Source organism: Paraglaciecola sp. 20A4, assembly GCF_011378905.1.
In the GTDB taxonomy this organism is placed as follows: domain Bacteria; phylum Pseudomonadota; class Gammaproteobacteria; order Enterobacterales; family Alteromonadaceae; genus Paraglaciecola.
This window is the reverse complement of the sequence record NZ_WTPY01000003.1, coordinates 57,672-115,342: the sequence shown is the minus strand read 5'-3', so window position 1 is coordinate 115,342 and position 57,671 is coordinate 57,672. Positions and strand designations below refer to the sequence as shown.

At 41.6% G+C, this 57,671-nt stretch carries 53 protein-coding genes and 1 riboswitch (2 of these 54 cut by a window edge); of the genes, 17 read left to right on the top strand and 36 right to left on the bottom strand.

Going from position 1 to position 57,671, the window contains the following annotated elements:
• The 8 genes from modB to moaA all read right to left on the bottom strand — a co-directional run.
• Positions 1-522: the 5' portion of a molybdate ABC transporter permease subunit gene (gene modB / locus GQS54_RS04890; protein WP_166422904.1), read on the bottom strand. Its footprint begins 162 nt before the window's first position; only the first 522 of its 684 coding nucleotides appear in the window; the start codon lies at positions 520-522; its stop codon lies beyond the left edge, outside the window.
• The gene (gene modA / locus GQS54_RS04885) at positions 512-1,306 is read right to left on the bottom strand and encodes a molybdate ABC transporter substrate-binding protein (RefSeq protein ID WP_205967626.1); all 795 of its coding nucleotides are present in this window, start codon (positions 1,304-1,306) and stop codon (positions 512-514) included. Before modA ends, modB begins: the two co-directional genes overlap by 11 nt.
• Positions 1,306-1,764 (bottom strand): molybdopterin synthase catalytic subunit MoaE, encoded by a 459-nt coding sequence (gene moaE / locus GQS54_RS04880; protein WP_166422903.1) that lies wholly within the window; start codon positions 1,762-1,764, stop codon positions 1,306-1,308. The genes modA and moaE overlap by 1 nt, the downstream gene beginning before the upstream one ends.
• Positions 1,765-1,767: 3 nt before the next feature.
• The gene (moaD, locus tag GQS54_RS04875) at positions 1,768-2,010 is read right to left on the bottom strand and encodes a molybdopterin converting factor subunit 1 (protein WP_166422902.1); all 243 of its coding nucleotides are present in this window, start codon (positions 2,008-2,010) and stop codon (positions 1,768-1,770) included.
• A complete protein-coding gene (gene moaC, locus GQS54_RS04870) occupies positions 2,003-2,506 on the bottom strand; it encodes a cyclic pyranopterin monophosphate synthase MoaC (RefSeq protein WP_166422901.1) in 504 nt (167 codons plus the stop codon). Before moaC ends, moaD begins: the two co-directional genes overlap by 8 nt.
• A 3-nt stretch (positions 2,507-2,509) precedes the next feature.
• A complete protein-coding gene (moaB, locus tag GQS54_RS04865; RefSeq protein ID WP_166422900.1) occupies positions 2,510-3,046 on the bottom strand; it encodes a molybdenum cofactor biosynthesis protein B in 537 nt (178 codons plus the stop codon).
• Between the two features lie 104 nt (positions 3,047-3,150).
• On the bottom strand, positions 3,151-3,771 hold the full coding sequence (locus tag GQS54_RS04860) for a molybdenum cofactor guanylyltransferase (protein ID WP_166422899.1): 621 nt from the start codon (positions 3,769-3,771) through the stop codon (positions 3,151-3,153).
• 46 nt (positions 3,772-3,817) lie between these two features.
• A complete protein-coding gene (moaA, locus tag GQS54_RS04855; protein ID WP_166422898.1) occupies positions 3,818-4,786 on the bottom strand; it encodes a GTP 3',8-cyclase MoaA in 969 nt (322 codons plus the stop codon).
• Positions 4,780-4,961: riboswitch (molybdenum cofactor riboswitch) on the bottom strand. It overlaps the preceding gene by 7 nt.
• 268 nt (positions 4,962-5,229) lie before the next feature.
• Here moaA and GQS54_RS04850 point away from each other — a divergent pair.
• From GQS54_RS04850 to GQS54_RS04825, 6 genes are all read left to right on the top strand, one after another.
• Positions 5,230-6,123, top strand: a complete 894-nt coding sequence (locus tag GQS54_RS04850) for a kinase (RefSeq protein ID WP_166423078.1) — start codon at positions 5,230-5,232, stop codon at positions 6,121-6,123.
• Entirely contained in the window at positions 6,116-6,940 is an 825-nt protein-coding gene (locus GQS54_RS04845) for an HAD-IIB family hydrolase (protein WP_166422897.1), read from the top strand. The genes GQS54_RS04850 and GQS54_RS04845 overlap by 8 nt, the downstream gene beginning before the upstream one ends.
• A 49-nt stretch (positions 6,941-6,989) precedes the next feature.
• A complete protein-coding gene (locus GQS54_RS04840) occupies positions 6,990-8,219 on the top strand; it encodes a glycosyl transferase (RefSeq protein WP_166422896.1) in 1,230 nt (409 codons plus the stop codon).
• A gap of 28 nt (positions 8,220-8,247) precedes the next feature.
• Positions 8,248-10,008, top strand: coding sequence for a sugar phosphorylase (locus tag GQS54_RS04835; RefSeq protein ID WP_166422895.1), 1,761 nt, complete (start codon positions 8,248-8,250; stop codon positions 10,006-10,008).
• 468 nt (positions 10,009-10,476) lie between these two features.
• Complete coding sequence (locus tag GQS54_RS04830; protein ID WP_166422894.1) at positions 10,477-10,683, top strand: hypothetical protein; 207 nt, start codon at positions 10,477-10,479, stop codon at positions 10,681-10,683.
• A 68-nt stretch (positions 10,684-10,751) separates the two neighbouring features.
• Positions 10,752-10,970: a calcium-binding protein gene (locus GQS54_RS04825; RefSeq protein ID WP_166422893.1), complete on the top strand. Its 219-nt coding sequence runs from the start codon at positions 10,752-10,754 to the stop codon at positions 10,968-10,970.
• A 75-nt stretch (positions 10,971-11,045) separates the two neighbouring features.
• Here GQS54_RS04825 and GQS54_RS04820 read toward each other — a convergent pair whose 3' ends face one another.
• Positions 11,046-12,035, bottom strand: coding sequence for an NAD(P)H-quinone oxidoreductase (locus GQS54_RS04820; RefSeq protein ID WP_166422892.1), 990 nt, complete (start codon positions 12,033-12,035; stop codon positions 11,046-11,048).
• Between the two features lie 100 nt (positions 12,036-12,135).
• On the opposite strand from GQS54_RS04820, the gene GQS54_RS04815 reads away from it, so the two are divergent.
• A complete protein-coding gene (locus GQS54_RS04815; RefSeq protein WP_166422891.1) occupies positions 12,136-13,323 on the top strand; it encodes a class I SAM-dependent methyltransferase in 1,188 nt (395 codons plus the stop codon).
• A gap of 88 nt (positions 13,324-13,411) precedes the next feature.
• Here the strand turns inward: GQS54_RS04815 and GQS54_RS04810 are convergent, their stop codons facing one another.
• The 3 genes from GQS54_RS04810 to GQS54_RS04800 form a co-directional block, all read right to left on the bottom strand.
• Positions 13,412-13,714, bottom strand: coding sequence for a PilZ domain-containing protein (locus tag GQS54_RS04810; RefSeq protein ID WP_166422890.1), 303 nt, complete (start codon positions 13,712-13,714; stop codon positions 13,412-13,414).
• 111 nt (positions 13,715-13,825) lie between these two features.
• Positions 13,826-17,752, bottom strand: coding sequence for an ATP-dependent RNA helicase HrpA (hrpA, locus tag GQS54_RS04805; protein ID WP_166422889.1), 3,927 nt, complete (start codon positions 17,750-17,752; stop codon positions 13,826-13,828).
• A 99-nt stretch (positions 17,753-17,851) separates the two neighbouring features.
• Entirely contained in the window at positions 17,852-18,271 is a 420-nt protein-coding gene (locus tag GQS54_RS04800) for a CBS domain-containing protein (RefSeq protein WP_166422888.1), read from the bottom strand.
• 230 nt (positions 18,272-18,501) lie between these two features.
• Between GQS54_RS04800 and sbcB the strand changes: the two genes are divergently transcribed.
• Together sbcB and GQS54_RS04790 are read left to right on the top strand one after the other, a co-directional pair.
• Positions 18,502-19,932 carry an exodeoxyribonuclease I gene (gene sbcB, locus GQS54_RS04795; RefSeq protein ID WP_166422887.1) on the top strand — a complete coding sequence of 477 codons (1,431 nt, stop codon included), beginning with the start codon at positions 18,502-18,504 and terminating at the stop codon, positions 19,930-19,932.
• A 148-nt stretch (positions 19,933-20,080) separates the two neighbouring features.
• Complete coding sequence (locus GQS54_RS04790) at positions 20,081-21,739, top strand: FapA family protein (protein ID WP_166422886.1); 1,659 nt, start codon at positions 20,081-20,083, stop codon at positions 21,737-21,739.
• Between the two features lie 66 nt (positions 21,740-21,805).
• On the opposite strand, the gene GQS54_RS04785 is transcribed toward GQS54_RS04790, so the two are convergent.
• Positions 21,806-22,066 carry a hypothetical protein gene (locus GQS54_RS04785; RefSeq protein WP_166422885.1) on the bottom strand — a complete coding sequence of 87 codons (261 nt, stop codon included), beginning with the start codon at positions 22,064-22,066 and terminating at the stop codon, positions 21,806-21,808.
• Positions 22,067-22,093: 27 nt separating this feature from the next.
• Positions 22,094-22,966 (bottom strand): NAD(P)-dependent oxidoreductase, encoded by an 873-nt coding sequence (locus tag GQS54_RS04780; RefSeq protein ID WP_166422884.1) that lies wholly within the window; start codon positions 22,964-22,966, stop codon positions 22,094-22,096.
• 68 nt (positions 22,967-23,034) lie between these two features.
• Between GQS54_RS04780 and GQS54_RS04775 the strand changes: the two genes are divergently transcribed.
• On the top strand, positions 23,035-23,529 hold the full coding sequence (locus GQS54_RS04775) for a glutathione peroxidase (RefSeq protein WP_166422883.1): 495 nt from the start codon (positions 23,035-23,037) through the stop codon (positions 23,527-23,529).
• Between the two features lie 8 nt (positions 23,530-23,537).
• Here GQS54_RS04775 and GQS54_RS04770 read toward each other — a convergent pair whose 3' ends face one another.
• The 6 genes from GQS54_RS04770 to GQS54_RS04745 all read right to left on the bottom strand — a co-directional run bounded on the left by GQS54_RS04770 (position 23,538) and on the right by GQS54_RS04745 (position 33,637).
• On the bottom strand, positions 23,538-24,296 hold the full coding sequence (locus tag GQS54_RS04770) for a methyltransferase domain-containing protein (protein ID WP_166422882.1): 759 nt from the start codon (positions 24,294-24,296) through the stop codon (positions 23,538-23,540).
• A gap of 44 nt (positions 24,297-24,340) precedes the next feature.
• Positions 24,341-25,105: a Nif3-like dinuclear metal center hexameric protein gene (locus GQS54_RS04765; RefSeq protein WP_166422881.1), complete on the bottom strand. Its 765-nt coding sequence runs from the start codon at positions 25,103-25,105 to the stop codon at positions 24,341-24,343.
• Between the two features lie 142 nt (positions 25,106-25,247).
• Positions 25,248-26,696 carry an FAD-binding domain-containing protein gene (locus GQS54_RS04760; RefSeq protein WP_166422880.1) on the bottom strand — a complete coding sequence of 483 codons (1,449 nt, stop codon included), beginning with the start codon at positions 26,694-26,696 and terminating at the stop codon, positions 25,248-25,250.
• Between the two features lie 232 nt (positions 26,697-26,928).
• The gene (locus GQS54_RS04755; protein ID WP_166422879.1) at positions 26,929-29,538 is read right to left on the bottom strand and encodes a TonB-dependent receptor; all 2,610 of its coding nucleotides are present in this window, start codon (positions 29,536-29,538) and stop codon (positions 26,929-26,931) included.
• Between the two features lie 367 nt (positions 29,539-29,905).
• Positions 29,906-30,940: a protease SohB gene (gene sohB, locus GQS54_RS04750; protein WP_166422878.1), complete on the bottom strand. Its 1,035-nt coding sequence runs from the start codon at positions 30,938-30,940 to the stop codon at positions 29,906-29,908.
• A 99-nt stretch (positions 30,941-31,039) separates the two neighbouring features.
• Positions 31,040-33,637: a VolA/Pla-1 family phospholipase gene (locus GQS54_RS04745; RefSeq protein ID WP_166422877.1), complete on the bottom strand. Its 2,598-nt coding sequence runs from the start codon at positions 33,635-33,637 to the stop codon at positions 31,040-31,042.
• Between the two features lie 255 nt (positions 33,638-33,892).
• Between GQS54_RS04745 and GQS54_RS04740 the strand changes: the two genes are divergently transcribed.
• Positions 33,893-34,636: a YciK family oxidoreductase gene (locus GQS54_RS04740; RefSeq protein WP_166422876.1), complete on the top strand. Its 744-nt coding sequence runs from the start codon at positions 33,893-33,895 to the stop codon at positions 34,634-34,636.
• 103 nt (positions 34,637-34,739) lie between these two features.
• Here GQS54_RS04740 and glnS read toward each other — a convergent pair whose 3' ends face one another.
• Positions 34,740-36,416 carry a glutamine--tRNA ligase gene (glnS, locus tag GQS54_RS04735; RefSeq protein ID WP_166422875.1) on the bottom strand — a complete coding sequence of 559 codons (1,677 nt, stop codon included), beginning with the start codon at positions 36,414-36,416 and terminating at the stop codon, positions 34,740-34,742.
• A 283-nt stretch (positions 36,417-36,699) separates the two neighbouring features.
• On the opposite strand from glnS, the gene GQS54_RS04730 reads away from it, so the two are divergent.
• Positions 36,700-37,719, top strand: coding sequence for a LacI family DNA-binding transcriptional regulator (locus GQS54_RS04730; protein ID WP_166422874.1), 1,020 nt, complete (start codon positions 36,700-36,702; stop codon positions 37,717-37,719).
• Positions 37,720-37,739: 20 nt separating this feature from the next.
• Here the strand turns inward: GQS54_RS04730 and GQS54_RS04725 are convergent, their stop codons facing one another.
• The 4 genes from GQS54_RS04725 to GQS54_RS04710 all read right to left on the bottom strand — a co-directional run bounded on the left by GQS54_RS04725 (position 37,740) and on the right by GQS54_RS04710 (position 42,903).
• The gene (locus GQS54_RS04725; protein WP_166422873.1) at positions 37,740-39,470 is read right to left on the bottom strand and encodes an alpha-amylase family glycosyl hydrolase; all 1,731 of its coding nucleotides are present in this window, start codon (positions 39,468-39,470) and stop codon (positions 37,740-37,742) included.
• 21 nt (positions 39,471-39,491) lie between these two features.
• Complete coding sequence (locus GQS54_RS04720; RefSeq protein WP_166422872.1) at positions 39,492-41,000, bottom strand: MFS transporter; 1,509 nt, start codon at positions 40,998-41,000, stop codon at positions 39,492-39,494.
• A 428-nt stretch (positions 41,001-41,428) separates the two neighbouring features.
• Positions 41,429-41,878 carry a thioesterase family protein gene (locus tag GQS54_RS04715; protein WP_166422871.1) on the bottom strand — a complete coding sequence of 150 codons (450 nt, stop codon included), beginning with the start codon at positions 41,876-41,878 and terminating at the stop codon, positions 41,429-41,431.
• Between the two features lie 236 nt (positions 41,879-42,114).
• A complete protein-coding gene (locus GQS54_RS04710) occupies positions 42,115-42,903 on the bottom strand; it encodes a rhomboid family intramembrane serine protease (RefSeq protein ID WP_166422870.1) in 789 nt (262 codons plus the stop codon).
• A 225-nt stretch (positions 42,904-43,128) separates the two neighbouring features.
• Here GQS54_RS04710 and GQS54_RS04705 point away from each other — a divergent pair, with 225 nt between their 5' ends.
• The 4 genes from GQS54_RS04705 to GQS54_RS04690 are packed head-to-tail and all read left to right on the top strand — an operon-like array spanning position 43,129 to position 45,469.
• Positions 43,129-43,473, top strand: coding sequence for an ArsC family reductase (locus tag GQS54_RS04705; protein ID WP_205967624.1), 345 nt, complete (start codon positions 43,129-43,131; stop codon positions 43,471-43,473).
• Positions 43,470-44,600: a succinyl-diaminopimelate desuccinylase gene (gene dapE, locus GQS54_RS04700; protein ID WP_166422869.1), complete on the top strand. Its 1,131-nt coding sequence runs from the start codon at positions 43,470-43,472 to the stop codon at positions 44,598-44,600. Before GQS54_RS04705 ends, dapE begins: the two co-directional genes overlap by 4 nt.
• Positions 44,597-45,277, top strand: a complete 681-nt coding sequence (locus GQS54_RS04695) for a M15 family metallopeptidase (protein WP_166422868.1) — start codon at positions 44,597-44,599, stop codon at positions 45,275-45,277. The genes dapE and GQS54_RS04695 overlap by 4 nt, the downstream gene beginning before the upstream one ends.
• Positions 45,278-45,310: 33 nt before the next feature.
• On the top strand, positions 45,311-45,469 hold the full coding sequence (locus GQS54_RS04690) for a DUF2897 family protein (RefSeq protein WP_166422867.1): 159 nt from the start codon (positions 45,311-45,313) through the stop codon (positions 45,467-45,469).
• A 106-nt stretch (positions 45,470-45,575) separates the two neighbouring features.
• Here GQS54_RS04690 and GQS54_RS04685 read toward each other — a convergent pair whose 3' ends face one another.
• The 10 genes from GQS54_RS04685 to GQS54_RS04640 all read right to left on the bottom strand — a co-directional run bounded on the left by GQS54_RS04685 (position 45,576) and on the right by GQS54_RS04640 (position 56,696).
• Complete coding sequence (locus tag GQS54_RS04685; protein ID WP_158769901.1) at positions 45,576-45,902, bottom strand: heavy metal-binding domain-containing protein; 327 nt, start codon at positions 45,900-45,902, stop codon at positions 45,576-45,578.
• A 104-nt stretch (positions 45,903-46,006) separates the two neighbouring features.
• Positions 46,007-47,059, bottom strand: a complete 1,053-nt coding sequence (gene astE, locus GQS54_RS04680) for a succinylglutamate desuccinylase (RefSeq protein WP_166422866.1) — start codon at positions 47,057-47,059, stop codon at positions 46,007-46,009.
• Between the two features lie 63 nt (positions 47,060-47,122).
• A complete protein-coding gene (locus GQS54_RS04675; protein WP_166422865.1) occupies positions 47,123-48,460 on the bottom strand; it encodes a bifunctional diguanylate cyclase/phosphodiesterase in 1,338 nt (445 codons plus the stop codon).
• Positions 48,461-48,621: 161 nt separating this feature from the next.
• The gene (locus GQS54_RS04670; RefSeq protein WP_166422864.1) at positions 48,622-51,117 is read right to left on the bottom strand and encodes a glycogen/starch/alpha-glucan phosphorylase; all 2,496 of its coding nucleotides are present in this window, start codon (positions 51,115-51,117) and stop codon (positions 48,622-48,624) included.
• Positions 51,118-51,326: 209 nt separating this feature from the next.
• Positions 51,327-52,976, bottom strand: coding sequence for a phosphoglucomutase (alpha-D-glucose-1,6-bisphosphate-dependent) (pgm, locus tag GQS54_RS04665; RefSeq protein WP_166422863.1), 1,650 nt, complete (start codon positions 52,974-52,976; stop codon positions 51,327-51,329).
• A gap of 13 nt (positions 52,977-52,989) precedes the next feature.
• Positions 52,990-53,511, bottom strand: a complete 522-nt coding sequence (locus tag GQS54_RS04660; protein WP_166422862.1) for a Negative modulator of initiation of replication — start codon at positions 53,509-53,511, stop codon at positions 52,990-52,992.
• A gap of 167 nt (positions 53,512-53,678) precedes the next feature.
• Entirely contained in the window at positions 53,679-54,749 is a 1,071-nt protein-coding gene (gene rlmM / locus GQS54_RS04655; protein WP_166422861.1) for a 23S rRNA (cytidine(2498)-2'-O)-methyltransferase RlmM, read from the bottom strand.
• Positions 54,750-54,752: 3 nt separating this feature from the next.
• The gene (locus GQS54_RS04650) at positions 54,753-55,124 is read right to left on the bottom strand and encodes a DUF423 domain-containing protein (protein WP_166422860.1); all 372 of its coding nucleotides are present in this window, start codon (positions 55,122-55,124) and stop codon (positions 54,753-54,755) included.
• 56 nt (positions 55,125-55,180) lie between these two features.
• The gene (locus GQS54_RS04645) at positions 55,181-55,801 is read right to left on the bottom strand and encodes an alpha/beta family hydrolase (protein WP_166422859.1); all 621 of its coding nucleotides are present in this window, start codon (positions 55,799-55,801) and stop codon (positions 55,181-55,183) included.
• Entirely contained in the window at positions 55,788-56,696 is a 909-nt protein-coding gene (locus GQS54_RS04640) for a transcriptional regulator GcvA (RefSeq protein WP_166422858.1), read from the bottom strand. Before GQS54_RS04640 ends, GQS54_RS04645 begins: the two co-directional genes overlap by 14 nt.
• A 219-nt stretch (positions 56,697-56,915) precedes the next feature.
• Between GQS54_RS04640 and GQS54_RS04635 the strand changes: the two genes are divergently transcribed.
• Positions 56,916-57,203 carry a hypothetical protein gene (locus tag GQS54_RS04635; RefSeq protein ID WP_166422857.1) on the top strand — a complete coding sequence of 96 codons (288 nt, stop codon included), beginning with the start codon at positions 56,916-56,918 and terminating at the stop codon, positions 57,201-57,203.
• A 103-nt stretch (positions 57,204-57,306) separates the two neighbouring features.
• On the opposite strand, the gene kdsA is transcribed toward GQS54_RS04635, so the two are convergent.
• Positions 57,307-57,671, bottom strand: partial view of a 3-deoxy-8-phosphooctulonate synthase gene (gene kdsA / locus GQS54_RS04630; protein WP_166422856.1) — the final stretch only. Its footprint extends 487 nt past the window's final position; the window shows 365 of its 852 coding nt (coding positions 488-852); its start codon lies off the right edge, out of view — the gene reads right to left on this strand; it ends in the stop codon at positions 57,307-57,309.

Sequence of the window (57,671 nt, the reverse complement as noted above, 5' to 3'; positions counted from 1 at the left end):
GCCAATAAGCAACACAACCCCAAACTCCCCCACTGTGTGGGCAAAGGCAAGTATGCAGCCTGTTGTAATACCATGTTTGCTTAATGGCAGAACGACATAGCGAAACGTCTGTATAAAACTCGCGCCTAGGGTATTGCTGGCATCGAGCAAATCGCGATCAATCTTCAAAAACGCGTCACGAATAGGTTGAACCATAAAAGGCAAACTATAGATAATTGAGCCAAACAGTAAGCCATAAAACGAAAATACTAAGGAAGAATCAAATACAGATAACCAAGCGTGTCCCACTGGGTTCTGGGGAGAAAACAAAACTAACAGGTAAAAACCGAGTACCGTGGGTGGAAGAATCAATGGTAATGTGATGCAAGCTTCGATGATTGGTTTGAGTCTACTTTTAGACTGACTCATCCACCAACCTAAGGGAATAGTCATGATTAACAATATTAAGGTTGTGAACGTTGCTAGTTTGAACGTGAGTAACGTTGCTAACCAAATTTCATTCGTTAGTAAACTATTGAACACTCGGGCTTACCAGTGGAATTAACGGCATCTGTGCGTTTAGGTAGCCGTTATTCATTATAATTTGTTGGCTTGGAGCGCTTAAAATAAATTGGTAAAAGTCGATTACCTGCTGGCTGGTTTTTTTATCACGGTTAGGGTGTTTAATCATCACAATTTGTTGGTCTATCGGGGAATATAAATCGCTGGGAACTAACCAGTAATCTTTATCGCTAGTGTGTTGATTTAGTACCTGGCTTAGCGCAACGAATCCGGCATTAGAAGCCCCCGTTTCGACGTATTGCGCCACTTGAGCAACACTATTTCCCATAACAATTTGACTTCTTAATTGCGCAAATAATCCCAATTTATGTAAAGTTTGTTTGGCCGCTACGCCAAAGGGGGCTAATTTGGGATTTGCCATCGCTAATTTTCCACTGAGTAAACTGAGACTTTGGGCATTAACTGCAGAGTATCCTTTCATCCATAGTACCAATTGACCAAGGGCGTACGTTTTGCGCGTCCCTTGTACTACTCTACCGTTATTTTCTAATGTTTTGGGCCGTACACTATCAGCGGATAAAAATATATCAAATGGAGCCCCTCGCGCTATTTGAGCATACAAGATACCTGTCGACGCTGCGGATACCTGAATATCAGTATTCGTCTGCTGCTTATTATATGCGTCAATAATCAACATCAAGGTGGGTTTAAAGTTAGCGGCAACTGCTACCTTCACTTGAGCATGGGCTGAAAAAGCTATGAATAGCCCATTTAAAAGCATAGCGATAGTAATGACTTTAACCATTAACGCTCCCACTTTGTAAGAGCTTTACTGTCATCAGAATTTGCTTCGACCCATCTGGGACCTTGCTCCGTTGTTTCTCGTTTCCAAAAAGGCGCCTCTGCCTTTAAAAAATCCATAATGAATTGCGCACCATCAAATGCATCTTTGCGATGCGCCGATGTAACCCCTACAAAGACGATTTGATCACCTTGGGTTAACCGTCCGATTCTGTGTATGACGCTAATTCTGCCTAGAGTCCATCGTTGTCGTGCTTGGGCAACAATATTGGTTAAGCTTATTTTTGTCATTGCCGGATAATGCTCTAAAAATAACTCGCCGACGTTATGGCCTTGATTGAAATCTCGCACTAATCCAGTAAATGTCACGATAGCACCGTTACTGGTGTTGTTATGCCGAAGGGCATTGTAAAGCGCACTCATATCAAAATCTTCGTTTTGCACTTCAATCGTATCGAGCATGCCCTATCCTCCTGTTACCGGAGGAAAGAAGGCAATTTCGTCACCATCGCAAAGAGTCGTCTCCTCGTTTGATATTATTTGATTAACAGCGACTAAGGTTGAATCACTGGCCAAAATATCTCGCCAAATCACACCACGCTGAGCCAATACTATTTTCAACGCTTTGACATTGGAAACAGTATCCAAGGACAACTTATCAGTGTTGAGTTGTTCTCTTAATTGACCAAAAAATAGTACATTAATCATTTGAGTGCCCCGCGCTTCGTTGCCAATGACCGGTTTTTCCGCCACGTTTTTCCGTCACCTCTATTCCTCCGATGACCATACTAGGGTCAATCGCTTTACACATATCAAAAAGCGTTAACGCCGCAACAGAAACAGCCGTCAATGCTTCCATTTCCACGCCTGTTTGACCCGTAAGTTTACACATAGCCGTAATTTCTATACCGCAGCCATCCTCAAGTGTTGCAAAATCAATTTGCACTTTCGTCAGCATTAATGGATGGCATAATGGGATCAAGTCGCTACATTTTTTAGCGCCTTGAATACCTGCTATACGTGCCACGGCAAAGACGTCGCCCTTCGCATGTTGCTTACTGTTTATCAAAGCCAACGTTTGTGCTGACATATTGACTCGGCCTTTAGCGTAGGCCACTCGTTGGGTGACGTTTTTGTCAGTCACATCAACCATGTTGGCTTCACCATGCTCATTGACATGAGATAATATTTTGTTTTCACTCATCGCTTAACCTCGACTATCACAAGGTGAAGCAGTGGTATCTTTTAGATGCACAATAAAATTACACGGCTTATGGGTCGCGTTTAGTTGTTGTTGTAAAATCCCGGTCCACGCCGTGCGACATGCCCCAGTTGAACCAGGCATACAGAAAATAGCCGTACCATTTGCCATACCGCCTAATGCACGAGATTGAACGGTAGAGGTGCCTATTTCGGTATATGAGATATGACGAAATAACTCGCCAAACCCTTCAATTTCTTTATCGAATAAAACTGATAACGCTTCAGGGGTGGTATCTCTCGCGGTAAATCCTGTCCCCCCCGTTACCAGCACAACTTGCACATATGATGACGCGATCCAACTGGATACGGTCGCCCGTAACTGATATTTATCGTCTTTTACGATCCGTTTCTCAACAAGGTTATGTCCTTCAGCCTGAAGCACATTAACCAAATATGCCCCGGACGTATCTGTATCTTCATCTCGCGTATCTGAAACTGTTAAAACAGCAATGTTCAGAGATACAATTTTAGAATTTTCCATAAATTTTCCATAAATTTTGCGTCATCGTTGACGTATTTAAATTATTGCCGATTGAGTCAATTACACCGAGAAGAACAGCACATTCCTTTAAATATACAAAGTGACTATCGATTCAACTCAGTCCATTGAGCGGGATAATTAACATTATCAAACTCCCGATGGCTAATACCATAAGGCACTGGTATCGACTTAGCCGAAAAAGTGCTTAATAAGTTGTATAAGGATAAGGAGCTCGTGTCTTCAAGCGTGCTTGTTAAGTAATCAAAAATGCTATTTTTCAGTGGTATACATAGCGGAAGATTCAGGTCTTTAAAATGTACTATCGTGTTCGAACCCGATGCAGCGTTGAGTAAAATACCCAAGGTATCTGCCCTAAGATTAGGCATATCGACAGGGATAACAATTAGACTCTTTGCTTGTGGGTGATTATTCTGTGCGAAGATAAATGCGCTATGGATCCCCGCTAATGGCCCGCTATTAGGATAAATATCTGGAATTTGATCTACTTCTGAGCCACTAACTAACACGCAACTAAGACCCGAATGCCGCAGTAATTGTTTAGCATGCTCAAGCATTGACTTACCAGTACGATTGAGACGTAACTTACTTTTATCTTGTCCCATTCTTAATGATAGCCCGCCAGCCAATACCAAACCGACCACGTGGGGATTACGAAGGCTAACTGACGTAGAATAATCAGTGTTACTAGCGCTAACTACAACCATGTTAAATCATCACCATGTACTGTGTATTGTAGGTTTAGGGTATGTCCTAGCCACCCAGCATCGCCAGATGCTTGGTGGCTCCGGTATACCCATCATGTAAAAAGTGCGTTGACTTTTTGTCGCCCAGTAAGGTAGTCAATTCGTCTTGCAAACGTTGGGTATCGTTATTCTTGATGTACTCACGTATATCAAGTCCTTGGTCGCTAAATAAGCACAAATGCAATTTACCTAACGCTGAAATACGCAGGCGATTACACGTGGCACAAAAGTCTTTGCTATAAGGCATAATCAGGCCGATTCGGCCCTTATAATCAGGGTGAGAAAACTCTTGAGCCGGCCCGGCGGCTTTATCGCGAACAATTTGCTGCCAATCGTCGTCAATAAGTTGTTTTTTGATAGGTTGACCCGAGGTATGGTTTTTATCAAAAAATAATTGATTGTCACCCGTTTGCATCAACTCGATAAAGCGTAATGTAATAGGCGTGTGCTCAATCCATTTTAGAAATGTTTTTAGTTCATTTTGGTTAAAATGCCGCATTAATACGGCGTTAACTTTAACAGTGACCCCAAGCGCGACGGCTCGGTCAATGCCACGTAGAATGACATCTAATTTATCGTGACCGGTTATAGATGCAAACATGCGAGGGTCTAAACTATCAATACTAATATTAAGCGAAGTGAGACCAGCCTCGACCCAGCTATCTATATGATCGGGTAATTTATAGCCGTTGCTTGTCATAGCGACTTGTTTAATACCTGGGGTACTGGCACAGGCGCGTATTATTTGCGGTAGATCTTTGCGCAAAGACGGCTCTCCGCCAGTAATACGAATTTTGCTGGTGCCGAGATGTGCAAAAGCACTAGCAATGTGTTTAATTTCACTGAGTGACAGAAAATCGCGGTCGGTATCGCATTGGTAACCATCGGGCAAACAATACTCACAACTGAAATTGCACACATCGGTTATCGATAACCGTAGATAATGAAATCTACGGCCAAATTTATCTTGCAACATATTCACTAACACCTTTCCAAATTGAAGTCGCGGCGCTGAGTAAGCGCAACACTTACGGGGAGGCTGTCCGATTTCTCTCGCAACCCTGGCAATGTGAATCCTAATTGGATACCTATTGCGGCCAGCACACCTTGTCTTGTGAGTTAGGTATGAAGGCTCGGAGTTAAACCACAACGTATATTTAACATACTTTGTATCTCGCAGGCTACCAGAAGCGGCAGAAACGCTGAGATTAGTTGTCAGCAAATATAAATTGACACTTTTATGCCTACAATTAAATTATCTTTACGTCAATGAATACCCAGATATTCAAGTATAATTACAAGTAATCGAATCATTTCTATTCGGTTGGCATGTATGTTGATTACATTATCGTTATCCTAGATTATTACGCTCATAAAAGAGCAACAATATTGGTGCATAACAGAGGAGATAGCGTGATTATGTTGACCGAATTTGCTGATAAGCATCAGTTAGGTAAGGAATTTTTACACGATGCTAGAAAATGGTACATACCTTTAGCAGATAATATCGCCACGCACCAAGATAGTGCGTTAAAGCCCTATTTCCTAGGCGTCAATGGTTGTCAGGGGTCAGGAAAGTCGACTCTGTCAGACTTTCTCAATGCGTATCTTACAGAACAATATGATTTAAATGTTGTCGTTATGTCACTGGATGATTTTTACTTAGATCAATCTCAACGCAGCGCAATTGCTGATGAGATTCATCCTCTTTTTAAAACCCGCGGCGTACCAGGGACCCATAATATGACGCTAGCAGCAAAGGTGTTAGCGCAACTACGTGAGCAACAAAGCCCAATATCCATTCCAAGATTTAACAAGGCCACTGATAATCCCCAACCAGTCGAACAGTGGCAGAAAATAACGACAACTGTAGACGTGGTGATTTTCGAAGGTTGGTGCTGGGGCGTGGAGCCTCAAGACGAGAATGACCTGGCTGAGCCCATTAACTCACTAGAGAAAAATTGTGATCAAACCGGCGCTTGGCGTAAATATGTAAACCTACAGCTTCAACAAAATTACGCACCGCTTTATAGTTTGATGGATTATTGGATCATGTTGAAGGCCCCCTCTTTTGACTGTGTCTACAACTGGCGTTTAGAGCAAGAGCACAAGCTTGCTAAAACGCTTAGCGCCGATCCTCTACACAGCAAAGTAAATATCATGAACGACCAACAGGTTTTATCCTTTATTCAATACTATCAGCGCCTAACAGAGCATGCGCTGGCAACACTTGAGAATAAATGCGATATGGTATTTACCTTAAACGCCCATCGAAGAATCATCGCGCAACACGCAAGGAATGTTTATGCTTAGGCAAGCGCTAGTTTTTACTGATATGGATGGTACGCTACTTGACCATCACAACTACGATTACAGCCCTGCATTAAATATGCTGGATATATTAAAGAGTAAAAATATCCCCGTTATACCCACAACGAGCAAGACCAAAGCTGAACTTGAGGTATTAATGGCGAACTTACAACTAAACGGGCCATTTATAGTTGAAAATGGCGCTGCGATATATATCCCCAAATATGAGTTTACAACTAAACCCGAAGGCTGTTTAGATGAATCGGGTTTTTGGGTGAAGAAATTCGCTAACCCTCGAGCACACTGGTTGGAATTGCTAGCACAACTACACGATGAATTTATAGGGGAGTTCGTGCAGTTTTCGACGATGAATAACCAACAGATTATCGAACATACCGGGCTTGACGAGAAAAGTGCTCAGTTGGCTAATACTCGATTATACAGTGAGCCTGTCAAATGGATTGGTACCCCTGAACGCCAATCTCAATTCGTCACAAAGTTGCAGCAACTTGGGGCCAATGTATTGCAAGGCGGTCGATTTCTCGGTGTATCAGGCCCCTGCGACAAGGGAAAAGCACTGTTGTGGCTGGTTGAAGCGTATCAGTCTGAACTTGGACATACCGGTACCTTAAGTATCGCATTAGGAGACAGTAACAACGATGTTGCCATGTTGAACGTAAGTGACCTCGCGGTACGCGTGAAATCTCCAAGCCATTCCTTTCCTTCGCTATCACGCAGTAAAGGTATATATGACAGTACATTATATGGCCCAGCAGGTTGGAGCGAATGTTTATCAAAAATTTTAATCTGTGAATGTTAATTTCATTGATTTACTCATCAATTTTATCCTATAAATAAAGGGAATCATCATGGCCGACTTTTATCAAAACGGTATTATCACCACGTTACATAATCTTTCGGAACGTCCGGTGGAAGATTTAGAGAAAGAATTGGTTAGCTTTGCTCGCCGACGCCCTATGGCACTAATCTTACCTTCATTATTTTCTGAACTTGAAGGTGAGGCTCTTCCGCATATCGTTTCTGAAATATCAAAAGTACCTTATCTTTCACAAGTGGTTGTCGGACTAGACCGCGCTGACAAAGAACAATACAAACATGCCATTACTTTTTTTGAAAATTTAGGACAAAATCATCGTATCCTTTGGAATGATGGACCTCGCCTTAAGGCGCTGGATAAAGAGTTGGCAGATCTGGGCCTCGCACCTAAAGAGCTCGGTAAAGGACGTAACGTTTGGTATTGCATGGGTTACATTCTTGCCACAGGTACCGCTGAGTCGGTCGCCCTTCACGATTGCGACATTCTTACCTACGACCGTAGTTTACTGGCGCGATTAATATACCCGGTCGCTAACCCTCAATTTAACTATGAATTTTGCAAGGGGTATTACGCTCGCGTTGCTAATGGCAAAATTAACGGTCGTGTGTCTCGGTTGCTCGTTACCCCGATGTTACGAGCACTCAAACGTGTGATCGGTAACACCGAGTATTTAGAATTTATGGACAGTTTCCGCTATCCCTTAGCGGGCGAGTTTTCGTTTAGACGCGATGTATTAAGTGATATTCGCATTCCAAGTGACTGGGGTCTTGAAATCGGTGTGCTATCTGAAATGCAGCGAAATTATTCAAATAATCGATTATGCCAAGCGGATATAGCGAAAACCTACGATCACAAGCATCAAGATTTATCTGCTGACAACGATGCAGGCGGCCTGTCAAAGATGTCTATTGATATCACTAAAGCCATGTTTAGAAAGCTAGCAACTCAAGGTGAAACGTTCAATACCGAGACCTTTCGTTCAATAAAAGCGACTTATTATCGCATAGCGTTGGACTTCGTTGAAACCTACCACAACGACGCAATCATGAATGGCTTATCACTTGATATACATAGTGAAGAAAAGGCCGTGGAATTGTTTGCGGAGAATATTATGAAGGCGGGTGAAAGCTTTTTAGATAATCCAATGGAGACCCCATTCATACCTAGTTGGAACCGAGTTATCAGTGCAATGCCAAATGTACTGGAAAGACTAAAAGACGCCGTCGAGCAGGATTATACAGAGTGTAAAAACGCCCTATAAAGTAACAAATACAATTAATGGTGAAGCAATGCAAAGTATTTATAAAGAGCTAACTGAGTTAGTCGAACATCATCTAGCCGTCATTTATAATGAGGTGGAGTTGTCACAAAGTTATCAGGAGATCGCTCGTGACCTCTTAACGACAATGGAGTTTAGTGAAGATAAAGATATTACGCGCCCTCTGCGTCACCATAACAATTGGACCCAACAAGACGCCGTTTTGATTACGTACGGCGATTCTATTGAAGAAGAAGGTGTTAAACCCTTAAAAACCTTGCATAAATTTTTAAAGCAAAGTTGCACTCAACATATTAACAGTGTGCATATTTTACCATTCTTCCCTTATAGCTCTGACGATGGGTTCGCAGTCATCGATTATTCCAGCGTGAATGAATCACTTGGAGATTGGACCGACATCCAGTTTATTGCAAAAGATTTTAGACTTATGTCAGATGTGGTTATTAATCACTGTTCGTCCAGAAGTGCTTGGTTTGATAATTTTATAAAAGGTGAAGGTGTGGGAAGCGATTTCTTTCATACTGCAAACCCAGAAGACGACCTTTCAAATGTGGTACGCCCGCGTACTTCACCTTTACTGCGTGAAACGGAAACGGCCAAAGGTATAGAACATGTTTGGTGTACATTTAGCCACGATCAGGTTGATTTTGATTTTCGTAATCCAAAGGTACTGCAAGCTTTTGTGTCAATTATCAGGCAGTACTTGGACAATGGTGTGCGCTTATTTAGACTGGATGCGGTAGCTTTTCTGTGGAAGAAAGTAGGTACCAGTTGCATTAATTTAGAACAGACCCACGAGGTCGTTAGGTTGCTACGAACCTTAATTGAGTATGCCCAACCTGATGTTATTATCATCACTGAAACCAATATTCCTAATCGAGAAAATTTGGCTTACTTGGGTAATGCCAACGAAGCTCATGCAATTTACAATTTTTCATTACCGCCTTTGCTGGTTAATACTTTAATTACGGGGGACTGCCATTACCTTAAGTCATGGTTAATGAGCATGCCCCCTGCGCAAAACGGTACCACTTATTTTAACTTTATTGCTTCCCACGATGGCATCGGACTTCGCCCAGCGGAGGGTCTGCTAGAAGACGAAGAGCTAACGGTATTGGTAAATACCATGCAAACTTTCGGTGGTAGGATTTCGTGGCGTGCTTCTGAAAATGGTCAGCAAAAGGCGTATGAAATTAACATTGCTTTATATGACGCGTTACAGGGCACCGTAAAGGGCCCAGACAAATGGGGATTTCAGCGATTCATGTGTGCTCATGCAATTATGCTAGCGCTTGAAGGGATCCCTGGGATCTATATTCATAGTTTGCTGGCGACAGGCAACGATTACGAGCGGGTAAAAAACACCAGTCATAACAGGGCAATTAACCGCCACAAATGGCAATACGATGAGTTGCAAAAACAACTCGCATCAACATTTAGTCAACATCATAAAGTGTTAAATGCTATGGGAGACTTATTAACTATACGCCGCCAACAAGTCGCATTTCACCCTAATGCTACGCAGTTCACATTACAATTGGGAACGCAAGTATTTGGCTTTTGGCGACAAAGTATCGATCGGCGTCAAAGTATATTTTGTTTAAATAATATTAGTGACGAACCTCAGGAAATTCACTTAAGCGACATTAATTTAGTGGGTACAGATGAATGGCTTGATCTGCTTACCAAACAACCTATTTACGCTGCTGACCATACTGTTGAACTAGCGCCTTACCAGTCCATGTGGATCAGCAATTTACCTAAGAATTAAAAAATAACAATATATAGCGTCATTGAAAGTGTCACTGTGAATATAGCGTAAATAATTAGTCTACATTTATCACTTTGTCACTTTGTCACTTTGTCACTTTTTCGCTACGCGTAACGAATTTGCTTCTCTTTAAAACATTGATTTATATAGTAATATTAAAACAGCTACATAAAGTGTAACTGTATACTTACCAATACCTTCTACGTTCCTCTGAATTTCACTCTTTTGACTATGCAAAAATCGTAAACCACTGATTATATTTACTTATATTTTATTGGCACGGTACATGTAGTAACTGATTTCATATTCATAACCTCAGTCGTTTCATTTATGTAGTTCCGCTAGATATGAATATTTGAGCAATATCGCTCGTAAAAAACCTTGTGTTTGCATGGAAAGTACAGATTACAAATGTAGGCACAATCTCGACAACTTAGCTAAGCTAATTAGCCACGAGGATTCGATACCATGAAAAATTTAATTGCGATTACTTTCCTGTGTTTCGCTTCAGGCTCTGTCTTTGCACAAGAAGACATAATAGACGCGTTGGACGGTGATAACGATGGCCGCATCAGCGTAGAGGAAGCATCAGCTGATGCTGCGTTATCCTCAGTATTTGCAGAGTTAGACGTTAACAAAGACGGTTATTTATCAGCCGATGAGCTTGAAAATTAAGCTATAGGTTTAAATAGTATTAACGTCTAAAAAGTCACTCTTGTTTCATTTATAAACTAGGAGAAAATATGAAAAAAATAATAATGCTAGGTTTACTCTTTATGTCATCAACCAGTGCTTTTGCTACCACTGACATTTTTACTGCCCTTGATGTAAACGAAGATAATATGCTCAGCGTGCAAGAAGTAAAAATTGATACAACGTTAACAGCCATTTTTACTGATTTGGATAACAACAAAGATGGTTTCGTATCAAAGCAGGAATTTAGCGTTCTACAACAGCATTAAACAACATATGATGATGTAGGGGGAATATTCCCCCCCTACCTAAGCTTACATTGGCTTACGACATTACCTTCGCTTTTAATGGCTTGACCAAGATACGACTAATTTGCCCATACTGTCATTTTGCTCAAGGCGCTGATGGGTAATAGCGATATCTTTAATACCATATTGAGTGTCAATTACAGGGCGTAGCGCGCCACTTTCAAATTCTGCCAGAAAATCCTTAGAAAAGGCTTCGATTAATGCCGTTTTGTATTCATCACTCCGACTGCGTAGTGTTGATCCAGTAATTGTTGCTCGCTTTGCCAACATAAGAGCCATATCAAGCTTATCGCCGAATCGACCCGCTAGCATAGCAAGATAGACAATCGTGCCGTCTGTATTCAAGATACGGAGGTTACGATTGATATAATCCCCACCGACAAAATCGATAATGACATCAACCCCACCCTGTTCGAAACATTCAGCGAAGTTCTGAGTCTTATAGTTAATTAATCGGTCCGCACCATACTTTTCACACATGGATAATTTTTTCTCAGTGGATGCCGTTACGCTAACATGACAGCCTCGAGCCTTAGCCAACTGAATTGCTGCTAGACCAACGGCACTTGCTCCCGCATGTATCAAAACCCGTTGTTCAGGTTTTAAGTCACCAACCAGAAATAGACTCTGATAAGCAGTCAAAAACACCTCTGCTATTCCTGCTGCGCTGGACATATCAACACTCTTGGGTTTAGCCATAAGATGTGACGCATTGACCGCTACATATTCAGCATAGCCACCTCCAGCAACAAGAGCGAAAACCTCATCACCTATTTTCCAAGGGCTTTGATTGTCGCTTTCATCTGGTCCAAGTTGAACAACTTCCCCTGACACTTCCAAACCTAATATAGGGCTTTCTCCTCTAGGTGCAGGGTATTTGCCTTGGCGTTGTAGTGTATCAGCTCGATTTATGCCGAAACTATGCACCTTAACTAATACTTGCCCATGATTGAGAACGGGTTTTGTTGTATCATTAATAAAAAGCGTGTCAGTTGCTGTACCTTCTTGATAGTCAATAAATTGCATGAATTCTCCGTTGAATTTCTTGTTCAGTTTGATGCTCGCGAGAAGGAATATTTACCACACGCTCGCCTATTTAATTCTGTATGTTGGAAATCACTACACTATGTCATCACGCGTTACATTACACCCTGGTCGAGAAAAATCGCTACTTCGTCGTCATCCTTGGATTTTTGCAAGTGCTATTGAAAGTACCAAAGGACGGTTAAACCTTGGCGATACCGTCGATGTTTATAGTCATGAAGACGTTTGGTTAGGAAGAGGTGCTTTCTCTCCTCATTCCCAGATACAAGTTAGAATATGGACGTTTGAGCAAAATGAAAGTATCGATAATGGATTTTTTCAACGTCGTATTGCACGAGCGCAATTATCTAGAGAAGAATTGATACAACGTCATGGGCTTACCGGTTATCGTTTAATCGCTGCTGAGTCAGATGGTTTGCCTGGTGTCACCATTGATATATATAATAATATTATCGTTTGCCAACTCCTGTCTGCGGGCGCTGATAAACACCGCGAGAAAATAGTATGGGCACTCAAGTCACAATTTCCGCAACATGTCATTTATGAACGAAGTGATGTTGCCGTGCGCAAAAAAGAGGGTCTTGAAGAGGTAGCTCAAGTATTGGCCGGTGAAATTCCTGAAGAAGTTGTGATTGAAGAAAATGGTGTGAAAATCATCGTCAATGTGAAGCTGGGTCACAAAACAGGTTTTTACTTAGACCAGCGAGACAATCGTGCTATTGCCGCGCAATATGCTAAAGATCGTGATGTGCTAAATTGCTTCTGCTATACAGGAACGTTTGGTAGTTATGCTTTAGCCGCAGGCGCGCGTAGTGTAACGAGTTTAGATGTATCTGATTTAGCGTTGAAAACCGCTAAACGTAATGTCGAAATCAACGGATTAGATACTAATAAGTGCGAGTTTAGTAATCAAGATGTGTTTCAAGCACTACGTGATTATAAGGCGCAAGAGCGTCATTTCTCACAGATAATTCTCGATCCACCCAAATTCGTAGACTCAAAAGCGTCATTAAATCGTGCTTGCCGGGGTTACAAGGATATCAATATGCTGGCTATGCAAATTATGCAACCAGGCGGGATCCTCGTCACATTTAGTTGTTCTGGCTTGATGCCGTTTGACCTATTTCAGAAAGTCGTAGCCGATGCCGCACTGGATGCCGGTCGAGAGGTACAAATTTTACAGCGGCTGTCTCAAGCTCCCGATCACCCAGTGTCTACCAACTACCCAGAAGGCTTCTACTTGAAGGGCTTAGTCTGTAAGGTTTTATAACCAACTTTACTCTCGCGGTGGAATGGATAAAGTTCTTTACACCGCGAAATATCGATACCGTAAAATAGACTAGACAGTCAACCAACCGTTAATTCATTTCTGTAATTTCAACACCAATAACACAGGTTTTGTCTTCGCTACATTCAGAACGAACTACACGAGCTTTAGCAGATAAAGAAGGTATTTGGCTGTTGGTTGATTCAATATATACATCGACCATAGTGCCAATTTCTACCGAGTGTTCGTCTACTTCGAATGACATACCAGTTGCGCTAATATCCTTGCATACAGCTGGTAATGTGCGACTCGACTCATCGTCGTTTACCACTATTTCGCATGCTGAATTTACCATCATACGAAAAAAATTACGTTTGTCGTTGTAGCCTAACATTAAAATTCCGTCCTAGTTTTTTGCCTACTCAGTGTTTATAGGGTGCGGTTAAACCAATGTCAACGGACTTTGCTCAATACAGCAGATTAAATCCATTATTTCCTTACCAAATCAACTGGCTGCTTCTAATTGATTAATAATGCGCTTGGTAGAGATAGGCATCGCCGTACCCAATTGCTGCGCGAAAAATGATACACGGAGCTCTTCAATCATCCATCGAACTTCAGTTAATTCATGTGGTAAGGGCACGCCAGCGGGAATTTTTTGGAGTCTGTTGGTGTAGGCTTGCTGAACCTTTTCAACGTTTAGTTGGTGAAGTCGATCTTTAATGGGGTCTATAGGTAATTTTTCAATACGCTTAGCGATGCCTTCAATATAGCGCTGCCAATCATTCAAACGTTGTGAACCAATATCACTGACAAAGCCACTAAAGACCAAACTGTCTAAATGTTGCTTAATGTCGCCATAGGCGTTAATCATACTTAAAGGCACATTGCCTTTCATTTTTTTCTTAATTTGGTGCGCTTTAGTTAGACCCACTTCTACTTTTTTCGCGATGGATAACACATGGTCATTTATGTCACTGCGCACGTACGTACAACATGCTTCGAAATCTTGCGCAGTACGTATTTCTTTGTGTTGCGATTGATATTGTTTAACCAGCTCGTCAATCGCCGCAGCAATAACATCGTCAATAAGCGCATCGATTCTGCCGAACGGATTAAAATATAACCCCAGCTTCGCTTTATTAGGTAACTTTGCATGCAAGTATTTAATAGGTGATGGGATAGATAATGATATTAGTTGCCGTAAACCAAGCTGATGAGAAGATTCGGCTATATGTGGCTTGTCGAATAACTTGATTGCCACCGAACTCTTTTCTGCGAATAAAGCCGGATACGCTTTAACATTGAAGCCACTTTGCTTACTGACATACTCTTTCGGTAAAGCATCGAAATCCCATTGAGTAATACCTGTTTTCTCTAATCCAGGTTTAGCAATGTTGCTTAAGCTCTGCTTCACTTTACCTTGCAATTCGTGTTGCAAGCTCAGTAGGTCTCTTCCCTGTTTAAGAACGTTATTGTTCTCGTCTAGTACCTTGAAATTAAATCGTAGGTGCAAGGGTAAGTTATCTACTTGCCAATCATCAGCGGAAACGTCTACACCTGTCATCCGTTTTAATTTTAGACTCAGCGCTGATAGAAATGCCACCGGTTGGCCGTGAGCATCCGTAGGCGTGATATCTGCTAAACAGGCTTCAGCATAATTAGGTGCGGGCACAAAGTTACGTCTAAGGCGCTTAGGAAGTAATTTAATCAAGCTAATAATGAGTTCACTACGCAAACCTGGCACTAACCAATCAAAACCACTTGTCGACAGCTGATTTAGCAATGATAAGGGAACCAATAGACTCACCCCATCATCGTTATCCGTTGGATTAAAGTGATAATCAAGGCGTAATGTTAAGTTACCTTGTTGCCACATTTTAGGGAAATCATATTCGTGAGCTTTCGCAGGCGAATTCTTTAGCAGCATTTGCTTCGAGTATGTCAGCAAATCGGGTGTCAAGGTACGGGCTTTGCCCCACCATTTTTTGAAACTCGCTTCACTACAGACATGATTTGGAATATGTTCGGCGTAAAAGTCAACTAAGGTATCTTCGTCTACTAACAGGTCACGGCGACGTATTTTGTCCTCCAAACCTTTTATTTCATCAACTTCGAGTTGGTTTTCAATTAAAAAGTCGTATTGCAGCTTCGTATCTTGGTGGACCAACGCTTCACGAATAAATATTTCGCGACTAACAACAGGGTCAATTTGACTGTACGCTACTCTGCGCTTTGTGACTAACGGTAAGCCGTACAATGTAACACTTTCAAAAGCTTGGGCGACGCCCTGCTTTTTCGACCAATGAGGTTCACTGTAATTACGCTTGATAAGATGTGGTGCTAAAGATTCTAGCCATTGAGGTTCAATCTTGGCACCCATTCGACCAAATAAGCGCGAGGTGTCAACAAGTTCCGCAACCATCAGCCACTTGGGGCTCGTTTTGGCAATGCCTGAGCCAGGGAAAAGCATAAATCGACTGTTACGCGCACCTAGATATTCTTTGTTTTTATCTTTATTCCCAATATGAGAAAGCAGTCCTGCCGCCATAGCTTGATGAATTGCCTGATAATCTGCTTCTGCTTGACTAATTCTGAAGCCAAGCTCTGCAATAGACTTTTTCAATTGACTAACGATATCTTGCCATTCACGCATACGTAAATAATTAATAAAATGTTGCTTACACCATTTGCGCAGTTGGTTATTGGTGAGTTCAGTCTGTTTCGCTTTAAATTCATGCCACAGCGTTAATAATGCTAAGAAATCCGAGTCCTTATTAGCGAAAGCCTGATGTTTCTCATCAGCTGCTTGACGCTTGTCTTGAGGTCTTTCTCTAGGATCTTGAATACTCAGCCCAGCGGTAATCACTGTGACATCACGCATACTATTTTGCTTTTCTGCCTCAACAATCATTCGGGCATATCTTGGGTCGATAGGCAAGCGTGCCATTTGACGACCGATCGCGGTTAAACTGAGACGATCGGTATTTTTTTCAACACCACCTAATTCCTCCAATAGATTAAATCCATCGTTTATACTGCGTGAGTCGGGCATTTGTACAAAAGGAAATTGATCAATTTTGCCCAGTCCCAAGGCCAACATTTGCAAAATAACAGAAGCTAAATTTGTTCTTAGTATCTCAGGATCGGTGAATTCATCTCGGTTGTTAAAATCTTCTTCGCTGTACAAGCGAATGCATATACCATTCGATACTCGCCCGCACCGGCCTGCCCTTTGATTGGCCGACGCCTGTGATATGGCCTCTATGGGTAATCGCTGAACTTTACTGCGCACGCTGTAACGAGAAATACGCGCCGTGCCAGGGTCAATAACATATTTTATACCGGGCACAGTAAGGGATGTTTCGGCAACATTTGTGGCCAATACAATCCGCCGACCTGAGTGGGTTTGAAATATTTTATTTTGTTCTGCCGCTGATAACCTAGCGTACAAAGGTACCACCTCTGTATGCCTAAATTGTTGCCGCGTAAGGGCATCAGCCATATCGCGAATATCACGCTCTCCGCTAAGAAATACAAGAATGTCACCTTGACTATGCTGGCCTAACTCATTGACTGCATCAATTATTGCTTGTGCTTGGTCCCGGTCATTTTCTTGGCTGTCGTCAAGTAACGGACGATAACGCATTTCTACGGGAAAGGTTCGTCCACTGACCTGTATAATCGGAGCATTATCAAAATGTTTAGAAAAGCGTTCTGGGTCGATAGTCGCCGACGTAATGATTAATTTTAAATCCGGGCGTTTGGGTAAAAGTTGCTTTAGGATCCCCAAAATAAAATCGATATTGAGACTGCGCTCATGAGCCTCATCGATAATAATGGTGTCATACTTTTTTAGATAACTATCTTGTTGAATCTCTGCCAGTAAAATGCCGTCAGTCATCAACTTTACATAAGTGCGTTCACTAACCTGATCGGAGAAACGTATTTTGAATCCGACTTCATTACCTAGTTCGGTGTGCAATTCCTCGGCAATACGATTGGCCACGCTCCTAGCCGCTAACCTTCTTGGTTGAGTGTGCCCAATAAGCCCTGCAACACCGCGGCCTAATTCTAAACAGATTTTGGGAATTTGTGTGGTTTTACCAGATCCTGTTTCACCGGCAATAATCACGACTTGGTTATCGCGGATCGCATCGGCAATTTTATCTTTTTGTTCCGTAACGGGTAAGTCAGGATAATCAATTTTAGGAAGATTGATTTGACGCTGCTCACGCAATAATACTGAGCGTTCAATATCCTTGCTAAGTTTGGCGAGCCCTTCGTTTTTCTTCTCGGTGTCCAGGCGCTGAATTTGTTGAAAACGACGACGAATACGAAAACGGTCGGCCAACATGCATTGATCTGACAATGCGTTTATTTGGGCAGAGGTCAAGCGGGTATTTTCTGTGTCAGGAACATGTGAAGACAATAAATTTACTCATACTAGAAGGCAACCATAATGGTTGCCGATCCTAGAAGAATGAGTATTTAAATGCTAGTGCCGAATGGGGAAATCGTTAAAAAAGTCCTAACCCGCTATTCGATAACCATCTCGGAGTTGCATATCAATGGCATTCAATAGTTGAGAGCGGTTAATGGTACCCATTAGATAACCATCATCATCAACAATCGGATACACCTTAGGTTTGGCCACAAGCATTTTTTGGGCTTGCTCGATAACCGATACATAAGATCGAATGGATATTACCTCTGTCTGCATTATGTCTTTTACTCTACAAACCTGTTCTCGATAATAACTCGACTCGATCATGCGCACTAAACAGTCCTGCTCTGATAAGAACCCCACTACTCTATTATTATCATCAACCACAGGACCACCCGTTTGGCCACTTTGTAAGAGACGCTCAACAGCTTCAGCTACAGACATTTCAATAGAAAAGGTCACTGGGCGGCAATTCATATAATCGCTAACTCGTAATGATTGCATAAATACTCCAAAGGTAAGCTACCACTTCATCAATAAATTTTTACTACACTATAAGTTAAGCACAAAGTTAGGGATTTAATAGGCTGAACGCCTAGAACTTTAGTAGGTTAGGCTAAATAAACAGCATATTTACCCAGACTCGTAAGTTAATAGCGAAATATAGGGATTAATTTGAGTTTGCTGCATAATTCTGTTGAGATCCATCAAGAATAAAAATGTTAAGGAACGCTGTGTCTTCACCCTCTATTTACTGGCACGATTACGAAACTTGGGGCGTTAATCCGCAAAAAGATCCGGCTTGTCAATTTGCTGGTATTCGTACTGATCTTGATTTAAATATCATTTCTAAACCTCTGATGATGTTCAATCAGATCCCAAATGATTACTTGCCCAATCCACAGGCGTGTTTGATCACGGGAATTACCCCGCAACATAGCTTGCGTTCGGGCATGATAGAGCCTGAATTTATCGCCAAGATACACCAAGAATTTAGTCAAGCGGAAACATGTGTTGCTGGTTACAATAATATTCGGTTTGATGACGAGGTTACGCGCTACACCCTATACCGTAATTTTTATGACCCCTATGCCCGTGAATGGCAAAACGGTAACAGCCGTTGGGATATTATAGATTTAGTCAGAGCCTGCTACGCATTGCGTCCTAATGGCATAGAATGGCCACTAAAAGAAGACGGCAGCCCAAGTTTTAAATTGGAAGACTTAAGTAAGGCAAATAATATAGAGCACAGTTCCGCTCACGATGCGATGTCCGATGTGCACGCTACCATAGGCATGGCGAAGTTGGTGAAAACGGCGCAACCTAAATTATATGATTACCTCTTTAATTTACGGCTGAAAAAGAACGTTATTGCCCTTCTCGATACTAATAATCATACGCCGTTGGTGCATATATCTTCGAAGTTACCTGCCATCCAAGGTTGTTGTACATGGATAGCACCTATCGCCCAGCATCCGACGAATAAAAATGCTTATATTGTAGTGAATTTAGCACTCGATATTCAGCCTTTACTAACGTTGTCTGTAGAGGAAATTATCAGCAAGCTTTATACCCCAAGTAATATGCTGAGCGAAGGTGAACAACGTTTGCCGATTAAACTCATTCATGTGAATAAGAGTCCCGTATTAGCCCCTGCCAAATCTTTAAGTGAAGAAAATGCTCAGCGACTAGGTATCGACCGACCCGCTTGTTTAAGAAACTTACAATTACTGAAACAACATCCTGAAATTGTTGAAAAGCTAATAGCGGTAAATAATGAGGGCCGCGTGAGTACCGCACTCGAAGCCGATCATGCTTTATATACCGGTGGTTTTTTTAGCCCTGGTGACCGGGCATTAATGAACCAAGTGTTAGTAAGCAGCCCAGAGCAACTAGCTGACCTAAAATTACCCTTTGAAGATCCTAGGCTGGTCACATTATTGTTCTTTTATAAGGCACGTAACTTTCCAAATACGTTGAATGAGCAGGAGCTTCAGCGCTGGAAAAATCACCGCACATTCCGATTGATGGATGATAATTCACCAGCCAGTATCACAATGAACGATTATATTCAGTCACTTGAATTGTTGTCACAGCAGTATCAATCAAATGATGACAAATTAGCGATACTCAAGGCATTATATAAATATGCTGAACAGCTTTAGTTTATAAAATAGGCAAGGTAAATTGAAATTTAATCATGCTATTTTTATTTTGACCGATAATAAATAAGTTAACCTTGGATTTTATCGTGGTACGACACTAGGCCGTATCATTGTTGTGGTTTTATTATAAAGACGCTAGGTGGTTTGAATGGAAGGAATAATCTTACAGGTTGATGAAACTGATACATATTTAAATGTACAGATTAAGCCTGAAGAGTTACAAGGTAATCTCGATGTAAAGTCATTGCTAAATGCTATCAAGAATAGTGAGTATGGTGATTTTTATATTAATGATGAAGCTGTTCTGAAGCTATTAGCGAATTTACAAAAAACGATTAAAAATGAATCTAACGACACGCTGTTTGAACAGGTTGGCGAACGACGAGACAACACGGTCAAATGTAAAATAGAAGAAGGCCTACTCAGTGCGACGTTATCGATTACTAAAGGCTACGGCGCATCACAATTAACCATTGAAGACTTAGTGAGTCTCGCCGAAAATAATAAAGTGCAGCGAGGTCTCAGTCATAAACGCGTATATGCGCTGCATGAGACATATTTAGTCGCTAAGCCCGGTGAAATTGTCTCTGCCACCATCGCCAAAGGATTACCAGCTAAAAACGGCCGTTCATCTAAATTACAGCCTCTAGTACAAAATGCTTTAGATCGCATTCTACGTCCACAAACATCTCATCATGGCCGCGTTGATATGCGCAATTTAGGTGACATCATCTGTGTTAAAGCGGGAACTGAATTGCTTCGCCGCTTACCGCCTTCTAACGGACGCCCTGGCTATACAGTCACTGGCGAAGTGATAACCCCTAAAGCTGGCGAATGGAAAGCTCTTCGTCCAGGTGACGGGACCGTTATTAGTGATAACGACGACAATCTACTGCTTGCCGAAATCTCTGGCATGCCAAAATTTAAAGATCAGAAAATGTGGGTCGATGACACGTATATCTGCAAAGGTGTCAACGTTGGCTCAGGTAATGTCAATTACGATGGGGCAGTATTAGTTAACGGCGATGTAACAGAAAAAATGGAAATTATTGCCACCGGAGATGTCACTGTAAATGGTTTTGTAGAATCAGCAACGATACATGCTGGTGGCGATATCATTATTACTGAAGGTGCAATGGGAAAGGTCAATGATGCGGGAACTGAGTACAGCACAACTTTACGCGCCAAAGGTAGTATTCATATCCAGCATGGGCAAGGTCTAGACATAAAATGCGATGGAGGCGTCACGATAGGGCGTCAACTAGCATTCAGTAAAGTTGAGTGTAAGAAGGAAATGTTTGTCGGTCCAGTTGATAAACCAAACGGTAACCTCTTCGCTTGCAGTATATTTAGTCAGAACCGAGTTCAGGCGGGTACGTTTGGCGCAGTATCAGGTAGTAACCTCACGTTAGATTTTAGTGATGGCTTTAACAGCTTACTTGCTCGCAAAGATTCGTTAGATGAGTTAGTTAGGCAGATAAGGCAAAACTGCAGCCGTCATGCTGATCGAATGAAAATTATTAATAGTAAATTTATTCCAGATGATTTACGCGACAAAGTTAACGCTGCCCAAGAATTGTTCGACAATGAGTCTCAGCTTATGCAATGGTTAGAACAGAAGGCTGTTGAACTAACGGCTAACAAAGATGATTATCAACAAAATATAATGCTGGTAGCAAATAAACGAATTTACCCAGGTGTGGTAGTTAAATTGAATAACAGAACGTGGCGAGCTGAACGAGAGTATTCAAAAGCAAAAGTTAGTTTTCAGGGCCACCAATGGCAATGTGATTCCGTTACCACTTAATTAAAATAGCAATTGAGTAGCGAACTAAACGTATTAAATAACGGCGCATAAGCGCCGTTATTTGTATTATTGCCGTTTTGCATTTTCAATCGACGCTTTTAGGGCGCTGACCTGTGCGTCACAGGCTGCTTTTCGCTCCCCGCGCATATCTGCACACTTAGTGTCTTTTGACGGCGTAGTTTTTAGCAACCCGCTAACAACTGCAGATACCGCACAACCTGGCGCACCGTCACATGTGTCTGGTGCGGGGCTATGATACCCATAGGGAGTAGAACATGCCGACAAGAAGAGCGTGCTGAATATAATAAAAATTAACGTCTGTTTCATGTGAATACCTTTATGCATAAAGCAAATTTATGATTTATGTAATCGAGCGAGTAAGCTAGATGTATCGAAGCGATTCCCACCTTGGCGCTGTACATCTGCATAAAATTGATCGACTAACGCCGTTAATGCTAGTGTGCTGCCGTTCTTACGCGCTTCGTTGAGCGCTATATTTAAGTCTTTACGCATCCAATCCACCGCAAATCCAAATTCATATTCTCCATCAATCATGGTTTTTGCGCGATTTTCCATCTGCCATGACTGTGCAGCGCCTTTGGATATAACGTCTATTACCGCTTGGCAGTCCATACCGGCATTTTGACCGAAATGTAATGCTTCCGCTAAGCCTTGGACAACACCGGCTATACAGATTTGATTCATCATTTTCGCTAATTGCCCGCTACCCACCGGACCCAGTAAACGACTAAATCGTGCGTATACTTCGATAATAGGACTGATGCGTTCAAAACTTGCCTTTTCTCCACCTAACATAATGGTTAGTTGACCATTCTCGGCACCAGCTTGACCGCCTGAAACAGGCGCATCAAGAAAATCTATCCCTTTAGTAACACACAATTGTGCCAATTCTCTGGCGACATCAGCCGAGGCTGTCGTGTGATCAACCAATACGCAATCTTTCTTGGCAGAAGCCAATATGCCATGTTCACCACATACCACGGCGCGTAAATCATCATCATTACCCACACAGATAAAAATAACATCAGCGTTTTCGGCTGCCGAACTAGGCGTCGGTTCAGACCGCCCTGAGTAAGTTTTCAACCAAGCCTGAGCTTTAGATTGCGTACGATTGAATACGGTAATATCGTAACCTGCATTCGCAAGGTGACCGGCCATAGGAAAACCCATTACACCCAGTCCGATAAACGCTATTTTTATTGCCATAGTGTTGATTTAAACCCTTGATAGTTTGCATAAAAATGCCACTATATTACATCTATCAGCAAACCGGAATGAAACCGTTGAATAACATTTATCAATTCGCTGCTAAGCATAACAATGGCCATGGTCTTTCTCTTGATATCTATCACGGTAAGGTGTTGTTAGTTGTTAATACAGCCAGTAAGTGTGGCTTTACAACTCAATACACTGGACTACAAGCGCTTCAGGATAAGTTTCATTCCCAGGGGTTTGAAGTACTCGCGTTCCCTTGTGATCAATTCGGTCATCAAGAACCAGGTGATGATGAAAAAATTGCCCAGTTCTGTAATACAACGTTTGATATAACCTTTCCGCTTTTCGCAAAGGTTGAAGTAAACGGTATCAATGCCCACCCCTTGTTTATTTATCTTAAAAAGCATGCGCCAGGTTTATTCGGTTCAACTCGCATAAAATGGAATTTCACAAAATTTTTAGTCGACAGTCAAGGCAATGTAGTTAAACGTTATGCGCCAAAGACAAAACCTGCACAGATTGAGCAGGATATCGCTGCGTTACTCACAAATTAGCTAAAAAGTTAGCTTTCTCTGCGCATTAAAATATGAAAATACTTACCTAACCATAGATAAGGCTCCTTATCACCAAAGGTGATTTCGGACTCTTTGAGTTGTTCGTAATGGGTCTGTTGCATCTGAGGATTTTTCAAATAGTCATGGAAGCAGCGGATCCCTGCCATGCTCGTAATTGAAATATTTTGATCCTGCAAAAATGCTAAAACCACTCGCGGTTCTAGCGGTTTATTTGGGCTTAACCTGACTTGATTTTTAACCTTCATACCTTGTTTTACGTAATCGAAATTCCCATACAAAATATTGCCTAACGTTTGCGCATCTTTATTGAAAAAAGACAGGGAAAAATACCCCCCGACTTTCGTCATAGCAATCAACTTACGAATATTGATAAAGGGATCGTTTAGCCACTCCAGTACCGCATGACAAACAACCAAATCGTATTGCGTCTCCGGTAAGCCCAATATATCGCTGTGAAGAAGTGTTAAGCGGTTGGTGTTTTGACATTTTACTTTAGCCATATCTAATGTTTCTTGAGAAATATCACTTAAGGTAACCGTTAACCCTTCGTCCAGCAGAACGCGAGACATTTCCCCCGTACCACCGCCAGCGTCAAGTGCAGAATCTAACTGACTGAAGTCCACATGTTTATGAAGGTAATATTTCAACAACTCATGTCGTAAACGACCTTTGCTAGTGCCATAAATATTTTTTTCGAATTTACTCGCGATGGCATCAAAATTTTGATCGCATTTATCACTTTGCATGTAATTTACTCATTATTCAGCGCTTCGCACTCTGGCAACTTATATTAGGCTGGGTTGGGAATATCAATAAATTCGGCATCAATAGAAGTGTGCGTCGATAAGTGTTCAGCAATGGCTTTCGCTCCATAACGCTCTGTCGCATGATGCCCAGCAGCATAAAAATGTATACCCATCTCACGGGCGATATGGATGGTTTGTTCTGATACTTCGCCCGTAATAAAGGCATCAATACCTTGCTGCGCAACAGCTTCAATATAACCTTGGCCTCCCCCGGTACACCAAGCAACTGTATGGATTGGCTTGCTATTTACATTTTCATGTAAGGGGATGCGGCCTAATAACGTGTAGATTTTATCAGCGAGTGCAGTGGAGGTGAGCTCAGGTTCAAACTTGCCCTGCATAATAATCCCTTGTGGACCTGAATTAACCATCAAAGGCTCAACTTGCGAGACTCCGAGTAACTTTCCTAGCTGAGCATTATTCCCCAACGTAGGGTGAATATCCAAAGGCAAATGATAGGCGAAAAGATTTATATCATGCTTTAACAGCGCCGCAATTCTATTTTTTTTCATGCCACAGATATTGGCTGTCTCGCCTTTCCAAAAAAAACCATGATGAACGAAAATGGCATCTGCTTTTAGCTCAATAGCGTGGTCAATTAATGCTTGGGAGGCAGTAACGGCGCAAACGATTTTTGCAATATTTCCTTTACCTTCAATCTGTAAGCCATTTGGGCAAAAATCGTTAACTTGTTGTGGTAGCAGTAAGTCATCCAGATACGCCAACAATCGAAAATTATTCATACTCATTTTATTTGTATCCTAAACTGCACTCTAACGACATTAGCGTCGGTAAGCATAATACTTACCCGCAAAAAATTCGCATTATTATAAAGGTATTTAATCTGAGTAACAGTTTTAGCTTACAACCTATAGCTCACAATGTTTGAAATTATTTTGTCTGATTATACGCAGCCAAAAAACCTTTAAATTGTGCCTTCGTGCGCGTCACCGACGCTTTATGTTCGACAATAGGTAGACAGTACCCTAAGCGTTGAACATCACAATACTTACTCGGTTCATGTATTTGCTTTGCAGTAAGCTTCGACAATTCAGGCAACCATCTTTTGATAAACGTACCTTGGGGATCAAAGCGTTGACTTTGAGTCGTAGGATTAAAAATACGGAAATAAGGTGCTGCATCTGTGCCCACTGAAGCGCTCCACTGCCATCCACCATTGTTAGATGCGTAATCCCCATCAATCAGCTGGCTCATAAAATAATCTTCAGCCCACTGCCAAGGCAACAATAAATGTTTACAATAAAAACTGGCAACAATCATTCGTAAACGGTTGTGCATCCAACCCGTTTCTTTTAGCGCTATCATTGCCGCATCTACGATTGGGTACCCCGTTTTCCCCTCTTTCCATGCCGTAAAGTTATCTTGATTGGTTTCCCACTTGAAATGCTGATAATGCTTTTGAAATGGTAAACCACGACTGACATGAGTAAAGTGATACATCACGTAGCGGTAAAAATCTCGCCATGCCACTTCCTTGATCCAGGTATATGCCCCATGATCAGGTGTCAACGCCTCTTCACCGTAACTCTGTAATACATGAAATAAGCATTGAGCAGGGCTCAGGGCACCAATTGATAAGTAAGGTGAAACTTTACTGGTACCATCGACACTCGGAATATCTCGATTAGTTGGATAATCTGGCGCAAACTCATTAATGAACACGTTCATTTTTTTAATAATGTCTTGATCGGTTGATGGCCACAGATGTGCATTGTTGTTCATCAAGTTGTCAGTCTGTGAAGACTCATTAAACGTGTGCGAATGCTCGTCACTGCTGATAAAACCACTGTCTTTCGCCTTGGTTATTTCAGGTACACCAGGTAACTGTTGGGTAACCTTCTCTAACCAGCGTTTAAAATATGGCGTAAAGACTTTATAAGGCGTGTTTTGCAAATTAATGATTTCGCTTGGCTTAACCAAACACGTATCGTGGAACATCGCCACTGTAATCCCTTTTTCATTACACGCTTGCTTTACGGCTTTATCTCTTTGGCGCTCATCCCACTCATATTCTGCATTACAATAAATGTGGCTCACACCCTCCTGCTCGCACAATTTGACTAATGCATCTGTGGTTGCAGCATAATCATCAGTATGCAGCACACGGAGCATAATATTACGTTGCTTTAAATCTTCTGTTAAAAACGCCAAACGTTGATAAATCAAATCAATCTTAACCTGAGCGAGGTTGTACTTCTTCCATTGAGCTTTTGGGATGCAGTACACAGCAATCACTTTATCGTGATTGGCAATCCCGTAATCGATTGGACTATGCCACTTGCTGCGAAGATCACTTCTTAACCATACCAATGCCGTCACGTAAGTTCCTTAGTACCAAGATAAAATTAACAGTAGATATACGAAAAATTCTTAGAAGACGATCACTCATCTACGTACTACTTTTATTTAAAGAGATAAATGGCTATATTGAGCGCGCATAATGACTAAAGACAATTGAGATATAGGGCTAAAAATATAGAAATCATCATACAAATAAGCCTAAAAAAAAGGCCTTGTCATTGACAAGGCCTTAGTATGTAGACGCTAAGATTTAAAAGTTGTACTTGGCTTTAACATAGTAAAAACCACCATTATAGTCATATGGACCACTTTCATAATATTGACCGCCTACCGCTGCATATGAACTTGCTGGTAGCTCTTCTGCTTCCCGATCGAACAAATTACTTGCGCCAACCGATAAGGTGATTTGATCCGTAACAAAATAACTTACCTCAGCATCAAAGGTAGCGCTGCTACCGGCAGTTTGGTTCCAACCGCCAACTTCAGCATCATCCGCATGAACCGCAAAATATTCGCCGAAGTAATTCATGCGCACAAATGCACTCACCATGTCCCAGCTTTGAGATACAGTGAAGGTTGCTCTGTGATGAGGGATCCCATCTTCTAACAAACGAACTTTGCCATCGCTAGTCGTAGCTGGATTAAACTTTTCTACTTCAGTTTCATTCCAGTTATAGGCTAACGAAAATTTAGTATCACTTGAATCAAAGATTTGATGTGAATAGTTTGCAACTAAATCTAAACCTTGCGTTTTAGTATCGAAGTCGTTGGCAAAATAGGTTACTGCTGAAATAAGCTCAGGATTTTGCACACCTAAACTTCTTAACGCTTCATAATCATCAGCCAGTACATCAATTTTACTGGACTGAGCAATACGATCCTCAACAGTAATACTGTACAAATCAGCACTCATAAAGAAATCGCCAGCCTGATAAACTACCCCAAAAGCATAGCTTTGTGAGTCTTCAGGGCTCAACTCTTTACCGCCGTAGAATGCTGATAAAGTATCTGTAGGTGGCGCCAAGAAACTCTGTATAAGATCGCCACCCACTATTGATGTTTGGGTGTTAACGACGTTTGCTTGACCAACCGTTGGCGCCCTAAAGCCCGTGCTAGTAGAAGCGCGCAGCGAGAGTTCGTCGGTAACGGAGTACTGAAAGGTTAACTTGTAGTTAGTGGTGTCACCAAAGGTGGTGAAATCTTCGTAACGTAACGCTGCGCCAATTAAAAAGTCTTCCGTAATATAAGCTTCAACATCTACATATGCACCAATACTGCGACGAGTATTAGTACCTTGAGCTTCTGGACCAAAACCTTTAAAGCCGTGAGAGCCAATATTAAAACCTTGAGAAGCGTAGTCCCCTGCTTTCCATGAAGACTCTTCACCCGCAACGATTTCGAATGACTCTTCTCGCCATTCAAGTCCACCCGCAACGTTTAATGAGTCGATAGAGTCCACGTCAATTTGCTTAGACAAATCTAAATTAAACATTTTCTCCAGTTGAATATATTTACCAGTGTCAAATTCAGTGGGCGTATCTAACCCAAGTGATGGATTTAACGTGTTACTTAAATTGAAAGACGATTCGCTACGACCCACAGAGCCACTCAAATCAAAATGAGCACCCGATAAAAATCCACTTTTCAATTCGCCTTCAACGCCCATAACCAATGACGTATCCGTTATATTACCGCCAAATGCTGGCGTATAACCACCTGGAAAAACTTGGTTCATTGAGAAGCAATTTGGATCCGCTACCATATCCAAGTAAGCAGTTGACGCCAAAACATTGCCATCAATAAACGTCCCATCGGATTGTGCTATTTTTGGAATTGGCACTGACGCACACGTTCGCTCACCACCTGCAGCCTCACCAACGTCCCCTATTAACAAACTTGCGCCATCATCGTTCGAATAAACTTGTCCGCGGTTATGAGGGTTTCGATAATAAAACCCACCGATTATGTCGCGTTCAGAATAGTTACCAAACATATAGAATTTTTTATCATCGCCGAGATCCAAACCCACATTACCAAATAAACTAATGTCGTCATTTATCTCTGGATTACCCCAAATTTGTGCAGGGTTGCCAACAGCGGTATTGCCTTGAGTGATAAGGTTAGCCGCATCGGGACGTTGTGCACTCCGACTGGTAGCATCTGCATTTTTAAGTTGAAAACTTAAATTAGCGTATCCATCTTTGGTAAACGGTAAGCCTACGTTCCCTTCGACTGTGGTGGTAGCACCGTCGCCCTCAAAGTACTCACCTCGTTTAACGGACAATGAACCGCCATCTGCATCGTCTTTTAATACAAAGTTCATAACACCGGCGATAGCATCAGAGCCGTATTGGGCGGCCGCACCGTCGCGTAATACTTCAACTTGCTTTAATGCAGAACTAGGAATAACTGAAATATCAGGCCCTTGAGCGCCATCATTTATCCCCCCACCTTGGAAGGCAATAACGGACGCGCGATGGCGACGTTTTCCGTTAACCAACACTAATGTACTGTCCGACGACAATCCACGTAAGTTGACTGGGCGTATAAGCGTTGCCGCATCAGATATAGGTTGTGCACGGGCTGTGAAAGAAGGTACTGAGCTAACTAGCATATCTAACATATCACTTGATGCAGATTTGCCTAATTCATCCCCTCCAATAATATCAATTGGAACAGGAGAGTCTGCAACTGAGCGCGGCGCTGAGCGGCTTCCTACCACAGCGATTTTTTCTACCTCTGCGCTGTCATCTTTTACTTGTTGAGCATATACAGGGGTTATCGCTGTCACTGCAACGGCAGCTGAGGTAGCGATAACATAGCGAATACTTTTCGTTAATTTGTTTATTGACGTGTTCATTTATTATCCAACTTTATTATATTTTTATTCGCATATATCAGTTTTTTATTAGTTTTTTGTCAGCGGGTGCTGATTGATATTACGCGGTTAAGAATTCAGTAAAAACGGTCCGGTTTATTATTGAATTACATATTATTTATAACGATAAAGAGTTGAACTTACAAATAGATTAAATGGTCAAAAAGCTCCCATGGCTACTAACAGAGTAATTAACCATTTAATGTTAATTTACTTCATTTGTGCGATGTATTTTATAATTAAACAAAGTAATCGCGAGGTTAAATTTGTCATGCATTTAATTAAGATAAAAAAAATACCGACAAAATATCGGCATTTTTTGTAAGAAATTAATCTTTGGTCTAATTGTTTATTTAGCAATAATTTGGGTTTTACTCCACAAGCGCATAAGTGTATTGGTAACCCCAGTACTAACTGAAATGCCGAATCGCTCAGCGAGGTTCTTTTTAACAGCATATTTTACCGAATATATCTTTTTATCGCTGTTAGTTGCGAGTAAAAAATCATCCGACGTCTGAATGTGATCGACTAAGCCCATTTCGAGTGCTTTAGTTCCATACCAATATTCACCGGTTGCCACTGTATCGATTGATAATAATGGTCGATGTTCTTGAACAAAACCCTTAAACATTTGATGAACGTCTTCCAGTTCACTTTTAAACTTCTGTCGTCCTTCATCATTGTTTTCACCAAACATGGTCAATGTACGCTTAAACTGCCCTGCCGTATGTTGTTCGAACTCAATATCATTTTTCTTTAATAATTTATTAAAGTTTGGTATTTGAGCAATAACACCAATTGACCCTATGATGGCAAATTTAGCAGCAAGTACTTTATCCGCTACACAGGCCATCATATATCCACCGCTTGCAGCTACTTTATCAACAGAGACAGTCAGTGGGATTTTTTTATCCTTCAAACGCTGTAATTGTGATGCCCCTAGTCCATAACCATGCACTACACCACCACCACTTTCTAAGCGAACAAGCACTTCATCCTTTGGCCCAGCGATACAAATAATGGCGGTGACTTCTTCACGCAAATTTTCAACCTCGTGGGCATCCATCGAACCATCAAAGTCGATAACATACAGGTTACCTTTATCATCTCCGTCAGGTTTATTCTTTGCGTCCTTTTTAGCAGCCTTGTCGGCTTTCTTTTGTTCTTTATTTTTCTTTTTGAGCTCTTCTTTTGTACAAATTAAATGATTCACACTGGCTTTAATATCATCTAGTCGATCTGAAATAGAATCTATCTCAAGATTTCCTTTAGGGTGCTTTTGCTTACTGATAAGACCTACCACCCCGCCAACCACCAGTAATATAGCAACAACTATGGTGACTGCTTTGGCTATAAATAGCCCGTATTCATACAAAAATTCCAAACTACATGCTCCTAAACGTTAACTATCTAAGCGATATTGGGACTAATTACTAAAAAAAAAGCTAGGCACAGCCTAGCTTTTAACGTTTATTGTGGCGCTTTAGTTAGCGACAACGTCTTCATTTGCAATAACAACACTCTTACCATCTGTTAAAAAGTATTGAACAGCTTCGTTTTGTAACTCTGTGGTTGCCGCTACACTTGGCGTAAAACGGAACAAAGATTGATGCTCACCCGTTGATATATATACCACCGCATTCTGCGAAGTATCACTTTCAATCGTAGATGATACTTGCTTTAAGCCCATCACTTTGGAGAGAGGAATGCCCCCTGAAAGTGGCAGTGAAGTAACAACAGGATTAACTTGATCAGTCAGAGCCGTTTCGCCATCATCATTTATGCCACCGCCTACCATCAGCTGCATCAAGGTCGGTGTTGATGAACTTAAACGCTGCGCATAGTTAATCGGATCACCTGCATCTAATATTGCTTGAGCAGCAAAAGTAAACTGGCTAAAGGTGGCATTAATTTCAGCACGTTGCTCGTCGTCAATTGCAGCATAAAATGCGCTATACGCAGGACGTAGAGCCGCTTCAAGCGCAAGTGAGTTAGCCGTTGCATACTGCGTTAGAAAAGCGGCAAAATCAGTAGACGATGCAGCTAGTAATGAACCTTTAATTAAAGGCCCGAAATCAGCAGATTCGAATAAGAAATTGGCGACGCCGCCAGATGGCACGTTCAACACTGCGGTATTAATGGTATACATATCGCTAAAGGGTGCGAAGTCGCCTTCAAACGGCGTATTCGCATTGGCAACGGTGTTAGTACCTGAAATTGCCCCTAAACTCTGGGCAATGAAATGTACCTTGGACGAATCTAAATCGACCATACCAGACGCATCATTAATTGCATTAAGCGCCAAACGTAAGCCAAGGGTGTCTGTCGCACTTTGGCGTAGGTTATCTCGTGCAGACAATAACCCCGCTAAATTCATATAGTCAGTAGCAGAATGTGAAGATGCATTAACAACAGTACCATCTTCTAAGGTAAACCCACGTGAACCGTGCAAAGGATGGTCAATGGCAACAGAAGCAAATCCGGCTAGTGAAAGCGCAGCAGAAATGGTTAACGCATTTTCTTTTGAGAGTGTAATTCCATGTTGAATAATAACCACAGGCCACCCGTCCTGAGGTTTAGTTTGTAACGCAATAGCGCCATCGGTTGCGGCTGATAATATTGCAATGATAGATTCATCGGGCACAGTGATTTGGACACCCAATGTTTCTGTACCCGCTTCGTTATACTCAGTCGAGTCATCATCAGAGTTCGTTCCTTGGGCAACAGGTATCGGATTAAACTTCGTTAAATTACGTGGGTCGTCAACTCCTAGGGAGGTTAAATCTAAATCTCGCAACTGACCATCTGACGCTAATTGACATAAATCATCATTATCCCCGAGCGCTCCCGCTTGCACTAATGCACTTACGGTTTCTTGACCCATAAGCTGTAATGTAGCCCCACTGGTACAAGCTGCACGCCACCAGTCGCCTAATGGATTGGTTGTGCTTGAGTAATACGGTAACTTCACTTCGCCTAATAGGCGCTTAGCAGCACAAAATGTCATCGAGCTCGTCAATTCAGCGCTTGCATTGGCACCGGCAGCAGCTAACGCTGTAGACAATTCAGCACACGTACCTAAGCCTTGTGTCTGCAATGCACTGTAAGTATCGCCTAGTTGAGAGCCTAATGCTTCAAACGCATTAGAAATACTGTCAGTTGAGACATTCAATTGCGGTAAATAACCACGGGCAACCGCTGATGATGCGGCTGCGTCTCCGCCAGTCGCGGCCATCGCTGCAGCAAATGCTTGCGCGTAGCCTGCAATCTGCAGTTGTTTAACTGAATTCATTACAGTGTCGGTAGAAACAGTAGAAAAATAAGCCGCATAAGAAATCGCCTCACGGTCAATACCGGTTGGGATAACGACATTAACCAGACTATTAACCAAACCTTGTAACTGCAATTGCTCGTCAGTGGAAAGCGGCAACGTATTGATATCCTGACGGGCAAGTTCCCATGTACTTGAACCCTTAACACTCTTGCCGTCGGTATCGAGCAATGCGTCGGTAACCACCAACATATAACCTTGGCCAGCATCTAAAGGTTTAAGCGGGACAACCCCAACTGAACCTGTGTCAGCCGTATAAGAGGTAATAAAATCTACACCATAAACTAATTCTTCACCTAACTCGCAAGGAATGCCAGGTGCAGGTGACGCGGCCGCTATCGTTTGACACGTTGCTGACGTCCCTTCTAAAGCTTGAGTGGCTTTAAATAATTTGATAGACGAACCGTTTACACTACTGGCGTCAATATCAAGACCAGTGGGTAATGTAACCCTAATTGCGAATGGGTTTTGTGTTGACCAACCATCTAAGGCACTCAACGCATGTTCAGGGTTTGCACCATCGAATGTATCATCACCTTCGGTATTTAAGGTAAAGTCAAAAAAATTACCGTTTGGCAACATGAGTAAATCATTTGGCAAATTCAAATCACTATTAGCTGGGTCGAATACAACCCTTGCAAACGGTTTTTCGACGGGTGTATTGGTCTCTTTATCTGCTATGGAGTCTCCGTTGCAGCCTGTCAGCCCTAAAACAGCAGCAATGCTCACACTAAGCAAAAGTTTATTCATTGTATTTCCCTACCTCTTTATTATTTGAATGGCCAAGCATGTTGTCGAAATCAATTTAGCCTATGCATTCTTAATCAATACCTTTAAGACGTTAGACCAGTCCATTGAAGATTAATCTTATGTAGTTTGATATTGATTTGCAAAGGATTGTTAAAAACATGTAACTAAAAATAATCCAGTCTTCCAAGACTATTTGGTAGGATATTTTCACATCTAAATGATAAAATCAGCAAAATTTACTTAAATAAATAATATATGTTTGATTTTCAACCAACATCTGGCCTTTTAGCGGCAAAAACAATATTAGTGACTGGTGCTGGCGATGGCATTGGTAAAGAAGCGGCTCTGCAATATGCTAAATATGGCGCGACCGTTATATTACTCGGCAAAACAGTGAGTAAACTAGAAGCTGTGTATGATCAAATTTTAGCGCAGGGTGGAAAAGAGCCTGCAATCGTACCGCTGGACCTTATGGGTGCCACCCCTCAACACTATCGCGACATGGCGAGTACCATCGAAAATCAATTCCCAAGCCTTGATGGTGTGCTACACAACGCAAGCGTCTTAGGCCACCTTGAGCCGTTCGAACTGATCAGTGAAGATGATTGGAATAAAGTAATGCAGGTTAATGTCAATAGTCAGTTCTTTATGACACAAGCCTTAATACCTGTACTTAAAAAATCAGCGAGTGCATCAATAATATTTACTACTTCTAGCGTAGGTTTAAAGGGCCGTGCTTATTGGGGGAGTTATGCTATTTCAAAATTTGCCACCCAAGGCATGATGGAAGTGATTGCTGATGAAAACGAAAATACCTCAATTAGAGCGAATTGTATTAACCCTGGTGGTACTCGCACGAATATGCGAGCCCAAGCTTTTCCGGCAGAAGATCCTAATAAGCTAAAAACCCCCGCCGATATTATGCCGCTTTATATTTATTTAATGAGCGATCACAGTAAACACGAAACAGCTAAGACATTTCACGCGCAACCTAAATAGAAACTCATACAATATCGCGTAATTTAAAAAAAGCCCCGAACATATACAATATGATCAGGGCTTTTTTTCAACGATAAAAATATGACAACTAAATATTTACCCTTTAGTCACCAATCTTAGCCCATGTATCGCGCAAGCCAACCGTGCGATTGAACACCAACTTTTCTGAAGTGCTGTCCTTATCAAAACAAAAATACCCCGTACGCTCAAACTGATAAGCATGAATTTCATCAGGGGTTAGTGCAACATTCGCTAAACTAGGTTCAACCCAGCCTTGTTTTATAGTCAAAGAATTCCCGTTGATACATGCAGAAAAATCTTCTTCAGCCACTGGGTTCGGAACAGAAAAAAGACTGTCATATAAACGAATTTCTGCAGCTACTGCGTGCTCAGCGGAGACCCAATGGATAACCCCTTTCACTTTACGTCCATCAGCTGGGTCTTTACCCAATGTATCTGCGTCGTACTCACAGTAAATCGTGGTGACATTATTTTGCTCGTCTTTATCTACCCGCAGTGCTTTGATCACATAGGCATTGCGTAAGCGCACTTCTTTGCCCAACACTAAACGCTTAAATTTCTTGTTGGCTTCTTCTCGAAAATCTTCGGCTTCGATATAAATTTCTCGAGAAAAAGGCACTTCGCGGCTGCCCATTTCTGGACGATTTGGGTGATTTGGCGCGACTAACGTCTCAAAGTTATCTTGGGGATAGTTCTCAATAATAATTTTAACCGGCTCTAATACTGCCATTGCGCGAGGCGCATTTTCATTCAATTCATCACGCAGGGGCGCTTCAAGCATCCCCATTTCAACCATATTATCCATTTTGGTTACGCCGATACGTTTACAAAACTCACGAATTGAAGCGGCAGTGAAACCTCGACGACGAAGACCTGCTATAGTTGGCATACGAGGGTCGTCCCAACCATTCACATATTCTTCTTCAACTAATTGAATAAGCTTACGTTTACTTAAAACAGTATATTCAAGGTTAAGACGAGAGAATTCATATTGACGAGGCACAACATCAATGGTGATGTTTTCCAGTACCCAATCGTACAGGCGACGATTGTCTTGGAATTCCAACGTACATAAAGAATGGGTTATTCCCTCAATGGCATCTGAAATGCAATGAGTAAAGTCGTACATGGGATAAATACACCACTTGTCACCGGTTTGATGATGGTGAGCAAATTTAACCCGATATAACGCTGGATCACGCATACACATAAATGGCGACGCCATATCAATTTTAGCGCGCAGCAAACATTCGCCTTCTTTATACTCACCGTTTCTCATCTTACCAAACTGACAGATATTTTCCTCGATAGAGGTGTCACGATAAGGACTGTTAGCACCAGGGCGCGTGAGAGTGCCACGCATTTCGCGTACTTGCTCTTGATTTGAAAAATCAACGTAAGCCAAGCCTTTCTCAATCAGCTCAATAGCAAAAGCATGTAATTGATCGAAATAATTGGATGAATAACGGGCTTCGCCCTGCCAATCAAAACCAAGCCATTTTACGTCTTTTTTAATCGCATTAACGTAATCAATATCTTCCTTGTCAGGATTGGTATCATCAAACCGTAAGTTACACTGGCCCTGATAATCCTTTGCGATACCAAAGTTCAAACAAATAGACTTGGCATGGCCTATATGCAGATAACCGTTTGGCTCTGGCGGAAAACGTGTATGAACCTGCTGATGTAAACCAGATTGCAGATCTTTATCGATGATTTGACGAATGAAATTGGTCGGACGACTCTCGGTCTCGGCCATTAATAATTACCCCTACGCTAGCACGTTGAAAACAGCGGATATTATACCAGTATTCTTCCTTGGCAAAGTCCTTTTATTACCTGAAAGACCAATGAAATATATCTTCTTGGTCATCAGAGTGCAGATTATAAATACACAAAATCAATTACTTAAGTTTAAGGATGATATAGGTATTGCGATAAACTTGATTAAATTTAGTTGCGGATTTCAGCGGCTTGCTAGTGTATAACTCTTATTAACAATTGATATATCCATCTTGTGTTGTCGAATAAGGTTTGAGGTAATGAAAGAAAAAGCTACATCGTTTGATATCGCCCATCAAGCAGGTGTGTCGCAGTCTACGGTGTCAAGGGCACTTCGCAATAGCCCTTTAGTAAACAAGGAAACCCGTGAAAAGGTGCAAGCTATTGCCCGGGAGCGAAATTATAAGGTTGATAAAAATGCCAGTAATCTTAGGCGTCAGCATAGTAAGACCTTAGCGCTTTTATTGTTTGAAGATCCTACGTCCGACAACTCTCTTATTAATCCGTTCTTTTTATCTATGCTGGGTAGCATTACCCGTGCGTCTGCTAAGGCGGGTTACGATTTACTGATCTCTTTTCAAAACTTAAGTGACGACTGGCATGCTGACTACGAAGATTCTAATAAAGCAGACGGTATTATATTACTTGGGTATGGTGATTATACCGAATACTGCACCAAACTAAGTCAGTTAGAGGCACAACATACACATTTTGTTAGATGGGGCGCGCTAGATGATGATCATCCAGGCGTATCTATTGGTTGCGATAATTTTCAAGGTGGTTATGACATTACCCAACATTTATTAAGCTTAGGTCGACGTAGGTTCGCCTTTATTGGAGGAGCTGATATCCGCGCTCCAGAATTCTTCGCGCGTTATAACGGCCACCAAAAAGCGCTTAAGCTCGCGAATGTGGAACAAAAAGCGGTGCAGCAAGATGCTATTTCAACCGAAGATTCTGGTTATGAAGCCACATTGACGTTATTAAAAAACCACCCACATATTGATGCCATCGTGTGTGCTAGTGATTTGATCGCTATCGGTGTAATACGCGCTCTTCGCGCTAATGATATCGAGATCCCTAAACAGATTGCCGTTGTTGGTTTTGATAATGTGCCAGTGGCCAGCTTTGCGAATCCGGCATTGACTACAGTAAAGCAAGATACCATTTTAGCCGGCGAGATATTGGTCGAGAGTTTACTTAAGCTAATAGCCGGTGAAAAAGTAGAACATTATCTTATGCCGGTTGATTTAGTTATACGTCAATCAAGTGGAGCCTAGCGGCTCCACGTTATTTCTTACTATTTAAATGCCATTAATTGTGTCAATTCTTTTAGCATTAACGGGTCTGTTACCTGACCTTCATGCACCCAGACTTTAACGCTGTGCCCATCAACATTGCTAATTAAAGCACTACCCTCTTGCAGATTTTGGCTTTCATTATTAAAGCGGACTTCTGACCATAACCCACTTTGCAAATATTTTGTTATCTTAAAACGAAATGCGTCATCACCTTTGTTAAGTAAAACCAATGCGGTTTGCGCAATATCACCACGTTGAATCACGCGGAAAAATGCCGCATGTTCACTCGAAAATTCAAGGTTTACCTGCAATCCATTTTGCAGTGCAGGATGCGATTTTCTCACATTGGCAATTGCGGATAGCTGTGAATGTATTGGATGGCTTTTCGCCCTATCAATATTCTCTTGCCCCAAGTAATTGCGGTTACCTTGATGCTCTGCTTTACCACGCATAAACCCCATTTCTGACCCTTGATAAACAACAGGGATACCACGACTGGTAAAAAGCCAATTATTGGCGTCAATAAAACCGTTATCTGTTGCGTCCATCCTTGGCATATCATGATTATCATAAAAAGTGGTTAATTCGTATGGGTTGGCATAAGGCCCATGAGTCAAGTGCAAGTAGGCTAACAACTCGCTGTATTCACTGTCTGGTGATTGAAACACGCTGGTGATGGCTTTTTGGCCAGGAAAATCCAATACACTGATACCGCCGTTTTTAGCCAGGGTATGTTGAGCAATGAAATTTGCGTTGTAATCATAACTTTCGGCAAACATGAAAAAGTCTGGATGAATGGTTCGCACCCGCTCGGCCATCTCTTGCCAAAAGTGATGAGGGACATGCTTTATCGTGTCGATACGAAAGGCATCCGCTCCCTGCTCTATCCAATATAAATAAGAATTAATCAGATAATTTCTAAGCGCCTCATTATCTTCATTCAAATTGGACAACTGCATGATGTCAGGTGTGTTGTGATAGAAACGATGTAAGGGATTGTTGGGGTCTAGTTGCTCTGGAGGCAGATTCTGATGATCAGCAACCAATTGCCCATTTTGGTCGTAAAGCTGACCAAATTTTGGCTGCTGCATTGGCATCGTAAACGAAGGAGAGCCGTGATTTGCCACTACATCAAATACGGTTTTCAAACCATATTGCTGGCGCATTTCATCAGTATAGTTTTTATAGCTCAGACCAGCGGATGGATAATGCTCGTCTATTTTGTAGAAATTTGCAGCCCAGTAACCGTGGTACCCCGTTTTACCACCGTCTTTAAACGCACCACCATAACCAATTGATTCACCGCCAGAAAATTGTTGGTCTGGGTTGTCAACGATTGGCGTTAGCCAGACCGCAGTAAAGCCCATATCACTAATGTACTGTGCGTTGTTTACTATGCCTTTTAGATCTCCACCTAAATAACCGACATTAGCCTTTGCGCCATTTTGTCCATAAAGCGGTAAATCGAAGCTAGGAAGACTGCCTCCTTGCTCTGGATAATTATTACTTTCATCGCCATCGACAAAGCGGTCTGTCATCACGAAATAAACCGCTTCTTTTACAAATGGATTATCAGTTCCGTAAAATTGCGCAGTCTCTTTTAATCGTGTGGTCTTAGCCATGTTGTTGTGTGTGCTACCGCACCCAGCAAGGGCGATTGCGAGCGCTAATCCAGTCACACTTGTAAAAATATGGTTAGCAGTAAAAAGCTCAGTTGAATACATCTTCATAAATCGTTTGGTCCCATCCGGCTATTGTGGAATTTTAACACGCAGAGTCATAACGCCTGCAATCAACATACTGCAACCCCCTATGACTAGTGCAAATATAGGTTGGTTATCAAATACTTTGGTTATCAGAAAACCTAAAATGCTGGCTGCGAGTATCTGTGGAATAACGATGAAAAAATTGAATATACCCATGTATACCCCCATTTTATTACTCGGTAGTACATTCGCTAATATGGCATAAGGCACAGACAAAATAGATGCCCAAGCGAAACCAACGCCTACCATTGATAATACCAACCATGCAGGATCGCGAATAAACCAGAATGAGATAAACCCAACGCCCCCTAAAGTTAGATTAATCATATGAGCATATTGTAAGTTGAGTTTTCGTACCACAAATGGAATAACAATGGCGGCGATGATAGACACACCATTATACGTCGCCATTAATATTGACACCCAATCTGCGCCTTCGTTATACGCTAACGTGCTTGTATCTCGCGTACCATAATGATGAGACGTTACCCCTGAATTGGTATAGATCCACATAGCAAATAGTGGAAACCAAGAAAAAAACTGAACCACTGCTAGTTGACGCATCGCTTGGGGCATAGCAAACAGATCGCCAAGCACTTGGGCAAATCCATTTTTAGTATGGCTTTTATGGACCATATAACTGCCGATAAACTGGCATAAACCAAACGCTATTAGACCCCCAGCCAGAATATATAAGTTTTTATCTAGCGCTTCGATGTTAATAAAGATGATAGCTAACAGTATCAAACCAATCACGGTAAAGGCGCTGCCTCCCATTAAATACTGCTTTGCACTTCTGGCAGCAACAATAGGGGGATTATGCGCATTGATTTGGGCCTGTGCGGCTTCAAATGCGGCTAATTGTTCAGGTGAATATTCTTTGGTTGATACCACTGTCCACAGTACTGCGACGAAGAATATACTGCCCCCCGCGTAGAACGAAAACTTTACTGAGTCAGGCACTACACCTGCAGCGGCAATATTCGATATATCAAACCAGTTAGTCATCATCCAAGGCAACGCAGAGGCCACTACTGCCCCTACGCCAATAAAGAAGGTTTGCATAGCATAGCCAGTAGCACGCTGTTTAGGTGGAAGCATATCCCCTACAAATGCCCGAAATGGTTCCATGGAAACATTTATAGACGCATCCATTATCCAAAGCATACCAGCAGCAAACCACAAGGTTGGAGAATTTGGCATAATAAACAACGCGCCACTCGCAGCAATGGCACCCCATAGGAAATAAGGACGTCTACGCCCCAACCGGTTCCACGTATTATCACTTAGATAACCGATAATAGGCTGAATAACCAAACCCGTTATAGGTGCGGCGACCCATAAAACAGCCAAGTTGCTGTAATCGGCGCCAAGAGATTCAAATATCCGGCTTACGTTGGAATTCTGCAAAGCAAAACCAAATTGGATGCCGAGAAAGCCAAAGCACATATTCCAAATTTGCCAAAAGCTCAACTGTGGTTTTGTTTGCTGCATGTATGTGTCTCTTTAAAGTACTTATTATTAGAAGGCAAATTGCAGGCGTTTACGTGCTCGCACAATAACGTTCCGTTAGCTAAAAAGCGTGATTGATATACACGCAGGATTAATCTTATTGGTCAGGGCGGTCTATGTTAATAAATAGTTAGTCGCCACATTCGTAAGACTATCCTTTGTAACAATATGGAAACAAGTTTTTGCATACGTATTCAGCCCCTTTCACGGGTATTATGGTTGAGATACGCGGGGAAAATATCGGTATATTCGCAAGATTACGAACAAATCTAGCTGCGAGTGAACAACGTTTAACGCGATAAACCAGTTGGTCAAATGAGATGTGTGTCACGAGTAGCATAATATCAATGTAGTATTATGATAAATCCAATATTGCTCTACTCGTGGTAATTAACCTTTGAGGTAGGTGTTTAGTCAACGAGGGTTACACCAGCATGATTTATCAACACCGCTTGAGCAGGGGTAGAAAATGCGTCTTTCAACGAATCGGGAATGGACACTTTACTGAACTTTTCAGCGTCCACACATACATAAGTTATATCGGCACTGACAATTAGCCTGTCAGTCTCATGATGGAATAACAGCACCTGGCATGTGAAGGAAGTATTACCGACCTTTTGAACTGTCACACTTGCACGCACAATATCATCAAAGCGAGCAGACGATTTCCAATTGATATTTAAATTTACGACTTGTGTGTCAACACCTTGTTTTATCAACTGATCGAAACCGCCATAGAAGGCTCTGAAATATTCCGTCATGGTGATATCCACATAGTCGCCATAACGCGCATTAAAGACCACACTTTGTGCGTCACACTCACCATAACGCACTCTAAAAAAGTAATTAAAATCCAGCATATAAAATCATTACAAATAATTAACATTAAACAACATACTACTGGGTTGTCACTAAAAAGCCTAGACAAAAGTTGAGTTAAAACAAACAGTAACCCTAATATATCAATAACCTATCGGTTGGCTTTATAAATAGTTGCGGACAATATGAAAAAAAAGTTTGGTTACGCATAACTTAAATCTGGCGTTAGGCACTCTATGTGTGTCTTAATTTTACACTGTATATAAAACATTGTTGATTACGATGGATATTGTTTATCGTTAGAATTTTGATTACGTAAATCGTCAGCTAATAGGTCATTTACTTGACTAGAATGTCGAACAGGCGGTGCTTTGACATTTGAGTTAGTCTGTTCATTCAATGCTGTATTACTCCCTTTATTACTACCTGTGTCACGCCACTCATCGCCGATAATAGGGTCATCTACTTCACGTGCGTCTTGCTCCCACGAATAGGGTTTATCTTGCTGTTTGGGGTCTAGCCGATACCAAATTAATGCGACCAGTGCCCCACTTATACCGCCAAACAAATGATACTCAAAAGAAATACCGGGCTCTCGGGGGAAAATACTCATCGTCATTCCTCCGTACATAAAAAACGCAATCATCATAATAGCCACAGAGGACTTATCTCTGCGTAATATTCCCACCACTAATAAATAGAAGAAAATCCCGTGGGTGATCCCACTGACTCCTAAGTGGTATGCATCTCTTGCGAAAATCCACACGCCAAGTCCTGACAACAGCCATACACTTAAAAGTACACGCAGTCGCGAGCGCGGATAGCCATATAATAGAGCGGTTAACAACACTAACAATGGCAGACTATTACTGTAAATATGTTCAAGCGAGCCGTGGATCAGCGGTGCCGTAACAATCCCCAGTGCACTACTTAATTTATGAGGGTATATAGCGAACATGTGTAAATCCAAGGAGAATAAAATCTCAGCGGATTTAATACACCACAACAACACTACGAATGCGCTACTGGCTAAAATACTGTTGGATAAGCGTTTTGAAAAGTTCATTTATTTAATGTGTGGTACAAAATCCGGATTAAAAGTCTTAAAGCCAATTAATACACAATAAAAATCAACTACCTCATAACGAAACGATAGTGAAGTCAACGAAAGAAAAACAGCAGATGGCTATTCGCCACAAATTTACCACTAAACTGGTTTTCCTCTTTACGCTAGCGGCCCAATCTCGCTATAGTTAACGGCTAAGTTCTCTTATCAGGTGATGAATATATAATGACCACTATGTACGGTATAAAAAATTGCGACACCATTAAGAAGGCACGAAAATGGTTAAGTTCGAATGATATAGAATATCAATTTCATGATTATCGCGCCGACGGTTTAGATCCAAAATGGTTGGCGGACGTTGAATCCGTTGTGGGATGGGAATCGCTTTTGAATAAGCGAGGTACGACGTTCCGTCAATTATCAGATGCGCAAAAGGAAAACTTAAATAAGGACACTGCGCTCGCTTTGATGCTTGAAGCGCCTGCGATAATAAAGCGCCCCCTACTGATCCACCAAGACCATCATATTGTTGGATTCAAAGATGCCGTATACCAAGAGATGTTTAAATGAGCTGTGAAGTATTAGCACTAACCAAAGAATTAATTAACCGTCAATCTGTCACACCAAATGACGCTGGCTGTCAGCAGTTAATGGCTGATTATCTAAACCCACTAGGTTTTATAATTGAGCCCTTGGTGTTTGAAGATACGACTAATATGTGGGCGCGCAAAGGCAATTCAGGTCCTCTATTTTGTTTTGCTGGGCACACTGACGTAGTACCAAGTGGCCCCGCTGATAAATGGATATTCCCTCCGTTTGTTGCGACTGAACATGACGGTCAAATATATGGACGCGGCGCAGCTGATATGAAAGGAAGCCTTGCTGCAATGTTAGTAGCGACTAAATCCTTCGTTACAAAGCACCCAAGCCATAGCGGTTCAATTGCCTTTCTTATTACGAGTGACGAAGAAGGCCCATTTATAAATGGTACGACACGGGTTATTGATACACTTGAAGCGCGAAACGAGAAAATGACATGGTGCTTGGTAGGCGAGCCATCAAGCACAAACGAAGTCGGTGATGTAGTTAAAAATGGCCGTCGTGGCTCATTAACAGGTGATATTACTGTTAAAGGAATTCAAGGGCATGTGGCCTACCCTCATTTAGCTAAAAACCCTATTCATCTTTCAGCCCCAGCATTTGCAGAGCTTGCGAATACCCATTGGGATAACGGTAATGCTTCATTCCCACCAACCAGCTTTCAAGTATCGAATATCAACTCAGGTACCGGCGCCGGAAATGTAATACCAGGGGAATTGACAGCATGTTTTAACTTTCGCTTTTCCACTGAAGTGACTGACCAACAACTAATTGAACGCGTTACACATATCTTAGATAAATACGATTTTGAATATCACATTCATTGGACATTCAACGGTCAACCATTTTTGACCGATTCAGGTAAATTGGTAGAAGCAACCCAAGGCGCCATAAAAGCCATTACTGGCAGAGAAACGGAACTGTCCACTGCCGGGGGTACTTCAGACGGACGTTTTATCGCCCCTACTGGCGCACAAGTTATTGAATTGGGACCAGTGAATGCGACAATCCATAAAATTAATGAAAATGTCAAAATTACCGATTTAGCCGAATTGGCCAAAATATATGAAGGCATTCTAGAAAGGTTGTTAGCTTGATAACAACTCAACATGCGTTAGGGCTTGATGCTTCGCACTTGTGTGAAGCACAAGACGGTCATCGCCTTGAAAAACAAACCTATGATGCTTTTCTGTTGATGCAACAAGCAGCTAAAAAAGACAATGTTAACATTAACATCGCCAGTAGCTATCGAGATTTTCATCGGCAGAAATTTATATGGGATCAGAAGTGGCAAGGCTTACGTCCCCTTTATGCACCCAATGGTAGCTTGCTTGATAACGCTAGCTTGTCTGAAGAGAAAAAATTAGCCGCAATATTAACGTGGTCTGCGTTGCCCGGAGCAAGCCGACATCACTGGGGCACAGACTTAGATATATTTGACAGCCATGCCATAGAGCGTTCAGGTAAAAAATTACAACTCGTGCCCGATGAATATAGTGTCAATGGCCCTTGTGGTGCTCTTAGTGAGTGGTTAGTTGATCATGCGGAAAAATTTGATTTTTATCTGCCCTACTCTTTTTATAATGGAGGAGTTTCAACTGAACCGTGGCATATTAGTTATCAGCCAGTGGCGAATAAGATACAACAACTCCACACACTAGATGCTTTACAAACTGTCTTGGCTAAAGAAGACATCAGCGGACGAAACTATGTGCTATCTCGATTGCCAATGATTTATCACAAGTACATACTCAATCGCGGTATAGATGCGTAAATCATGGGCATCAGCCTAACAATCGGATAAATAATGAATATTTGGATCGTCGTCGCCATCATCGTTGTCGTACTGGGATTTATTCTCGGTAATATATTTTTATTGCAGCAAAGTGCTAAAGCCAAGTTACCTAAGCCAAGTAAAGACAACAATAAGAACTTTGACGATGAAGATGACTGGGAAAACAAGTAATAGACAGCGCGGTTTAGACTAATAATATTTCCCAAATCATTAACGTTTTTTATTGAATTACGCTTTTTATGTATTGATGATTCAAGCAATAGTCTGCGTGTAACAGTTAAAGATCATCACACTTAACGGCGGTTCCACTGATACTAACCATCAGCATACTGCCGCCTTTACCAACGACTTCGTAATCAATATCGATGCCTACGACAGCATTTGCCCCCATTGCACGCGCTTCAGCTTCTAGTTCACGAAAGCCAATTTGTCGGGCGTTAGTTAACTCGTCTTCATACGCGCCTGAACGGCCACCGACTACATCACGGATTGCGGCGAAAATATCTTTAAACACATTTGCACCCATTACGGCTTCGCCCACCACAATACCGCAATAACGTTCAATCTTTTTACCTTCGATGCTCGGGGTAGTTGTCATTATCATGTTGCTGTCCTTGAATTATCGAATTGACTGATACCTACGTTAGCAAAGAATATACTGATTACGTGCTGCCCGATTGCACATATTTGTAACAAAACCACTACAAATCAATCTAGCGTTGTAGGAATAACCGTTAAAATTGCGCGTTGACCAATTGCTACATTCGCATTGGGAAACACAACCGCTTCGCCATCATGAGACGTACGATACTCAACACCTGTCTCATGAGCCAATAACGTCCCCGCTGGAAAATCGCTAAAATTTGGTAAATCATCAGAAAAATCCAAGGAAAAGTCATGTTGGGTCTTATTAATCACCTGATTCACTTGATAAATTGAAAAATCGCTATTTTTAAAGGTCTTACTCGCTATGGTGTGTCCACAAATAAAGCGTTCCAATGTGTCTCGAACTTGACTAAAACGAGACATATCATTTTGTCCAAAAGGCAGTACTTTACCCAGCTCTACAGTAAAAGCGTGCGCGCCAAACTGGTGTGACGAGTAATAACTAAAGGTGGTCGTTGTACTACCAGATAGTAAAAACGTATCAACGCCACAGGCTAATAAGAAACTTAACTGTTCTCTACTATGGGCTTTACCGTGTAGAAATGGATAGACCGCAAATTTTTCATTCTTTGAAGGACGAATAGCGGTGTGCAAATCGTAATGATAACGTTCTTCTGAATTTTCTTCTGCCCGATAAAAATGGCTGACGGCATGTTCTAATTCTTTTGCTCTTGAGCATTCATAGCTATTTTGATTCACCTCAGCGCTCGCATGGGCACCACTAAACAAACGATTTAAATTTTCATCAATAAACCGAGTGGCGCTATCCATGGCGGGTAAATTACCAAAGATAAATAGTACCCTATGGGCTAGGGCTATTTTCTCCATCAAAATGTCAACCACGTAATGGTCACATATCTCGATGGGTGCGGTTTCATTTCCATGGATCCCACTAGACAAAACGATGGATTTGCCACCTGTTATTCGTGGTGTAAAAGAAAGAATACCGGGACCTAGAACATCCACCTTAGTCCCATTATCTAATGAAAAGGTTATGCTGTTTTTAAACACGTCAGGTTGACTGCGCGACAATGCTAGAAACTGTCCGGTCTCACGTAAATGCTTTATTATTGAACTGCTATCTTGTATTTGCATAAATGCTCTTAATAACGCTACTACCATGCGCCTTGAATAATCATATATTACAAAGGCCAGTAACTAATTGAAATGACTCACTGACTTATCCGTATCAATTGAACGCACATGAGAATTACCGACCATAAAATCTTGTTGGGTTAATACGATAAAATCCTTTAATGGCACGGCACGGGAAAATAGAAAGCCTTGGCCTTCCATAATGCCAATTTCACGCAATATGTGAAGTTGATGGATATTTTCAATCCCCTCAGCGACGACTTCACACTTCGCTGCTTTTGCAATTAATTTCGACGCTTCAATTACGGCGCGGTTAATCGGACTTTCAGCGAGTTCCATAACAAAAGTTTTATCAATTTTTATGGTGTCCAATTCTATATTGCGCATATAAGCGAGATTGGAATAACCCTTTCCAAAGTCATCTATGGCCACTGACACACCTAGTGCACGAATTTGGGACAATTGTGATGTCACCACAAAGGAATTAGAGAGGGCAACGTCCTCGGTTAATTCAATTTCAATCCGGCGTAAGTCAACGTTATATATACGCGCAAATTCAGCTAAGTGATCGACAAAGTTAGGATCGTACAATTGTGTCGGTGACATATTAACTGAAAGCTTTAAGTGAATATTGAGATCGTAAAGGTGTTTTGCTCCTTTAAATGCTGCTTCTAATACCCAATAACCCATTTCGTTCATCATGTTGTATGATTCAGCAGCTTCAATTAGCGCGCCTGGAAACAAAATGCCATCTAGGGGATGGTTCCAGCGCAATAAACATTCAGCCCCAGTAATTTGTAAGGTACGTAGATTAACTTTCGGCTGAAAATAGATCTCTAATTCGTCTTGAGCTAAGGCACGTTTTAAGTCTGCCTTTAGGGTAATCGACCTGCTGTTATCTGGCTTATCTATTAAGCTCATATAACAGAAATTATCATAACGATTTTGCTTGGCTTGTTTAAGTGCGGCTTCTACTCTGGTGAAAAACTGACTGGCTGCAATTTCGGACTCTTCATTCGATACACCGCCAACATTAAAATCAGCAATAAAAGAATGATCGCCCACCGCAATTGGTGTCTTGAAGTGTTCGATAAGATGGATATAAAAGCGTTGTAACTGTATCTGACTAAACTTACCGGGAATTACCAAACCGAAAATATCACCGCTGATACGTCCTAGATGAGCATCATGCCCAGCGAATATATAATTTATGCGGTTAGCTATATTGAGCAGCAGTTCATCACCGAGTTCATAACCAAAGCTACTACTGACGTCCGAAAAGCGTACTACATCAATTAAAAGCATAGAATGATGGGGATGGCGCTTAAGCATTTCGTCGATCTGTTTTAAAAACACATGACGATTAGGTAACGTTCGCAACGAATCATGGACTGGTATCATGCAGCTATATGAACCCCAAATACATCAGACACTAAGTGTCTATTTTTAGTAGGAATAAAAGCCCAAAAATGCAATTTGGGCTTTCCATATAATACCTTAGTCTACAGGAAAATGGCTGGGGTTAAAGCCATTCTGTGGTTAAAAGTACTAACGCTATATTACTACTCCACTTTGCAAGGTGTCAGTTTCCAGATACGTTCAACATAATCTTTAATTGAGCGGTCGGAAGTAAACTTGCCCATGCGTGCGGTGTTTAAAATAGCCATTTTGGCCCATCTATCTTTGTCTTTGTATGCTTTATCAGCAAGCGCTTGTGCGTCGCTGTATGAAGCGAAATCTGCTAGTACTTTGTAAGGGTCACCCCCTTCTAGCATACTGCGTTTTAGTGAAGACAATGCACCAGGCTTGCCTGGTGTAAAATAATCACTGTCTAACCAATCGAGTACCGCTTTGAGTTCACTATTATTATCGTAATAGTCAAATGGGTTGTAGCCCTTTAGTTCAAGCGCTTCTATTTCACTGACCGTCAGACCGAATATAAAGATATTCTCGTCCCCTACTTCCTCAGCAATTTCAATATTCGCCCCATCTAACGTACCAACGGTTAACGCACCATTTAATGATAACTTCATATTACCTGTACCAGAAGCCTCTTTACCTGCTGTCGATATTTGTTCAGAGATATCCGCTGCAGGTATCATTTTTTCAGCCAGACTAACGCGGTAATTCGGTAGGAAAACAACCTTTAATTTGTGATTAACACGATGATCATTATTTATCTTGTCTGCTACTTTGTTAATCGCAAATATAATATCTTTAGCCAATTTATAGCCTGGTGCTGCTTTCGCCCCAAATAAAAATACTCGTGGATGTATGTCATAATTAGGATTGGCTAATAAACGGCGGTACAAGGCCATGATATGTAAAAGATTTAAATGTTGACGCTTGTATTCATGCAGTCGCTTGATTTGAATATCGAATATAGCGTTTGGATCAATTTCTATCCCTGTTAACTTAAGCACTTCTTGCGTCAATTTTACCTTATTGTCGCGCTTAATTTGCATAAACTGTTTTTGAAATTTAGCATCATCAGCAAAATTAGCCAGCTCTTGCAGTTTATCTAGATGCAATGGCCAATCTTGGCCGATTTTCCCATCTATTAAATGAGACAACGCAGGATTACAGGCCTTTAACCAACGACGAGGGGTAATTCCATTCGTCACATTGGTCAATTTACCAGGCCACATTTGATTAAACTCAGGAAAAAGATCTTTTTTAACCAATTCAGAATGGATTTCAGCTACACCATTGACTGCAAAGGAGCCAATGACCGATAAGTTGCCCATGCGGACCATTTTTTCATGGCCCTCTTCGATAATGGATAATTTCTTTTTAATGGCATTATCGCCAGGCCAAACAGCCTCGACTTCCTCCATAAATCTATGATTGATTTCATAAATTATTTCTAAATGGCGTGGCAATATTTTTTCGAACATACGAGCAGGCCATTTCTCTAATGCTTCAGGCAGTAAAGTATGGTTAGTATAGGCAAATGTTTTGCTACAAATACTCCAAGCGTATTCCCAATCAAGCTCTGCCCGGTCGATCAATATACGCATTAGTTCCGGTATCGCTACCGCAGGATGCGTGTCGTTTAGCTGGATAACAACTTGCTCTGAAAAACGACTCCAATCATCGCCGTGCGCCCGTTTATAACGACGAATGATATCTTTTAGTGAGCATGCACTAAAAAAGTATTGTTGAATAAGACGTAGTTCTTTACCTACCTCGGTTTCGTCGTTGGGATACAATACTTTTGAGATTGTTTCAGCTTGGACATTTTCTTTTTGCGCATCAACATAGCCACCGGCGTTAAACACATCCCAGTTAAAGTAATCGGATGCTTGGCTTTGCCATAAACGTAAAACATTTACCGTTTTACCGCCGTACCCTACCACCGGAATATCCCAAGGTAGTCCTTTTACAATCAGTCCGGGGTGCCATTCTTTATTTATACGGCCATTTTCTCCGTATTTTGTTTCAACATATCCATACAGTGGAATATCTTGAATAGATTCAGGGCGGCAAATCTCCCAAGGATTTCCGTAATCACGCCAGCTGTCAGGACGCTCTATTTGCTCACCATTTTGTATTTCTTGACGAAATAAACCATGTTCGTAATGCAAACCGTAACCGACTGCGGGTAAATCTAGGGTAGCAAGTGAATCAATAAAACAGGCGGCAAGACGGCCAAGGCCGCCATTGCCCAAGGCCATATCCTGCTCTTCTTCCATAATATCTGTTAGGTTTACGCCCAATTCATTTAGCGCTTTTTCAGCCGGTTCAAAAAGACCTAAGTTATGTAAATTATTCGAGGTTAGTCGACCCATTAAAAATTCAGCTGAAAAATAGTGAACCGCACGAGTATCGTTCATATAGTGAGATTTTTGTGTTTTACGCAGCCCTTCCAACACGTGTTCTTGCACAGAAGCACAGGTCGCCTTCCACCATGCATGATTATTCGCTTTGTTTTCGTCAGTTCCTAAAGAACAATGCAAATGTTTAACGATAGCCGCCTTCAGTTCATTTTTATTAAGTCCAGCAGGACTCACTGTTACCGCTTTTTTTGCGTTTCGTTTCACAGGTTTTACTGCCATTGTGTTACCTCAATCCAAACATGTTATTAAATGGTTAATATCCTGACGATAAAACCCGTAATAAAATTACAAAAATTAACTGAGGATAGTTTTAGCAGGTAAATCGGAAATTTTCTGTTAAAAATATGTTAACACAATAAAAAAGACGGTTGAATACGTATTCAACCGTCTAATAATACTGATAAAGATACATTTATTTTACAGGAGTATTACATGACATTGGCAAATATACGCGCCACTAGTTTTTGTGCTTCATCGATCAAAAGTTGTAAATGCTTTTCACCATTGAAACTCTCAGCATAAATTTTATATATTTCCTCAGTGCCTGAAGGACGGGCGGCAAACCAACCATTCTCAGTAGCGACTTTAACACCACCGATTGCAGCGTTGTTTCCAGATGCATGTGTCTGTATTGAAACAATAGGCTCCCCCGCTAACTCTTTAGATGTGATCGCATTTTTGTCGGTTTTACTAAGGGCTTGTTTTTGAGCATGAGTTGCGGGTACATCGATACGTGTATAAAGAGGTGAACCAAATTTAGCGGTAAACGCTTGATAGTGCTCGCTGGGATCTTTGCCCGTAACCGCCAAAATTTCAGCCGCTAACAAACATAGAATGATACCGTCTTTATCTGTCGCCCATGGCTTACCGTTGCGTCGTAAAAATATGCCACCTGCACTTTCTTCGCCGGCAAATCCAAATTCGCTGTTGAGCATACCTTGAACAAACCATTTAAAACCAACAGGCATTTCAGCAACCGTTAAACCAGCATCCTGTGCAACGCGGTCAATCATACTACTAGAAACAAGGGTCTTTCCGACCTTTAAGCCAGCAGGCCAATCTTTACGATGGGAGTACAAATACTCAATTGCCACCGCAAGATAATGATTAGGATTCATCAAACCGCCTGTTTTGGTCACGATGCCGTGACGATCAAAATCAGGATCATTACCAAATGCTAAGTCGAAACGGTCTTTTAGAGCAATTAGCCCCGCCATAGCATAAGGCGAAGAACAGTCCATGCGTAACTTGCCATCTTTATCACGGTGCATAAACCCAAATTGTTGGTCAACTTTAAGGTTAACCACTTCAATATTAAGACCATAGCGCTTGGATATTTTATCCCAGTAGTATAGACCGGCACCGCCAAGTGGATCAGTACCAAGCTTTAAACCAGCCTTGGCAATAGCTTCCATATCAATGACTTGGTCAAGTTGCGCTATATAGTCCTCAGAGAAATCGACTTCCTGAACTAAGCCAGTATCGTACGCTACTTGATACGCTATACGTTTCACGCCCTGCAAATCAGCTTGAATCAACTCGTTCGCTCTTGCTTGGATAAGGTTAGTTACATCACTGTCGGCAGGACCTCCGTGGGGCGGGTTATATTTAAAACCGCCGTCTTCTGGGGGATTATGCGAAGGTGTAATCACTACGCCATCCGAAAAACCAGACGTTCTACCTTCGTTATAACCGAGAATTGCATGGCTAATTACAGGTGTTGGTGTATAGCCTCGGTCTTGTTGGACAACTAACTTGACCTGATTAGCAGCAAGCACTTCGATTGCCGTGGTAAATGCAGCTTCTGAAAGTGCGTGGGTATCCATGCCTACATACATCGGTCCATCAATATTATTGGCTTGACGATATTCAGCTAATGCTTGGCTAATAGCTGCAATATGAGTATCGGTGAAGCTACTTTTAAAGGAACTTCCGCGATGCCCAGATGTACCAAAAGTAACGGCTTGGCTGACGTCATTTTTGTCAGGTTTGTTGCTGTAATAGGCACTAATTAATTGAGCAACGTTTACGAGTTGTTCTTGTGATGCTGGTTTACCTGCTTCTGGGTGAATAGCCATATCGATCCTTTAGTTAGTCTTCATATAATTCCGGGGCAAATAATACGGCTAAGCGGTGAGCGTCATTAGCGCTGTAGCCCAATACGTCAGCAACTTCTTTAATAAGAGATGCTTTTTTAGCGGTGTTGTTGTTGGTCATAACCCAAAATATAGACTCGCCTATCTGTTTAGGGTTAGTCACGCTACTGGCCTGTAACAAGGTGTCTTTGTCTTTAGCAAAGTACACTCTATTTCTACCACTTAGGGTGAGTACTTCATCGAATTGAGCACCGTGGATGGTTTCAAGTACCGACAAAATTTTCAAAAAGCGTTCTACCATTTTTGGGTATTCAAGCAATTCTTCAGTAGTAACCTGAGTAAATACATTTGCGCTAGGCGCTTTGGGTACACTGACCGCAGTCTTTAACGTTGGCTTCTGTACGCTATTTCCTGGCATTACAATACGACGTAATATATCTGATGCCGTCTCGCCTATGTGCTGGGTCTGTGACGCTATATAAGCGTATAAATCGTCTTCTATTTCAATGTTCTTCATTTATTGTCACTACACTGTCTATGTTCTGTTCATTATTATACTGATAGCAAACATCTGCGCACTGATTAATTCTGGCCTAATACCATTTTAATCATTTAATTTAAGCAGTTTAGGCTATTGTTTTCATATATTTTAATCCGTTTATCAGACCACGTATTAAGCAATAACTATGGCTTTAATCTGAGATGTACAGTCACTTCTTCCCGGTCGTGATATAAGTGTTTCACACTCAAATCATAAGGCCCTGCGTGATGTTGTTCAATACATTGGTCGATTATCGCTAAGGCTTCTTGTACCGATTCATAGCGTTTTTTCATCGGTAGCTTAAGATTAAATATACTTTCTTGGCAACGTTTGGTAGCCACCCAGGTCGCGATTAATTTTGCCACACGTTGGGGCTGCTCAATCATATCGCACACTAACCAATAAACATTATTACGGCGAGGTTGGAATTTAAAGCCGTCTTCAGGACAATAGCGCACTTGACCTGTGGCCATTAACGCCTCATCCATGGCGCCATTATCCACCGCCTCAACAAACATACCTCGTTTAACCAATTGATAAGTCCACCCGCCAGGACAAGCACCTAAATCAACTGCATGGAGTCCTCCGGATAAACGCTTGCCATGCTCCTTTTTAGGTATAAACAAGTGAAACGCTTCATCTAACTTTAACGTCGAGCGACTAGGTGCCTCGTTCGGAAACTTAAGACGAAGAATACCTAAGGGATAAGGCGAGTTATTTTGCGGATACGAATAACCAACAATGGCGGTGGTACTGTCTGAAAAATAAACATGACATACGGGCAATTTGCTGTGCTCTAGTGGCGTTAAAATACCCTTCGCACGTAACGTTTGTCTAAGTGGCACGCTTATCTTACGACAGAATTTTGATATCTCACGGCCATCTGTACTGTCAGCATGTTCAACGCGCAATTCTCCACATTGGGGAAATTCTATACACGCCTCGAGAATTGGCCCAATACGGTCGTTTGTATCTAGGGCTTCGCAGCGCTCACTAAATGCAAATATTTGACGCGCAAAGATCAAACTGGTTAACGCCAAAGATTTAGCTAATTTGTCCGCGTCTTCTGCTTGATAACAGTGAAATAGTACCAAGCCACTATTGACCTTTAGCTCTGGATAGCCAAAAACGTTTAGGCTAGCACTCTTTTCAATTACTTCATTCGCTAAGTCTTTCTCAAAGCCTGTACGACAATATAATGCTAAACCCGCCATTAATTATTTTAACCCTTTAACTGCTGAAAATATAAATATGGCCCATGCAATAATAAAGCACAGACCACCGATTGGCGTAATTGGGCCAAACCATTTAATACCAGTAATGGCCAATAGATATAAGCTACCACTGAATAATAAAATACCAGTGGTCATAAATGCGGCCGACCACGCTAACTGCGCACTAGGCATAACTTGCGCAACCAAGACCAACAAAATTAAGCCTAGGCTATGGTACATCTGGTATTGTACCCCAGTTTGAAATGCCGCAAGTAGGTTATCCGATAACTGACTTTTGAGGCCGTGGGCCGCAAAAGCACCCAATATAACCGCGAGCATGGCACCAAACGCACCGATGACTAAATAAATTTTCATACTAAGTTCCCTTTGTTCCAATATATCAAAGAGTCAATATGCTTTGATTGTGACGTTTACATCACCTTTTGCTGACGAATAAATTCGGCGCTGGCATCAATTGCACTAATGATGTGTTGTTCTTGACTAAATCCCGATTTTTTTCGCGGTTTGAAACTATGGTCCCCATCCGCCATAAAAATAGTTTCAATGTTCTTCGGAAGCCTATAGTCAGCCACCTCCTCTTGTGTACCAAAAGTATCACGACTGCCTTGCACCACCATTAAAGGCTTTTGCAAAGTATATAAATGTTCTGTACGCAATTTCTCCCGTTTACCAGGAGGATGAAACGGGTAGCCAAAACAGACAGCTCCGAGGGCGCTAGATTCTTCAAGTAACATGCTGGCAACTCGTCCGCCCATTGACTTACCACCAATGAAAAGCGGCAATGATGATTCGAGACCTGCTAGAATATAACTAAAGTACGACAGTAATTTTGGCATTCTATCAGGCGGTTGCCGGCGATTTAATGCCACTGCTCTTTGCATATATTCAAAATCAAAACGAATAACAGATATCTGCCGCTGTGAAAATAACGTCGCGGCTAAGGCCATAAAATCACTTTCCATGCCTGCGCCTGCTCCGTGCGCTAACACCAACTGCGCGATAGGATCTTGAGCTTCATTAATTAAAATCATCGTCTTCCTGTTCATCTTGCACTTGACTTTGCAACCATTGGAAAAAGGCGACTATTTTACCCAAATCGGCCTGTGACTGATGGCAAACAGCATAGTAGGCGTTTGTCGCAATCAGGCGCTCATCAAAAGGACAGACTAAGCGACCTGACTCAATTTCTGGGCGAGCAAGCACACTGTGACCAAGCGCAATTCCCTGACCTAACGCTGCAGCTTGTAAAACCAACATTGAATGACTGAAAATTGCGCCTTGGTTAACATTAATACCTGGGATTTTGAAGTGTTTAATCCAATTTTTCCATGCTTCTCTTGATGAATCATGCAGCAATAAATGATGACGCAAATCTTCTAGTTTTTCTAAAGGCTTTTGGCCCTGAAACAACAACGGTGAACACACGGGGGTTAAATATTCAGTATGTAGTTTTTGCGCATATACGTTAGGCCACTTACCGCGACCATAATATATAGCGACATCTACGTCGTCTGTTAAGAAGCCTTCATCGAAGTCGACTGCTTTTATGCGTATATCAATATCAGGGTTTGACTGACTGAATTGATTCAAGCGCGGAACTAACCATTGAATAGCAAAGCTGGGAGGTAAAGCAACCGTGATGGCTCCTTTTTCACCTCTGGCTAACAGCCGCTGTGTTGCCTCATGCATTGCCTGAAAGATATCTTTTAAATCTAGGTAATAACTCTGGCCTTCTTCAGTGAGTAGTAAGGAACGGTTTTTACGCATAAACAGTTTCATCGATAAAAACTCTTCTAGAGATTTTATTTGATGGCTTACTGCTGCCTGTGTCACAAACAATTCATCAGCAGCGCGCGTAAAGCTCAAATGGCGCGCAGCGGCTTCGAACGCTTTCAACGCATTGAGAGGAGGTAATCTACGACTCATAAATCTACGCAAGGATGAATTTGAAAAAATTGTATCACTATTAGTTTTTCTAATCCATTGCGATAGTTAATGTCATTTTAATAACAAAGTAAAACTGTATATTATTTAATCCGTCAAAGGTAAAAGCCCTTTTAAAACAAGGGTTAACATAATGCGTGTTTATTTAACATTTAGATAAACATGTTTACATAAAACATTAATATACTTTAGGTGTTAATCATGAAAAATAGAACAAATTTAGTTTTAAGCAGTTTATTTGCATTAGTATTCAGTCAACAGTCTTTCGCCCAAGAATTCGACCTTACGTCTATGTACGTTAGCGAACAAATTGAAGCTAGCTTACAAAGCATGCTAGCAGACATTAGCAGCACTAGCAGTACCCAAGGATTAAATAAAATCATTGCGGGTCTTGAAGAAAGCCTTAATGCTCAAGGTCAACAGGCTGTTGCGTTAACGAATAAAGAACGTGGTGGCAACGCCCCACAAACTGCGACGTTATCAGAATAACCTTAAATTAATCATTTAAGGCATTAACGCATTATTATCTAGACGTTCTGGGCATTCGGAATTCAAACCGGTTGCCCAAAACCTCTCAGCACGACTCTATGTATTAATTTGCACTGGTATCCAATGGTGCGAACCCCTTCACTAGCTCATCTAATGCCAACATCTGGTGTAAATAAGGTTCTAGTTTATCCAAAGACAAAGCACAGGGTCCATCACACTTTGCTTCATTTGGGTTAGGATGTGCTTCAATAAATAATCCAGCTAAGCCAAGCGCCATGCCACTTCGCGCTAACTGTGCGGCTTGAGCACGTCGCCCATCAGCAGAGTCTGTTCTTCCACCTGGTTTTTGCAATGCATGTGTTGCATCGAATATCACGGGAGCATATTGCTTCATTTCATCCATTCCCAGCATGTCAACCACTAAGTTGTTATAACCAAAGCTTGAACCACGTTCGCAAAGAATGATTT

Coding starts and splice junctions, on each gene's coding strand:
- GQS54_RS04705 (WP_205967624.1), top strand. CDS start 43,129: ATGACCACTATGTACGGTATAAAAAATTGCGACACCATTAAGAAGGCA.
- GQS54_RS04710 (WP_166422870.1), bottom strand. CDS start 42,903: ATGAACTTTTCAAAACGCTTATCCAACAGTATTTTAGCCAGTAGCGCA.
- GQS54_RS04715 (WP_166422871.1), bottom strand. CDS start 41,878: ATGCTGGATTTTAATTACTTTTTTAGAGTGCGTTATGGTGAGTGTGAC.
- GQS54_RS04820 (WP_166422892.1), bottom strand. CDS start 12,035: ATGCAATTTATTGACTATCAAGAAGGTACAGCAACTGACACGCTTTTT.
- GQS54_RS04825 (WP_166422893.1), top strand. CDS start 10,752: ATGAAAAAAATAATAATGCTAGGTTTACTCTTTATGTCATCAACCAGT.
- rlmM (WP_166422861.1), bottom strand. CDS start 54,749: ATGGCGGGTTTAGCATTATATTGTCGTACAGGCTTTGAGAAAGACTTA.
- moaC (WP_166422901.1), bottom strand. CDS start 2,506: ATGAGTGAAAACAAAATATTATCTCATGTCAATGAGCATGGTGAAGCC.
- GQS54_RS04670 (WP_166422864.1), bottom strand. CDS start 51,117: ATGGCAGTAAAACCTGTGAAACGAAACGCAAAAAAAGCGGTAACAGTG.
- GQS54_RS04640 (WP_166422858.1), bottom strand. CDS start 56,696: ATGAGTCGTAGATTACCTCCTCTCAATGCGTTGAAAGCGTTCGAAGCC.
- GQS54_RS04675 (WP_166422865.1), bottom strand. CDS start 48,460: ATGATACCAGTCCATGATTCGTTGCGAACGTTACCTAATCGTCATGTG.
- GQS54_RS04745 (WP_166422877.1), bottom strand. CDS start 33,637: ATGAATAAACTTTTGCTTAGTGTGAGCATTGCTGCTGTTTTAGGGCTG.
- GQS54_RS04690 (WP_166422867.1), top strand. CDS start 45,311: ATGAATATTTGGATCGTCGTCGCCATCATCGTTGTCGTACTGGGATTT.
- modA (WP_205967626.1), bottom strand. CDS start 1,306: ATGGTTAAAGTCATTACTATCGCTATGCTTTTAAATGGGCTATTCATA.
- GQS54_RS04810 (WP_166422890.1), bottom strand. CDS start 13,714: ATGTTAGGCTACAACGACAAACGTAATTTTTTTCGTATGATGGTAAAT.
- GQS54_RS04790 (WP_166422886.1), top strand. CDS start 20,081: ATGGAAGGAATAATCTTACAGGTTGATGAAACTGATACATATTTAAAT.
- GQS54_RS04775 (WP_166422883.1), top strand. CDS start 23,035: ATGAAACCGTTGAATAACATTTATCAATTCGCTGCTAAGCATAACAAT.
- GQS54_RS04765 (WP_166422881.1), bottom strand. CDS start 25,105: ATGAGTATGAATAATTTTCGATTGTTGGCGTATCTGGATGACTTACTG.
- GQS54_RS04740 (WP_166422876.1), top strand. CDS start 33,893: ATGTTTGATTTTCAACCAACATCTGGCCTTTTAGCGGCAAAAACAATA.
- GQS54_RS04720 (WP_166422872.1), bottom strand. CDS start 41,000: ATGCAGCAAACAAAACCACAGTTGAGCTTTTGGCAAATTTGGAATATG.
- moaE (WP_166422903.1), bottom strand. CDS start 1,764: ATGCTCGATACGATTGAAGTGCAAAACGAAGATTTTGATATGAGTGCG.
- GQS54_RS04785 (WP_166422885.1), bottom strand. CDS start 22,066: ATGAAACAGACGTTAATTTTTATTATATTCAGCACGCTCTTCTTGTCG.
- GQS54_RS04660 (WP_166422862.1), bottom strand. CDS start 53,511: ATGAAGAACATTGAAATAGAAGACGATTTATACGCTTATATAGCGTCA.
- GQS54_RS04840 (WP_166422896.1), top strand. CDS start 6,990: ATGGCCGACTTTTATCAAAACGGTATTATCACCACGTTACATAATCTT.
- GQS54_RS04835 (WP_166422895.1), top strand. CDS start 8,248: ATGCAAAGTATTTATAAAGAGCTAACTGAGTTAGTCGAACATCATCTA.
- GQS54_RS04800 (WP_166422888.1), bottom strand. CDS start 18,271: ATGCAATCATTACGAGTTAGCGATTATATGAATTGCCGCCCAGTGACC.
- GQS54_RS04780 (WP_166422884.1), bottom strand. CDS start 22,966: ATGGCAATAAAAATAGCGTTTATCGGACTGGGTGTAATGGGTTTTCCT.
- GQS54_RS04685 (WP_158769901.1), bottom strand. CDS start 45,902: ATGATAATGACAACTACCCCGAGCATCGAAGGTAAAAAGATTGAACGT.
- moaB (WP_166422900.1), bottom strand. CDS start 3,046: ATGGAAAATTCTAAAATTGTATCTCTGAACATTGCTGTTTTAACAGTT.
- GQS54_RS04730 (WP_166422874.1), top strand. CDS start 36,700: ATGAAAGAAAAAGCTACATCGTTTGATATCGCCCATCAAGCAGGTGTG.
- glnS (WP_166422875.1), bottom strand. CDS start 36,416: ATGGCCGAGACCGAGAGTCGTCCGACCAATTTCATTCGTCAAATCATC.
- GQS54_RS04830 (WP_166422894.1), top strand. CDS start 10,477: ATGAAAAATTTAATTGCGATTACTTTCCTGTGTTTCGCTTCAGGCTCT.
- GQS54_RS04845 (WP_166422897.1), top strand. CDS start 6,116: ATGCTTAGGCAAGCGCTAGTTTTTACTGATATGGATGGTACGCTACTT.
- GQS54_RS04850 (WP_166423078.1), top strand. CDS start 5,230: ATGTTGACCGAATTTGCTGATAAGCATCAGTTAGGTAAGGAATTTTTA.
- GQS54_RS04770 (WP_166422882.1), bottom strand. CDS start 24,296: ATGCAAAGTGATAAATGCGATCAAAATTTTGATGCCATCGCGAGTAAA.
- moaD (WP_166422902.1), bottom strand. CDS start 2,010: ATGATTAATGTACTATTTTTTGGTCAATTAAGAGAACAACTCAACACT.
- astE (WP_166422866.1), bottom strand. CDS start 47,059: ATGCAAATACAAGATAGCAGTTCAATAATAAAGCATTTACGTGAGACC.
- GQS54_RS04725 (WP_166422873.1), bottom strand. CDS start 39,470: ATGAAGATGTATTCAACTGAGCTTTTTACTGCTAACCATATTTTTACA.
- GQS54_RS04650 (WP_166422860.1), bottom strand. CDS start 55,124: ATGAAAATTTATTTAGTCATCGGTGCGTTTGGTGCCATGCTCGCGGTT.
- GQS54_RS04635 (WP_166422857.1), top strand. CDS start 56,916: ATGAAAAATAGAACAAATTTAGTTTTAAGCAGTTTATTTGCATTAGTA.
- moaA (WP_166422898.1), bottom strand. CDS start 4,786: ATGTTGCAAGATAAATTTGGCCGTAGATTTCATTATCTACGGTTATCG.
- pgm (WP_166422863.1), bottom strand. CDS start 52,976: ATGGCTATTCACCCAGAAGCAGGTAAACCAGCATCACAAGAACAACTC.
- GQS54_RS04815 (WP_166422891.1), top strand. CDS start 12,136: ATGTCATCACGCGTTACATTACACCCTGGTCGAGAAAAATCGCTACTT.
- GQS54_RS04645 (WP_166422859.1), bottom strand. CDS start 55,801: ATGATTTTAATTAATGAAGCTCAAGATCCTATCGCGCAGTTGGTGTTA.
- GQS54_RS04755 (WP_166422879.1), bottom strand. CDS start 29,538: ATGAACACGTCAATAAACAAATTAACGAAAAGTATTCGCTATGTTATC.
- dapE (WP_166422869.1), top strand. CDS start 43,470: ATGAGCTGTGAAGTATTAGCACTAACCAAAGAATTAATTAACCGTCAA.
- GQS54_RS04860 (WP_166422899.1), bottom strand. CDS start 3,771: ATGGTTGTAGTTAGCGCTAGTAACACTGATTATTCTACGTCAGTTAGC.